The organism is Lysobacter sp. TAB13 (genome assembly GCF_052113885.1).
GTDB classification, from domain to species: domain Bacteria; phylum Pseudomonadota; class Gammaproteobacteria; order Xanthomonadales; family Xanthomonadaceae; genus Lysobacter; species Lysobacter gummosus.
In genome coordinates, this window is the sequence record NZ_JBFRDR010000015.1 from 56,521 (window position 1) to 113,029 (window position 56,509).

Annotated in this window: 50 protein-coding genes and 1 pseudogene (2 of these 51 running past the window's edge); 23 read left to right on the forward strand and 28 right to left on the reverse strand. The window is 67.2% G+C overall.

Annotated features, from left to right (window positions below; all coding sequences use genetic code 11):
- From AB4Y92_RS17580 to AB4Y92_RS17595, 4 genes are all read right to left on the reverse strand, one after another.
- On the reverse strand, positions 1-394 hold the 5' portion of the coding sequence (locus AB4Y92_RS17580; RefSeq protein WP_441820826.1) for a hypothetical protein. It extends 326 nt beyond the left edge of the window; the window shows 394 of its 720 coding nt (coding positions 1-394); the start codon lies at positions 392-394; the stop codon falls past the left edge of the window.
- Between the two features lie 225 nt (positions 395-619).
- Entirely contained in the window at positions 620-1,162 is a 543-nt protein-coding gene (locus AB4Y92_RS17585; protein ID WP_441820827.1) for a GNAT family N-acetyltransferase, read from the reverse strand.
- Entirely contained in the window at positions 1,159-1,716 is a 558-nt protein-coding gene (locus tag AB4Y92_RS17590; RefSeq protein ID WP_441820828.1) for a GNAT family N-acetyltransferase, read from the reverse strand. Before AB4Y92_RS17590 ends, AB4Y92_RS17585 begins: the two co-directional genes overlap by 4 nt.
- A gap of 244 nt (positions 1,717-1,960) precedes the next feature.
- Complete coding sequence (locus AB4Y92_RS17595) at positions 1,961-2,977, reverse strand: zinc-dependent alcohol dehydrogenase family protein (RefSeq protein ID WP_441820829.1); 1,017 nt, start codon at positions 2,975-2,977, stop codon at positions 1,961-1,963.
- Positions 2,978-3,126: 149 nt separating this feature from the next.
- On the opposite strand from AB4Y92_RS17595, the gene AB4Y92_RS17600 reads away from it, so the two are divergent.
- Positions 3,127-4,059 carry a LysR family transcriptional regulator gene (locus tag AB4Y92_RS17600; protein ID WP_441820830.1) on the forward strand — a complete coding sequence of 311 codons (933 nt, stop codon included), beginning with the start codon at positions 3,127-3,129 and terminating at the stop codon, positions 4,057-4,059.
- Positions 4,060-4,709: 650 nt separating this feature from the next.
- On the opposite strand, the gene AB4Y92_RS17605 is transcribed toward AB4Y92_RS17600, so the two are convergent.
- A complete protein-coding gene (locus AB4Y92_RS17605; protein ID WP_441820831.1) occupies positions 4,710-5,870 on the reverse strand; it encodes an AAA family ATPase in 1,161 nt (386 codons plus the stop codon).
- Between the two features lie 258 nt (positions 5,871-6,128).
- Between AB4Y92_RS17605 and AB4Y92_RS17610 the strand changes: the two genes are divergently transcribed.
- The 3 genes from AB4Y92_RS17610 (at position 6,129) to AB4Y92_RS17620 (ending at position 7,241) form a co-directional block, all read left to right on the forward strand.
- Entirely contained in the window at positions 6,129-6,479 is a 351-nt protein-coding gene (locus AB4Y92_RS17610) for a VOC family protein (protein ID WP_441820832.1), read from the forward strand.
- A 64-nt stretch (positions 6,480-6,543) separates the two neighbouring features.
- The gene (locus AB4Y92_RS17615) at positions 6,544-6,774 is read left to right on the forward strand and encodes a hypothetical protein (protein WP_441820833.1); all 231 of its coding nucleotides are present in this window, start codon (positions 6,544-6,546) and stop codon (positions 6,772-6,774) included.
- Positions 6,775-6,797: 23 nt separating this feature from the next.
- Entirely contained in the window at positions 6,798-7,241 is a 444-nt protein-coding gene (locus AB4Y92_RS17620; RefSeq protein ID WP_441820834.1) for a hypothetical protein, read from the forward strand.
- Positions 7,242-7,250: 9 nt separating this feature from the next.
- Here the strand turns inward: AB4Y92_RS17620 and AB4Y92_RS17625 are convergent, their stop codons facing one another.
- Positions 7,251-8,672, reverse strand: coding sequence for an MATE family efflux transporter (locus tag AB4Y92_RS17625; protein ID WP_441820835.1), 1,422 nt, complete (start codon positions 8,670-8,672; stop codon positions 7,251-7,253).
- Between the two features lie 255 nt (positions 8,673-8,927).
- On the opposite strand from AB4Y92_RS17625, the gene AB4Y92_RS17630 reads away from it, so the two are divergent.
- Entirely contained in the window at positions 8,928-9,374 is a 447-nt protein-coding gene (locus AB4Y92_RS17630) for an SRPBCC family protein (protein WP_441820836.1), read from the forward strand.
- 254 nt (positions 9,375-9,628) lie between these two features.
- On the opposite strand, the gene hutU is transcribed toward AB4Y92_RS17630, so the two are convergent.
- A complete protein-coding gene (gene hutU / locus AB4Y92_RS17635) occupies positions 9,629-11,299 on the reverse strand; it encodes a urocanate hydratase (protein ID WP_441820837.1) in 1,671 nt (556 codons plus the stop codon).
- 144 nt (positions 11,300-11,443) lie between these two features.
- On the opposite strand from hutU, the gene AB4Y92_RS17640 reads away from it, so the two are divergent.
- Positions 11,444-12,025, forward strand: a complete 582-nt coding sequence (locus tag AB4Y92_RS17640; protein ID WP_441820838.1) for a TetR/AcrR family transcriptional regulator — start codon at positions 11,444-11,446, stop codon at positions 12,023-12,025.
- A 128-nt stretch (positions 12,026-12,153) separates the two neighbouring features.
- Here the strand turns inward: AB4Y92_RS17640 and AB4Y92_RS17645 are convergent, their stop codons facing one another.
- Positions 12,154-12,618: a MarR family winged helix-turn-helix transcriptional regulator gene (locus tag AB4Y92_RS17645; RefSeq protein WP_441820839.1), complete on the reverse strand. Its 465-nt coding sequence runs from the start codon at positions 12,616-12,618 to the stop codon at positions 12,154-12,156.
- Between the two features lie 355 nt (positions 12,619-12,973).
- Between AB4Y92_RS17645 and AB4Y92_RS17650 the strand changes: the two genes are divergently transcribed.
- The 3 genes from AB4Y92_RS17650 to AB4Y92_RS17660 all read left to right on the forward strand — a co-directional run bounded on the left by AB4Y92_RS17650 (position 12,974) and on the right by AB4Y92_RS17660 (position 14,635).
- Positions 12,974-13,417 (forward strand): Ohr family peroxiredoxin, encoded by a 444-nt coding sequence (locus tag AB4Y92_RS17650; protein WP_441820840.1) that lies wholly within the window; start codon positions 12,974-12,976, stop codon positions 13,415-13,417.
- 287 nt (positions 13,418-13,704) lie between these two features.
- Positions 13,705-14,211: a peptide-methionine (S)-S-oxide reductase MsrA gene (gene msrA / locus AB4Y92_RS17655; protein ID WP_441820841.1), complete on the forward strand. Its 507-nt coding sequence runs from the start codon at positions 13,705-13,707 to the stop codon at positions 14,209-14,211.
- A gap of 157 nt (positions 14,212-14,368) precedes the next feature.
- Positions 14,369-14,635 (forward strand): hypothetical protein, encoded by a 267-nt coding sequence (locus tag AB4Y92_RS17660; protein ID WP_441820842.1) that lies wholly within the window; start codon positions 14,369-14,371, stop codon positions 14,633-14,635.
- Between the two features lie 125 nt (positions 14,636-14,760).
- On the opposite strand, the gene AB4Y92_RS17665 is transcribed toward AB4Y92_RS17660, so the two are convergent.
- Together AB4Y92_RS17665 and AB4Y92_RS17670 are read right to left on the reverse strand one after the other, a co-directional pair.
- Complete coding sequence (locus AB4Y92_RS17665) at positions 14,761-15,111, reverse strand: hypothetical protein (protein ID WP_441820843.1); 351 nt, start codon at positions 15,109-15,111, stop codon at positions 14,761-14,763.
- Positions 15,112-15,209: 98 nt separating this feature from the next.
- Positions 15,210-15,881 carry a YybH family protein gene (locus tag AB4Y92_RS17670; protein ID WP_441820844.1) on the reverse strand — a complete coding sequence of 224 codons (672 nt, stop codon included), beginning with the start codon at positions 15,879-15,881 and terminating at the stop codon, positions 15,210-15,212.
- A gap of 160 nt (positions 15,882-16,041) precedes the next feature.
- On the opposite strand from AB4Y92_RS17670, the gene AB4Y92_RS17675 reads away from it, so the two are divergent.
- The 4 genes from AB4Y92_RS17675 (at position 16,042) to AB4Y92_RS17690 (ending at position 22,286) form a co-directional block, all read left to right on the forward strand.
- A complete protein-coding gene (locus tag AB4Y92_RS17675; RefSeq protein WP_441820845.1) occupies positions 16,042-17,304 on the forward strand; it encodes an alkaline phosphatase family protein in 1,263 nt (420 codons plus the stop codon).
- Positions 17,305-17,677: 373 nt separating this feature from the next.
- Complete coding sequence (locus tag AB4Y92_RS17680; RefSeq protein WP_441820846.1) at positions 17,678-19,918, forward strand: DUF4082 domain-containing protein; 2,241 nt, start codon at positions 17,678-17,680, stop codon at positions 19,916-19,918.
- Positions 19,919-20,154: 236 nt separating this feature from the next.
- Positions 20,155-21,747 (forward strand): DNA-3-methyladenine glycosylase 2 family protein, encoded by a 1,593-nt coding sequence (locus AB4Y92_RS17685; protein ID WP_441820847.1) that lies wholly within the window; start codon positions 20,155-20,157, stop codon positions 21,745-21,747.
- On the forward strand, positions 21,744-22,286 hold the full coding sequence (locus AB4Y92_RS17690) for a methylated-DNA--[protein]-cysteine S-methyltransferase (RefSeq protein ID WP_441820848.1): 543 nt from the start codon (positions 21,744-21,746) through the stop codon (positions 22,284-22,286). Before AB4Y92_RS17685 ends, AB4Y92_RS17690 begins: the two co-directional genes overlap by 4 nt.
- Positions 22,287-22,411: 125 nt before the next feature.
- On the opposite strand, the gene AB4Y92_RS17695 is transcribed toward AB4Y92_RS17690, so the two are convergent.
- Positions 22,412-23,689: a formimidoylglutamate deiminase gene (locus tag AB4Y92_RS17695; protein WP_441820849.1), complete on the reverse strand. Its 1,278-nt coding sequence runs from the start codon at positions 23,687-23,689 to the stop codon at positions 22,412-22,414.
- A gap of 88 nt (positions 23,690-23,777) precedes the next feature.
- On the opposite strand from AB4Y92_RS17695, the gene hutI reads away from it, so the two are divergent.
- The 3 genes from hutI (at position 23,778) to AB4Y92_RS17710 (ending at position 27,761) form a co-directional block, all read left to right on the forward strand.
- Positions 23,778-25,046, forward strand: a complete 1,269-nt coding sequence (hutI, locus tag AB4Y92_RS17700; protein ID WP_441820850.1) for an imidazolonepropionase — start codon at positions 23,778-23,780, stop codon at positions 25,044-25,046.
- Between the two features lie 670 nt (positions 25,047-25,716).
- On the forward strand, positions 25,717-26,922 hold the full coding sequence (locus AB4Y92_RS17705; protein WP_441820851.1) for a dipeptidase: 1,206 nt from the start codon (positions 25,717-25,719) through the stop codon (positions 26,920-26,922).
- Entirely contained in the window at positions 26,919-27,761 is an 843-nt protein-coding gene (locus tag AB4Y92_RS17710; protein WP_441820852.1) for a DUF6348 family protein, read from the forward strand. Before AB4Y92_RS17705 ends, AB4Y92_RS17710 begins: the two co-directional genes overlap by 4 nt.
- 105 nt (positions 27,762-27,866) lie before the next feature.
- Here AB4Y92_RS17710 and AB4Y92_RS17715 read toward each other — a convergent pair whose 3' ends face one another.
- The 3 genes from AB4Y92_RS17715 to AB4Y92_RS17725 form a co-directional block, all read right to left on the reverse strand.
- On the reverse strand, positions 27,867-28,514 hold the full coding sequence (locus tag AB4Y92_RS17715) for an outer membrane beta-barrel protein (protein WP_441820853.1): 648 nt from the start codon (positions 28,512-28,514) through the stop codon (positions 27,867-27,869).
- A gap of 287 nt (positions 28,515-28,801) precedes the next feature.
- Entirely contained in the window at positions 28,802-29,005 is a 204-nt protein-coding gene (locus AB4Y92_RS17720; RefSeq protein ID WP_441820882.1) for a 30S ribosomal protein THX, read from the reverse strand.
- Positions 29,006-29,159: 154 nt separating this feature from the next.
- Positions 29,160-29,567: a MerC domain-containing protein gene (locus AB4Y92_RS17725; protein WP_441820854.1), complete on the reverse strand. Its 408-nt coding sequence runs from the start codon at positions 29,565-29,567 to the stop codon at positions 29,160-29,162.
- A 92-nt stretch (positions 29,568-29,659) separates the two neighbouring features.
- On the opposite strand from AB4Y92_RS17725, the gene AB4Y92_RS17730 reads away from it, so the two are divergent.
- The 4 genes and pseudogenes from AB4Y92_RS17730 to AB4Y92_RS17745 all read left to right on the forward strand — a co-directional run.
- Positions 29,660-31,702, forward strand: a complete 2,043-nt coding sequence (locus AB4Y92_RS17730) for a TonB-dependent receptor (protein WP_441820855.1) — start codon at positions 29,660-29,662, stop codon at positions 31,700-31,702.
- Between the two features lie 179 nt (positions 31,703-31,881).
- On the forward strand, positions 31,882-32,361 hold the full coding sequence (locus tag AB4Y92_RS17735; protein WP_441820856.1) for a MarR family winged helix-turn-helix transcriptional regulator: 480 nt from the start codon (positions 31,882-31,884) through the stop codon (positions 32,359-32,361).
- Positions 32,362-32,879: 518 nt separating this feature from the next.
- Positions 32,880-34,130 (forward strand): MFS transporter, encoded by a 1,251-nt coding sequence (locus AB4Y92_RS17740; protein ID WP_441820857.1) that lies wholly within the window; start codon positions 32,880-32,882, stop codon positions 34,128-34,130.
- Positions 34,034-34,252, forward strand: a pseudogene (locus AB4Y92_RS17745) (DUF6053 domain-containing protein); the annotation flags it as partial. The gene AB4Y92_RS17740 and the pseudogene AB4Y92_RS17745, both read left to right, overlap by 97 nt.
- Positions 34,253-34,280: 28 nt before the next feature.
- Here AB4Y92_RS17745 and AB4Y92_RS17750 read toward each other — a convergent pair.
- The gene (locus AB4Y92_RS17750; protein ID WP_057942075.1) at positions 34,281-34,775 is read right to left on the reverse strand and encodes a transcriptional repressor; all 495 of its coding nucleotides are present in this window, start codon (positions 34,773-34,775) and stop codon (positions 34,281-34,283) included.
- A gap of 60 nt (positions 34,776-34,835) precedes the next feature.
- Entirely contained in the window at positions 34,836-36,233 is a 1,398-nt protein-coding gene (gltX, locus tag AB4Y92_RS17755; protein ID WP_441820858.1) for a glutamate--tRNA ligase, read from the reverse strand.
- 128 nt (positions 36,234-36,361) lie between these two features.
- Between gltX and lpxH the strand changes: the two genes are divergently transcribed.
- Entirely contained in the window at positions 36,362-37,096 is a 735-nt protein-coding gene (gene lpxH, locus AB4Y92_RS17760; RefSeq protein ID WP_441820859.1) for a UDP-2,3-diacylglucosamine diphosphatase, read from the forward strand.
- Between the two features lie 54 nt (positions 37,097-37,150).
- On the opposite strand, the gene AB4Y92_RS17765 is transcribed toward lpxH, so the two are convergent.
- The 10 genes from AB4Y92_RS17765 to serA form a co-directional block, all read right to left on the reverse strand.
- A complete protein-coding gene (locus AB4Y92_RS17765) occupies positions 37,151-38,422 on the reverse strand; it encodes a hypothetical protein (protein WP_441820860.1) in 1,272 nt (423 codons plus the stop codon).
- Positions 38,423-38,598: 176 nt separating this feature from the next.
- Positions 38,599-40,878 (reverse strand): TonB-dependent receptor, encoded by a 2,280-nt coding sequence (locus AB4Y92_RS17770; RefSeq protein ID WP_441820861.1) that lies wholly within the window; start codon positions 40,876-40,878, stop codon positions 38,599-38,601.
- A gap of 392 nt (positions 40,879-41,270) precedes the next feature.
- A complete protein-coding gene (locus AB4Y92_RS17775) occupies positions 41,271-42,086 on the reverse strand; it encodes a ferritin-like domain-containing protein (protein WP_441820862.1) in 816 nt (271 codons plus the stop codon).
- Positions 42,087-42,102: 16 nt separating this feature from the next.
- Positions 42,103-43,572 carry an amidophosphoribosyltransferase gene (gene purF / locus AB4Y92_RS17780; protein WP_441820863.1) on the reverse strand — a complete coding sequence of 490 codons (1,470 nt, stop codon included), beginning with the start codon at positions 43,570-43,572 and terminating at the stop codon, positions 42,103-42,105.
- A gap of 213 nt (positions 43,573-43,785) precedes the next feature.
- Positions 43,786-44,643: a CvpA family protein gene (locus AB4Y92_RS17785; RefSeq protein WP_441820864.1), complete on the reverse strand. Its 858-nt coding sequence runs from the start codon at positions 44,641-44,643 to the stop codon at positions 43,786-43,788.
- Between the two features lie 68 nt (positions 44,644-44,711).
- The gene (locus tag AB4Y92_RS17790; protein ID WP_441820865.1) at positions 44,712-45,839 is read right to left on the reverse strand and encodes an SPOR domain-containing protein; all 1,128 of its coding nucleotides are present in this window, start codon (positions 45,837-45,839) and stop codon (positions 44,712-44,714) included.
- A 234-nt stretch (positions 45,840-46,073) separates the two neighbouring features.
- Positions 46,074-47,363: a bifunctional tetrahydrofolate synthase/dihydrofolate synthase gene (folC, locus tag AB4Y92_RS17795; protein ID WP_441820866.1), complete on the reverse strand. Its 1,290-nt coding sequence runs from the start codon at positions 47,361-47,363 to the stop codon at positions 46,074-46,076.
- Positions 47,364-47,424: 61 nt separating this feature from the next.
- Positions 47,425-48,426 (reverse strand): energy transducer TonB, encoded by a 1,002-nt coding sequence (locus AB4Y92_RS17800; RefSeq protein WP_441820867.1) that lies wholly within the window; start codon positions 48,424-48,426, stop codon positions 47,425-47,427.
- Between the two features lie 104 nt (positions 48,427-48,530).
- On the reverse strand, positions 48,531-49,175 hold the full coding sequence (locus AB4Y92_RS17805) for a histidine phosphatase family protein (protein WP_057942064.1): 645 nt from the start codon (positions 49,173-49,175) through the stop codon (positions 48,531-48,533).
- Positions 49,176-49,177: 2 nt separating this feature from the next.
- Positions 49,178-50,740 (reverse strand): phosphoglycerate dehydrogenase, encoded by a 1,563-nt coding sequence (gene serA, locus AB4Y92_RS17810; protein ID WP_441820868.1) that lies wholly within the window; start codon positions 50,738-50,740, stop codon positions 49,178-49,180.
- Positions 50,741-51,198: 458 nt separating this feature from the next.
- On the opposite strand from serA, the gene AB4Y92_RS17815 reads away from it, so the two are divergent.
- Together AB4Y92_RS17815 and AB4Y92_RS17820 are read left to right on the forward strand one after the other, a co-directional pair.
- The gene (locus AB4Y92_RS17815; protein WP_441820869.1) at positions 51,199-51,426 is read left to right on the forward strand and encodes a DUF6289 family protein; all 228 of its coding nucleotides are present in this window, start codon (positions 51,199-51,201) and stop codon (positions 51,424-51,426) included.
- 330 nt (positions 51,427-51,756) lie between these two features.
- On the forward strand, positions 51,757-51,990 hold the full coding sequence (locus AB4Y92_RS17820; protein ID WP_441820870.1) for a DUF6289 family protein: 234 nt from the start codon (positions 51,757-51,759) through the stop codon (positions 51,988-51,990).
- 262 nt (positions 51,991-52,252) lie between these two features.
- Here the strand turns inward: AB4Y92_RS17820 and AB4Y92_RS17825 are convergent, their stop codons facing one another.
- Positions 52,253-54,367 carry a S46 family peptidase gene (locus tag AB4Y92_RS17825; protein ID WP_441820883.1) on the reverse strand — a complete coding sequence of 705 codons (2,115 nt, stop codon included), beginning with the start codon at positions 54,365-54,367 and terminating at the stop codon, positions 52,253-52,255.
- A gap of 443 nt (positions 54,368-54,810) precedes the next feature.
- Positions 54,811-56,509: the 3' portion of a S46 family peptidase gene (locus AB4Y92_RS17830; protein ID WP_441820884.1), read on the reverse strand. It continues 392 nt past the right edge of the window; the window shows 1,699 of its 2,091 coding nt (coding positions 393-2,091); the start codon falls outside the window, past its right edge; its stop codon occupies positions 54,811-54,813.

A 56,509-nucleotide genomic window follows, 5' to 3' on the forward strand; every position in this document is an offset into this window, starting at 1 on the left:
TGCCGTCGATGGCATGGAACGGCGCCGGCAACACCAGATAGGGAATCCGGCCGGCATCGACATAGGCCGTCGGGTCGGTGCGCGACCGGCTCGGATCGTTCAAGGCGGTGATCGAGACGAAGTAGCCGGCGTTGCGTCCGCCGGTTTGTTGCAACGGACGCCGCGGATGGTCCGGATCGGCCACCAACGCGTGCCGCCAGTCGCCGTCGGGCCAATGGGTCTTGCGGATGTGGCCGGTGCCCAGATTGTCCGGGTGGTACGCATCGGGCGCGCCGACGGCGGTGACGGTGATGTTCGGACTCAAATAGGCGTATGCCTGTCGTGCCCCTGTATCGATGCTGTGGACGACGGTTCCCCGATATTCCATCCATCGATCGACGACCAAAATACTCATGGCTCCCTCCTTAGCCGTGGTCGAACAGCGCGATCGCTATCGCGCCTTCCTTCAAGCTAACGGGATTGCGCACAAATCGATGTCAATTCATCGTGATTTTGCGCACCAGGCACTAGCACTATCAGCGTGCTGTCGAATGCTGTGGAGGGATCACGGCGAAGTCATGCGTAACGTAAGCACATGCATTGCGCGCGCGATCAGTTCGCCGATATTTTCTTACTGACTCTAGGTGATGATCTGATACCAAAAGAGCGCCGTTTCATGCGCCAACGCCGGATCATGCGCATAGTGAAAACGGTCGAACCCGCCCAGCACGAAGCCCTTGCGCTGATAGAAACGGCATGCGGCGACGTTGTTGTCCTGCGTTTCCAGCATCACCCCGGGCAAGACCTGTTCGCGCGCCCAGGCCACGGCGCGATCGATCAGGGCCGAGCCGGCGCCGCCGCGACGCGCGCCGGCATCCACGGCGATATCGTCGATCAACGCGTAACCGTTCCAACTGCGCGACAGCAGCAGCCGGCCGACCACCACGTCGGCATCGAGCGCGACGAACGCCGCGCAGTCTTGGCCGTCGAGGTATTCGCGCAGTTCCTCGACGCCGATGGCATCGTCGTAGCGCTTGCGGTAAGGCGGCACCGGCACGATGTCGAAACCGATCGCGCCGTCGTCTGCGTGCAGGCGCAGGCGCGAATCGACCAGGAAGCTGGCGTCGAACGCCAGCGCGGCGTGCAGATGCTCGGCGCGCAGCGGCGCGACCGCTGCGCTCACGCGTGCAGGTCCAGGCCCAGCACGTCGTCGTCGTAGATATTGCCGCCGACCTGAAAACGCCGCTCGCCGACCTTGACGAAGCCGTTGCGCGCATAGAACGCCAGCGCGCGCGTATTGCCCGAGTACACGCCCAGCAGCAGGCGGCGCGCGCCGCGGGCGCGCGATTCGGCGATGGCGTGGTTCATCAGCTCGCGGCCGACGCCGCCGCCGTGGAATCGCGACAGCAGGTAGATGCGTTTGAGCTCCAAGTCGGTCTCGCTCAGATCGTCCAAGGGCAGCTTGGGCGGCGCGATCACCGCATAACCCACCGGCGCCGGGGGCGAGACGGTTTCGGCCAGCCACGCGGCGACCGCGCCGTCGGCCAGCCAGTCGGCGTACACCGACGGCGCGTGCTGCAGGCGGCAGTGCTCGACGATGTCGCGGCCGTCGAGAATGCCGGCGAAGGATTCCAGAAACGTGGCCGCGCCGGTCAGCGCGAGGGCGCCGACATCGGACGGCTCGGCGCGGCGGATACGGGTGGGCAGATCGGTGACGACGGTGCGGGGGGCGTTCATTGCGGCGGGCTCGGTGCGGGTGCGGAGACTATCGCGCCAAGATCGCACGACTCGGCGGTCGGCGACATGGTCGGAAAGTCGCACGGCGGCCATGACGCGATGCGCGGCGCCGCCGTCGGAGCGGCGGCCTCCGAAACCATCGCGGCGGTCGCCGACGCGCGCGGCGTTGGCCGCCGCCCGTCGCGCCCCGTCCGAACCGGCCGCCGCTTCCGCGACGGCCGTCCGCGCTCGCCCGCAGCGACCCTCAGCGCGCGACCCGGATCACCACCTTGCCGAAATGCGCGCCGCTCTTGAGGTATTCGTACGCAGCCGGCGTTTGTTCGAAATCGAACACCCGGTCCACCACCGGCACGATCTTGTTCACGCCGACGAAGCGCGACAGATCCTCGCCCATGCCGCGGCTGCCGACGAAGATGCCCGACAGGCGCTTGGCGCCGGTGATCAACGAGATCGGGTTGAATTCGCCGGCGAAACCGCTGACGCCGCCGATGATGGCGATGGTGCCGTTCATCGCCGCCGCGTCGATCGAGCGCTGCAAGGTGCCCTTGCCGCCGACTTCCAGCACCGCGTCCACGCCGCGGCCGCCGCTGAGCTTGCGCACTTCGTCCTGCCACTGCGGGTGAGTGCGGTAGTTGATGGTCGCGCTGGCGCCCAAGGCCTTGGCGCGTTCGAGCTTGTCGTCGCTGGAGGAGGTGATGATGGTTTCCAGGCCGGCGGCCTTGGCCAGTTGCAGGCCCCAGATCGACACGCCGCCGGTGCCCAGCAGCAGCACGCTCTGGCCCGGCTGCAGTCTGGCTTCCACGAACAGCGCGTTCCAGGCGGTCACGCCGGCGCAGGACAGGGTCGCGGCCTGGGCGTCGTCCAGGTGCTCGGGCACGGCGAACACGGAATCTTCCGAGATCACGATCTCCTCCGCCAGCACGCCGTCGGCGACCGCGCCGAGCGCGTCGCGGGTGTTGTGCGGCGTCGCCACGCCGTGGTGCCAGAACGGGAAGAAGCTGGTGGCGACGCGGTCGCCGACGCGCCAGCGGCTGGCCGCCGGGCCGACTTCGACGATCTCGCCGACCGCGTCGGAGCCCGGGATCACCGGGTTCTCGGAATCGGCCAGGTAGCTGCCGTCGGCGATCATCAGATCGCGGAAGTTCAACGACACCGCGCGCACTTTCACCCGCACCTGGCCCGGCGCCAGCGCCGCGGACGGGGACTCGGACAACGCCAGCGTGCCGATGCCTGCGCCGCTGCGGATACGAAAAGCCTTCATGGGAATCTCCTGGACAAACGATGAGGACGGCCCGGGCGGTTGAGGGGTAGTGCCGCCCCGGGCGAGTGGCGCTAAGATATCGTCGCCGCAGATTCGTTAGTGGCTATATTCAATCCACTCTTTGTAGCGCCGCAGGAACCAATATGGCCATGAACGATCGCCTGCTCGGTATCGTCGCCTTCGTCCAGTCCGCCGAAGCCGGCAGCTTCGCCGTCGCCGCCGACCGCCTGGGCGTGACCCGTTCGGCGATCGGCAAGCGCATCGCCCGGCTCGAACAGCAACTGGGCGCGCGCCTGTTCCATCGCAGCACGCGTCGGCAGAGCCTGACCGACGACGGCCAGGCCTATTACGAACGCTGCGTCAAAGCGCTGGCCGAACTCGACGCCGCCGAAGCCGCGCTCGACACCAGCCGGCGCGAGCCCAGCGGGCGGCTGCGGATCAGCGCGCCGGTATTGTTCGGCCGGCACTGCGTGGCGCCGGTGATCCTGGAACTGGCGCGGCGCCATCCCAAGCTCGACATCGACCTGTCGTTCAACGATCGCGTGGTCGATCTGGTCGAGGAAGGCTATGACCTGGGCATCCGCATCGGCCGCCTGCCCGACAGCGCCACCCTCGCCGCGCGCCGGCTCACCGAAGAGAACCTGGGCATCTGCGCCGCGCCCGAATATCTGGCGCGGCGCGGACTGCCGCGCGAGGTGGACGATTTCCGCGGCCACGACGCGGTGATTTACGGCCGTCACGGCCAGAACGTGTCCTGGCGCCTGCGCGACGCCAACGGCCAAGTGCGCGAACCCGAAGTGCAGGCGCGGCTGCGCTTCGACGACTTGCAGGCGATCGCCGACGCCGCCATCGCCGGCGCCGGTTTGGCGATGCTGCCGTGCTGGCTGCTGAGCCGTTACGTGCGCAGCGGCGAATTGCAGATGGTCATGCACGCCGACCGCGTCGTCGGCAGCCGCATCAGCGCGATCTGGCCGCACACCCACTACCTGCCGCTGCGCACGCGCGCGGCGATCGATCTGCTGGTGGAGCGGATTCCGGCGCTGGTGGGGTTGGATGGGGTGCGGTTGCGCGAGGCGGCTTGAGCCGCGAGCAAGCGACGCCACTCACCCGATCGCAGCGCTCCCCAAACTCCCGCGCAACTGTTCCCCCCTTTGAAAAAGGGGGGCTAGGGGGGATTCGCTTTTCACGCGGCCGACGATTCAACACGCCCGATTAAGAGCAACAGCAAATCCCCCCTAGCCCCCCTTTTTCAAAGGGGGGAACTGCATGTCGCGGTCGACTCGATGCGATGCGGCTTGTAGCGCGGGCAAGCGACGCCACTCACCCGATCGCAGCGCTCCCCAAACTCCCGCGCAACCGTTCCCCCCTTTGAAAAAGGGGGGCTAGGGGGGATTCGCTTTTCACGCAGCCGACGATTCAACACGCCCGATTAAGAGCAACAGCAAATCCCCCCTAGCCCCCCTTTTTCAAAGGGGGGAACTGCATGTCGCGGTCGCCTCGATGCGATGCGGCTTGTAGCGCAGGCAAGCGACGCCACTCACCCGATCGCAGCGCCCTCCAAACTCCCACGCAACTGTTCCCCCCCTTTGAAAAAGGGGGGTTAGGGGGGATTTGCTTTTCACGCGGCCGGCGATTCAATGCGCCCGATTAAGAGCAACAGCAAATCCCCCCTCCCCCCTTTTTCAAAGGGGGGAACTGCACTCCGCAGTTCGCCGCGGCGCAGTTATCCAACTCACCGCTCCGGCCAATACCAAGCCGGCGCATCCAGCATCCCCTGCCCCACAATCGCGGTCTGACTGAACTCCTTGTGCAGATGCACGCTGTTGCACTCCGGCTCCTCTTCCAGCGCCGAAATCAGCCGCGAGGCGTGCGACACCACCCACACCTGGCTGCGCCTGGAGGCGTGCGCGATCAATCGCGCCAGCGCTGGCAACAGGTCCGGATGCAGGCTGGTCTCCGGTTCGTTGAGCACCATCAGCGGCGGCGGCCGCGGCGTATGCAGGGCGGCGATCCACAGCAGGTAACGCAAAGTGCCGTCGGACAATTCCGCCGCCGACAACGGCCGCAACAAGCCGTGCTGGGAAAATTCCAGGGCGAAGCGCCCGCCTTCGCCGACCACCGCGACCTGCGCGCCGGGGAACGCGTCGTCCACCGCCGCGGCCAGCGCGCGCGGGTCGCCGATCTCGACGATGGTCTGCCACGCCGCGGCCAGATCGCGGCCGTCGTGGCTCAACACCGGCGTGCGCGTGCCCAACTGCGGCTGGCGCGCCGGCGCCTGCGCGTCGCTGCGGAAGTGATCGTAGAAACGCCAGCCGCGGATGGTTTCGCGCAGGCTCAGCACCTCCGGCGCCGCGCGCGGGTCGGCGAGCTGCGCGAACAGACTCTCGAACGAACTCAGATGCTCGGCCGCGACGCGCCAGCCGCGGCCGTCGCGCACCCGCGCCATCGCCCCGCGCCGGTCCACCAGCAGATTGGAATTGCGCAGGAACGGTCCGCTCCAGATCGCCTCGCGCTTGATCTGCGGATCGTGACCGAACATCGACCGGCTCGGCGTCGGCAGGCCCAGATCGATCGCATAACCGTACTCGTCGCCGGCGAACCCCAGGCGCAAGGCCACCGGCTCGTTGCGCGGCCCGCCCTGGATCGGCACTTCGCCGCGCTTCATGCGCGCACTGATCGTCTCCGGCCCGGCCCACAGCGTCGATTGCAGCCCGCCCTCGCGCGCCAGCGCCGGCACCACCCCACCCTGCGCGGTTTCCGCCAGCAGGCGCAGGGCGCGGTAGAGGTTGGACTTGCCGCTGCCGTTGGCGCCGGTAACCAGGTTGAGCCGCGCCATCGGCACGACCAGCTCGCGCAAGGAACGGTAATTGGCGATGGCCAGAGTGGTCAGCATGAGTCGGTCCGCTTCAATGAAAATCGGCGCCAGCATCGCCGCCACCGGTCGCAGGCGCTGAGCCTGACAGGCGATGCGTCCAGTCGCCGTGCAGATCGCGGCGCAGGCAGGACGACACGCGCAGACGCCGCCGCCCACTCAGCGCTTTCGCGCGCGCCGCGGCGGCGACACGCCTTATCATCGCCGATGCATCGACTCGCACGCGCCAGCGACAGCCGCTCGCGCCGCATCCCGCATCCGCCTTCCGAGGATTTCCGCATGACCGCTTCCGACCGCAACCTGCGCCTGGACTACCTCGAATTCGCCGTCGCCGACATCGACGCGACCAAGACCTTCTACGGCGCCGCCTTCGGCTGGACCTTCACCGATTACGGCCCGGACTACTGCGAATTCAACGACGGCCGCATGAAAGGCGGCTTCCACCGCCAAAGCGCCCCGCGCCCGGGCGGCGCGCTGGTGGTGATCTACGCCGACGATCTGGCCGATGCGCAGCGCCGCGTCGAAGCCGCCGGCGGCGCGATCACCGCGCAACTGGAATTCCCGGGTGGCCGGCGCTTTCATTTCACCGATCCCAGCGGCTACGAGCTGGCGGTGTGGACCGATCGCTGAATCCGCGGGAACATCTGTGGATTCACGGCCGCTCACGCCGCGAGTTTTGAATACAGGAGGCAAGATGGCATTGGATGCCGTGGTGGAACTGGCCGGCGCCGCGCTGCGATTCGTCGCGCGCATGGCGTTCGAGCTGATCGTCGATTGGTTGATGTACGGCACCGGCCGCGTGGTGCTGTGGCCGTTGTGCCGGCGCAAGCCGCCCAACGACGATCTGTGCTTGGTGGTAGGCATCGCTTTTTGGATACTGGTGGCATTCGCCGTCGCGATCGGGCAGTCCGGCCCGGTCGCCTGATTCCCTTATCGACCTTCGAGCTCATGGCCTACGAACCCATCCACATGATCTGGGACTACGACGACGGCCCCCGCGCCGGCATCGCCGATCACGCCGGCCAGCCGCATTACTTCGCCTGCGCCTTCGATCCGGAGCACCTGGAGTACGCCGAGGTCTTCACCCTGACCCCGCTCGATGCGGAAACCTTCGCCTGGGCGCGCGAGCACTGGGCGATCTGGCAACGCTGGGAGGCCGAGGCCAAGGCCGGCCGGCAGAGTCCCGAATCGCATCCCAAGTACGGCCACTACGACCCGCGCTATACCGAACTGGAAGCGCTGATCGATACAGGCATCGACCGGCTCGGCGCGCAGGCAGTTTTGCGGCACGGAGAGTTCCGGATCGCCTCGGTGCCCGGCGAGTTGTTCCCCGGGCAGTTCCGCCAGCTCGAAGTGGAATGGTCGCAGCCGCCCGACAGCGCGCCGGAATGACCGGCGCGTCTACACCTGCGCCGACTTCCAGCGCCCGCGCGTGAACAGCCACAGCGTGAACACGCCCACCGACGTCTCGGACACGAACACGCCCCAGAACACGCCCGAGTGTTGCCAGTTCAAGGTGATGGCCAACACGTAGGACAGCGGAATCTGGATCATCCAGAAGAACACCACGTTGATCTTGGTCGGCGTCATCGTGTCGCCGGCGCCGTTGAAAGCCTGCACCGTCACCATCCACCAGCCGTAGATGAAGAACGAGTACGACAAAATACGCAGCCACTCCGCGCCGATCGCGACCACCTTGGCATCGTCGGTGAAGAACGCCACCAGTTGATGCGGAAAGGCGAAGAACAGCACCGACACCACGATCAGATAGGCCATGTTGTACCAGCCGATGCGCCACACCGAGGCCTCGGCGCGTTCGGGATGACCGGCGCCGAGGTTCTGCCCGACCAGGGTCGCGGCGGCGTTGGACATGCCCCAGGCCGGCATCATCGTGAACATCATGATGCGAATCGCAATGGTGGCGCCGGCCACGGCTTCGCTGCCGATGCTGGCCAGGATGCGCATCAGGAAAATCCACGAGGTCATCGCCACGATCATCTGGCCGACGCCGCCGAGCGAGGTGCGCACGATGTTCCATAGCATCGCTCCGCGCCAGACGAACTGCGCCAGCGTCACCCGGATGTGCTTGCCGCCGTGGAACAGCACCCACAACTGGAACGCCACGCCGATGCCGCGGCCGATGTTGGTGGCGATGGCCGCGCCCTCGATGCCCAGCGCCGGCACCGGCCCGAGGCCGAAGATCAGCAACGGGCACAGCAGAATATTCAGACCGTTGGACAACCACAGCACCCGCATCGCGATGGCCGCGTCGCCGGCGCCGCGAAAGATCGCGTTGATCACGAACAACAGCATGATCACCGCGTTGCCGCCGAGCATCCATTGCGTGTAGCGATAGCCGTGCTCGATGCTCCAGGCATCGGCGCCCATCAACCGCAGCAGGTCCTGCGCATAGAAGATGCCGGCCAGAGCCGGCAGCACCGCCACCAGCAAGGCGATGAAGATCGCCTGCACCGCGGTGATCGCCGCGTCCTCGCGCTTGCCCTCGCCCACGCGCCGCGCCACCACCGCGGTCACCGCCATCGCCAGGCCCATGGCCATCGCGTACAGCAGGAACAGGTAGCTCTCGGTCAGGCCCACCGTCGCCACCGCCGACGGCCCCAGCTTGGCGACGAAGAAGATATCGACCACGGCGAAGGTGGATTCCAGCACCAGCTCCAGCACCATCGGCACCGCCAGCAGGAACACGGCGCGGCGCAGCGGGATCTTGGTGTAGTCGGCATCGGTGCCGCGGATGGCATCGCGCAGGTCGCTCCACAGCGAATGCGGGGGCGCGTCGTGGCTGGCCGAGGGCTGATTGCTCATCGCATGCTCCGTCTGGGTCGCACCGGTGCATGATCCGGGCCGGCGGCCCGATTCACCAGTGATATTCGTACGACGAATCACCCGACCGCTGATCGACATCCGCCGCGTCGCGCCGCCGCCGGCATCGCGCCGCCTACCCTGGCAGGAACCGATCGCGGAAACTGTTGCGAGAATGTATTCACGGAAGGCTGTCGATTCGCGTCCCTTCCGTTCGTCAGAGACAGTGAGGACTTCACCTCGCTACGGAGATTACCCATGACCACCGGCACCGTCCGCCTGCACCGCGTCCTGTCCGCCCCGCCCGAGCGCGTCTACCGCGCCTTCCTCGATGCCGCCGCGCTGTCCAAATGGCTGCCGCCGGACGGCTTCACCTGCACCGTGCACGAACTGGATGCGCGGGTCGGCGGCCGCTACCGGATGACGTTCACCAATTTCAGCACTGGCAACGGCCACAGCTTCGGCGGCACCTACCTGGAACTGGTGCCGAACCAGCGCATCGTCCACGACGACCGCTTCGACGATCCCAACCTGCCCGGCACCATGGTCACCACCATCACCTTCCGCGAAGTGTCCTGCGGCACCGAGGTGCAAGTGGTCCAGGAGGGCATTCCCGAGGTGATCCCTACCGAGCAGTGCTATCTGGGCTGGCAGGATTCGCTGGCGCTGCTGGACCGGTTGGTCAAGCCGACGATTCCGGATTGATCGATCGGGTCGGAATCGCGCGCGTTCGAACGAACGCCGGGAGCACGATTTAGCCCCTCTCCCGCTTGCGGGAGAGGGGTTGGGGTGAGGGCCCGAGCAGTCGTGGAACTCGAAGCAAGAGCATTCGCGCCTACGGCGCTCATCCCTCACCCCAGCCCTCTCCCGCAAGCGGGAGAGGGAGAGGAAGCGGCTTCGCTAGTCGCTGCTATGAGGCGCACGGCCCGCCTGCAGACGCGGCTCACGCCGCGACTGCTTCAGAGCATCGGCAACTTCAAACCCTGCTCTTTCGCGCACTGCTGCGCGATCTCGTAACCCGCATCGGCATGCCGCATCACGCCCGTACCCGGGTCGTTCCACAGCACCCGCGCGATGCGCTTGTCGGCTTCTTCGCTACCGTCGCAGACGATAACCACGCCGGAGTGCTGCGAATAACCCATGCCGACGCCGCCGCCGTGATGCAGCGAAACCCAGGTCGCGCCGCCGGCGACGTTGAGCATGGCGTTGAGCAGCGGCCAGTCGCTGACCGCGTCGCTGCCGTCCTTCATCGCTTCGGTTTCGCGGTTGGGCGAGGCGACCGAGCCGCTGTCGAGGTGATCGCGGCCGATCACGACCGGCGCCTTCAGCTCGCCGTTGCGCACCATTTCGTTGAAGGCCAGGCCGAGCTTGTGGCGAAGGCCCAGGCCGACCCAGCAGATGCGCGCAGGCAGACCCTGGAAGCTGATGCGTTCCTTGGCCATGTCCAGCCAGCGATGCAGATGGGCGTCGTCGGCGATGATTTCCTTGACCTTGGCGTCGGTCTTGTAGATGTCTTCCGGATCGCCGCTGAGCGCGACCCAGCGGAACGGGCCGACGCCGCGGCAGAACAGCGGGCGCACGTAGGCCGGCACGAAACCGGGGAAATCGAAGGCGTTCTTGCAGCCTTCGTCCTGCGCCATCTGGCGGATGTTGTTGCCGTAGTCGAAGGTCGGGATGCCCTGCTGCTGGAACGCCAGCATCGCCTCGACATGCACGCGCATGGATTTCTTGGCCGCATCGCGCACGCCTTGCGGGTCGCTCTTCTGCTCGGCCAGCCAGCGCTCCACGGTCCAGCCGATCGGCAGATAGCCGTGCACCGGATCGTGCGCGCTGGTCTGGTCGGTGACCGCGTCCGGACGCACGCCGCGGCGCACCAGTTCCGGCAACACCTCGGCGGCGTTGCCCAGCAGCGCGATCGACTTGGCTTCGCCGGCGGCGGTGCACTTGGCGATGCGCGCCAGCGCGTCGTCCAGATCGCTGGCCTGCTCATCGACGTAACGCGTGCGCAGACGCATGTCGATGCTGCTCTGCTTGCATTCGATATTGAGCGAGCACGCGCCGGCCAGCGACGCCGCCAGCGGTTGCGCGCCGCCCATGCCGCCCAGGCCGGCGGTGAGAATCCACTTGCCGCTCAGGCTGCCGCCGTAATGCTGGCGGCCCATCTCGACGAAGGTTTCGTAGGTGCCCTGGACGATGCCTTGCGAGCCGATGTAGATCCAGCTGCCGGCGGTCATCTGGCCGTACATCATCAAGCCCTTCTTATCGAGCTCGTTGAAGTGCTCCCAGGTGGCCCAGTGCGGAACCAGATTCGAGTTCGCCAGCAACACCCGCGGCGCGTCGGCGTGGGTGGGGAATACGCCGACCGGCTTGCCCGACTGGATCAGCAAGGTCTCGTTGTCTTCCAGTTCGCGCAGCGACTTCAGAATGGCATCGAACGAGGCCCAGTCGCGCGCGGCGCGGCCGATGCCGCCGTAGACCACCAGTTCGGCCGGGTTTTCCGCCACGTCCGGGTCCAGATTGTTCTGGATCATGCGGAACGCGGCTTCGCTGAGCCAGGACTTGCAGCTCTTTTCGCTGCCGCGCGGGGCGCGGATGACGCGAGAGGGATCGTTGCGATCGGTGGCGGACACGGCGGCTCCGGTGTTCGTGAGAGACGCAAATTATCGCGCCGCGCTTCCAGCGCCCGCCAGCGCGGAACCGGCCCGGGCGGTCGGACAATGCGGCGTTTGCGCCCGAATTTGCCGTCGCGGCGGCAAAATGTATACGCTGTATACATGACTGCGCCCGCCACCGCCGACCGCATCGTGCGCGCCGCCCGCGCCTTGTTCGAGCGCGGCGGCGCGCAGGCGGTGAGCATGCGCCGCATCGCCGACAGCATCGGGCTGACGCCGATGGCGATCTATCGCCACTTCCCCAATCGCGAAGCGCTGCTGCAGCGCATCAGCGACGACAGCTTCCAGGAGATCTCCCATCACTGGAGCGCGCGCAACGAAGGCGGCGACGTGATCGCGCGGCTGTTGGCGATCCAGCAGATTTATCTGGACTATGCGCTGGCCCATCCGCATCTGTTCGATCACGCCTTCTCGATGCCGCGCGAACGCGCGCGGCGTTTTCCGGAAGATTTCCGCGCGCGCCGCTCGCCGACCTTGAACGTGGTCGCCGACGTGGTGATCGAAGCGCAGCAGGCCGGGCGCCTGCGCGCGGGCGATGCCTGGGACATCGCGATGACGTTATGGGCGCATACCCATGGGCTGATCGTGCTGTATCGCGCCGGTCGCTTCAGTTATGGCGAGCGGGAGTTCCGGCGTTTTTATCAGGACTCGCTGGGGCGTTTACTGGATGGCATTGCGGCTTGAATTGTCGGCTTCAGCCCCGGCAGCTTTTCGGTCGGATAGCGATGACCTGATCGAAAAGCTGTCGGGGCTGAAGCCCCTCCCACAACGACTCTTCGCACAATTACCGCGCAGTGCAGTCGATAGTTCGATCAACGCTTGCGATCGAGCGACTTCAGCAAGTTGTCGCGCAAGCTCACGATCTCCTGCTGCAGCCGCGGGAAATCCTTGGCGGTGAGCCCGCAGGCCTCGACCAGATCGAAGCGCGCTTTCTCGCGCAGGCCCCAACCGCTCTGGGTCAGCCGGATGCGCACCTGGCGTTCGTCGGCCGGATCGCGCGTGCGCTCCAGATGGCCCATGGCTTCAAGCTTCTTGAGGATCGGCGTCAGCGTGTTGGATTCCAGGAACAGTTTTTCGCCCAGACCGCTGACGGTCTGGCCGTCTTCCTCCCACAGGGCGACGAGGGTGACGTACTGGGTATAGGTCAGCCCGAGTTCGTCCAGCACCGGCCGGTAGACCTTGCCGAAGGCCAGGTTGGCCGAGTAGACGGCAAAGCACAGGTACTCGGACAGGCTCAGGTCCGGACTGCTTGGCTCGGCTTTCGATCGAGTATTCATCTGCATCCTCCGGCATGAATCGGCTGGGCCCTACGCTTCTTACGATATCACGCATACGATTTAATCGTTAACGCTCAACTGTTCTGGCAATAGGACGCAGGACGAGCTTCCAGCGGCGCGGCGGGGGCATGAACGGCTTATCGCAGACAGAAACAACGTCACCTTATTGATTTTGTTATTAATTATTCTATCCATTTAAATCGCATACGACCTTAGCGCATACGATTAACAAACGCTGAATGACAAGCTCCCCCGCCCTTGCGGCGCCGATCCGATCGGCCTAGCTTACTTGCATCGCATACGATTCAATCGAATGCGATAACAACTTTCCCAACCCAGACCCGGAGCCCCCGTCATGAACAAGATCGAAAAAGTCCTCTTCACCGGCAAGACCCACACCACCGCCAGCCGCGAATCCACCGGCGCCCACGGCAAGCTCGACCTGAACCTGTCGGTCGCCGGCAGCGCGGACCAGGACCTGACCTATGCGGCGGTCGCGCCGCACCCGCTCGCCGAGCAGTTGTTCGCCGGCGCCTGGTCGGCTTGCTACACCGCCGCCATCGGGCTGGTCGCCGCGCAGAAACGCGTGCCCCTGCCCGCCGACATGTCGGTCGATATCGAGATCGACCTGGGCCAGACCGGCGCCGCTTATTTCCTGCAGGCCCGCTTCGAAGTCCGTATCCCCGGCGTGGCGCAGGACGTGGCCGAACGCCTCGCCCATGCCGCGCACCAGATCTGCCCGTACTCGAAGGCCGTGCACGGCAACATCGACGTCGCCGTCAACGTCGTCACCGCGTAACTGCGCGCGCGGTCGATCGCTCGCCGATGCGCCGATCGACCGTGGCCGCAGTGTGGCGGCCAACGCGGACTCGAACGAACCGTTGCGGCGACTATTCCAAACCACGCGGGCCGCCCCCATTTGAATGCGTACCAGACGAATTTGTTCGAACCGCGCAACCGCAAGCATCGGCGCAGCAGGTTCGCACGAGCTTTCGACCATCGCGGCAATCGCAATAACGGCCCGGCAGTCGGCTCGACGAGACCGCAGCCGCGGCGCACTATCGCAACCACAGTGGAGAACCGACCATGACCACACCGACCCGAACCGCCATCCTGGCCGGCGGCTGCTTCTGGGGCATGCAGGACCTGATCCGGCGCATGCCCGGCGTGGTGTCCACCCGCGTGGGCTACAGCGGCGGCGATGTCGCCAACGCGACTTATCGCAATCACGGCTCGCATGCCGAGGCGATCGAGATCGTGTTCGATCCCGCCCAGATCAGCTATCGGCAGATCCTGGAATTCTTCTTCCAGATCCACGACCCCACCACCGCCAACCGCCAGGGCAACGACATCGGCACCAGTTACCGCTCGGCCATCTTCTACACCGACGACGAGCAAAAAGCCGTAGCGCAGGACACCCTGGCCGATGTCGATGCCTCCGGCTTGTGGCCGGGCAAGGCGGTGACGCAGATCGAGGCAGCCGGGCCGTTCTGGGAGGCCGAGCCGGAGCATCAGGATTATCTGGAGCGTTACCCCTCCGGTTACACCTGCCACTTCATCCGACCGGACTGGAAGCTGCCCAAGCGGCAGTGACCGGCGACGCTGGGCCGCGCGCGAATGCGCGGCCTGGGCGACACCTTTCTCTATGCGAAGACGACGTTGCGCTCATGAGCGCGGGCGCGATCGCCTTCGCCTTCGTTCAACACGCACGCCGTCGCGGCGCGCCGCGCCCCCGACCGATGGCCCCGCCATGACCGCCGACCGAAGCGACTACCAGCCGATCAACTGCGAGTTCCACGATCTGCTCGAAGACCTCGCCACCACCCGCAAGCCCGCGCGGATCAGCTTCCTCGACGAACACGGCGTCGTGCGGCACCGTGACGCGGTGATCGCCGATGTGTTCGCGAAACAGGGCGCGGAATACCTCGCCACCGCCGCCGGCGAAACGCTGCGCCTGGACCGGCTGGTGGAAGTCGGTGCCGCCAGATTGGCGGATTTCGAAAAACCGTCCGCATGACGGCGATGTCCAGCAATGCGCTCGCGCCACGCACAGCGAACCGACGCGCATAAAAAACGCCCGGCACAAGGCCGGGCGTGAGGACGGTCCGAACCAGGTCCGGACCGGAACCGATGCTTCCGCGCTCAGTACAGGCGCGGATCGAGTTTGCGCAGCGCCTCGCCGACATCGACCTGACCGGTGCGGTCGAGGTCTTCGCGGGTGTAGCTGCGGCCATTGGCGATGCAGTTGCTGCGATGGCGCGGCTGCAGACGCGTGCCGGTCTGGCTCACGCAATTGGGGTCGTAACGGTTTTTCGTCGCGGCGGCGGACTTCGAGTCGGCCTGCACCTGCGCCTGGGTCTGCACCTGCGCATCGGCCGAATCCAACGCCGCGGCGTTGGCCCCGGCCTGCACGCGCGCATCGACCGCGGCGGTCTGCGCGAAGGCCGCGAACGCGCTCAGACTCAGCGCGGCGGCGAGCAATAGACGTTTCATGGAACACCTCCTGAAATCAGGAACGCGATTGGACTGATCCAGCCTACGCCTCCGGCACCGCCACGGCGCTTGCACGGCACCGGCCGTTTAGGCAGTCGTCAGCGTCGCGGGCAGGCCTCGCGGCGGCCGTGTTCGAACGCCATCGCCTCGGCCTCGGTGGCCGGGCGCGGGGTCAGGCCGTCGTCGAACAGGATTCGCCATATGCCGTCGGCGTCGCGGTGCCAGACCGATTGGTAGGCGCCGATCAGATAACGCGGCTGCGCGCCCGGATCGAGCCGTTGGTACAGCGCCGGCCCGGTGGACCAGGCGACATCGCCGACGCCGCCGATGGTGACCCGCACCGGATACCAGCGCAGGCGCAGCTGCTTGCCTTCGATCAGCCCGGCCCATTCCGCGGCGATCTTGTCGCGCCCGCGGCTGGGCTGCGGCCGGCCGGCGCCGAATGCCGCCTGCGGATGCAGATGCGCGGCGAAGGCTTTGGCGTCGTGCTCGGCGATCGAGCGGGCGAAGCTCAGCTCGCGCGCCCAGACCACGCATTCCTCGGCGCTGAGTTCGGCGGGCTCGGCGGGCTTCGGTTCGGCCGGCTTCGGATCGGCCGGCTTCGGATCGGCGGGTTTCGTGTCCGCGGGCCTGGCCTCGCCGAACTGCGTATCGGCCCGCTTCGGATCGGCCTGGCTCGCCGCGGCGGGTTCGCCGGCGAATGCGGCCTGCGCCGAAACCCCGGCCAGCAACGACACGGACAAGCACACGGCGGCGGCGATCGGGCGCATGGCGGAACTCGCGATGACAGGCGCCATCACTATCGCTCCGCGCGCGGCCGCGGCGCCAGCGACTGAAGTCATGGCCGTGCCGACCTTGGCGGCTCGCCGCGCGGCCGGGATCGGCGACGGCTGACATCGGCCGGCAACCGCGTGCCATTACTATGCTCCGATGCGTTCGACCTTCCCCGCGGCCCGCGCCGCCCTGCTCGCCTTCGTCTTCCTCCTCAGCGCCTGCGCCGCCTCGCCCCGCCGCGAACCGCCGCCGGCCGACACGCCCGTGCTGCTGATTTCCATCGACGGTTTTCGCGCCAGCTATTTCGAGCTGGGCCTGACGCCGAACCTGGAACGGATGGCGCGCGACGGCGTGCGCGCGCAATGGATGTCGCCCTCGTATCCGTCGCTGACCTTCCCCAATCACTACACCCTGGTCACCGGCCTGCGCCCGGACCATCACGGCGTGATCCACAACAGCATGAGCGATGCCGCCATCGGCAAGTTCAAGGTCGCCGACCGCGACGCCGTCGGCGATACGCGCTGGTGGAACGGCGGCGAGCCGATCTGGATCGGCGCGCAAAAAGCCGGCCTGCGCAGCGCCACCTTGTTCTGGCCCGGCAGCGAAGCGCCGATCCACGGCCTGCGCCCCAACCGCTGGCGCCTGTTCGACGCCAAGATCGACGAAAACGCGCGCGTGGACGAAGTGCTGGGCTGGCTGGGCGAACCGGCCGCCGGCACGCGCCCGCACGTGGCCACCTTGTACTTCGACGCGCTCGACCACGAAGGCCACGACCATGGCCCGGACTCGGCCGAAGTGCGGGTGGCACTGCAGCGCATCGACGCGGCGATCGGCCGCCTGCTCGACAGCCTGGCCGCGCGCGGCCAACTGGAACAGGTCAATCTGATTGTGGTGTCCGACCACGGCATGGCCGAAGTCGCGCCCGGCCACCGCATCGCCGTGGAAGACATGGTCACGGTGGAACAGGCGGTGGTGACCTCCGTCGGCCAGTCGATCGGCATCGCGCCCAATCCCGGACACGAGGCCGAAGTCGAAAAACGCCTGCTCGGCGCGCACGACACCTACGACTGCTGGCGCAAGAGCGAACTGCCGGCGCGATGGCATTACGGCACCCATCCGCGGGTGCCGCCGATCGTCTGCCAGATGCATGAAGGCTGGGACGCGATCGAGGCGGAAAAACTCAAGACTGCGCGCAAGGACGAAACCCGCGGCTCCCACGGTTACGACCCGGCGCTGGCGTCGATGCGCGCAATCTTCGTCGCGCGCGGGCCGGCGTTCAAACGCGGCGCGACCGTGGCGCCGTTCGATAACGTCGATGTGTATCCGCTGCTGGCGCGGTTGATCGGCATTAAACCGGCGAAGAACGACGGCGACATCGCGCCGCTGTTGCCGGCGTTGCGCGATACCGCCGCGCCCTGATTTCTCGCCGTCGGCGCGGGCCGCGATCGGCCCGGCCCGGATCGGTCCGCAATCGGCGCGGTTCGCGCACGGCCGGCGCCGATGCCGTTTTCGCGGTGCGCCGAGTCACATGCCGGCGATGACAAATTCGCCCGCGTCAATGCCCGATCCCTGCAATTTGTCATGCGCGAATACGCCGATGACAGGGCCCGGCCCTGACGTTTGTCATCGATCTGGATTTTGGTGACGCCGGGCCTGCTTTTTCGCCGATCACTGACGCTAGCTTAGCTCCGGGAATCCAGGGACCTCCTCCCCGCAACACCGCCCAAGGAACGGTTCGCCGTTCCTTGGGCGCGCCCGCGCACTCGCGCACTTCCACGCACCGGACCCAACCATGCATACCGAATCAGGCCCCAGGCCTGCGCGTGATCGCGCGGGTCGTTCAACGCATTCGCGCTGTCTGCAGTCGATCGCTGTCGCGACCGTATTTCTGCTTTCTTCGGCGGCCTTCGCGCAGAACGTCGCTCCGGTTGGCACCGCCTACCGCTGGGCTCACGGCTTCACGCCCGGCGCCGACGGCCGCAGCGAAACCGAGCCGACCAGCGTGCGCGTCGCCGCGCCGCTGCTCAACGACGGCGACGATACGGTCGATGTCGATCTCAGCGGCGGCCAGGCCGAGCCCAACGACAACTACGAAGCCGCCGGCGTGTTGTGGAGCGACGGGCCGCGCACCATCGACCGGGTCGAGATCGTCCACGGCAGTTGGAACAGCAGCGGCGACGGCGCGTTCTGCGACGGGCTGACCCTGCAGTTCTCCAACAGCGCGCGCGGCGACTGGCGCGACAGCGGCTGGGCGGTGGAACCGCAATACGCCTACGACTCCTCGCAAACCGCCGGCGTGGTCTACAGCTTCCGCGGCGCGCCGCGCGACGTGCGCGCGGTGCGGGTGACCGGCAAGCTGCATTGCACCCACAACAGTTCGTACTGGACCAACATCCGCGAAGTGCGCGTATTCCAGGCCGGCAATCAAAGCCTGTGGAACGAGACCGCGCTGCCGACGCTGGTGGATTCGACCGATCCGGAAGGCGTCGAGCTTGGCCTGCGGTTCCGCAGCACCCAGCCGGGCTGGATCAAGGGCGTGCGTTTCTACAAGTCGGCCGCCAACACCGGCGTTCACCTCGGCAATCTGTGGAGCGCGGACGGAACCTTGCTGGCGCGCGCGCAGTTCGCGAACGAAACCGAATCGGGCTGGCAGCGCGTCGCTTTCGCCACGCCGGTGCGCATCGCCGCCGACACCACCTACATCGTGTCCTACTACGCGCCTAACGGCCGCTATTCGGCCGATCTGGATTACTTCTCCACGGCCGACTACGCCAACGGCCCGCTGCGCGCCCTGCGCGACGGCAGCGACGGCGGTAACGGCAACTACCGCTACGCCGCACAGAGCGGATTTCCGAATTCGACCTGGCGCTCGGCCAATTACTGGGTCGATGTCGAATTCGCGCCGCTCAGCGGCGACACCACGCCGCCGAGCGTGCCGACCGGCCTGTCGGCGACCGTGTCGGATGCCAGCACCGTCAACCTGCACTGGAACGCCAGCAGCGACGACACCAGCGCGGTGCGTTACCGCGTCTACATCGACGGCACGCCGCTCGCCTTGACCGAGACCGAACTCACCGGATACGTCCACGACACCGCGCAACCGGAGACGAACTACACCTATCGGGTCAGTGCGCTGGATGCGGCCGGCAACGAATCGGCGCGTTCCGAACCGGTCAGCGTAACCACGCCGCCACTGGACAGCGCGCGCGCCTGCCCGCCGTTCCCGGCGTTCCCGAACGAGGCCTGCACCGGCGTTCCGGCCGGGCAGAGCCTGACCACCATCGCCGGCGACTACAGCACCAGTCGCGATGGGCAAGTCATCAACGCGCTGCTGATCACCGGCGACCTGGTCGTTCGCCATAACAACGTCACCGTCAGCAACAGCCGCATCAAAGGTTTCGTCGATCATCGGACCAATCGCAACCTGGTGCTGAAGGACGTGGATCTCGGCCCGGACCGCTGCCCCGCGGTCAACAACGGCGGCCGTCGCCTGATCAACGGCGACAACGGCTACACGCTGATCCGCGCGCATCTGCATCACAACGGCGACGACATGCTGATCGCCGGCGGCGGCGAACCGGTGGTGATCCAGGACAGCCTGATTCACAACACTTGTTTCTATCCCGACGATCATCTCGACGCGTTGCAGTTCTATTCGCCGGGGCAAGTCGGCCACGTCAGCGTCATCCACAGCGATATCGACGCGCGTCCGGTCAACTCCTCCGGTTACGGCAACGCGGCGATTTTCTGGGCCGACCGCCCGGGCGCCGGATCGACGCTGACCATTCGCGAAAGCCGGCTTGCCGGCGGCGGCTACACCTTGGCGCCGTACGATTCCGGCCTGGGCTCGGGCGTGGTGATCGAAGTCAGCGACACCCGCTTCGTGCGCGATTCGCAATGGGGCAGCGCGTGCTATCTCGGCCAGAACGATCCGGCCAGCCATTCGCCGACCGTGCCGTACAACGGCCGCGAAGGCATCAAGTGGCTGCGCAACGCCTGGAGCGACGGTACGCCGCTGCCGGCTTGCCAATAAGCAGCGAGCCGTTGTGAGAGATGCAGAGGCCTCCTCTTGTGGGAGGCCTCTTGTGGGAGGGGCTTCAGCCCCGATGCTTTTGTCTCAGATCGCCGCGAACGGAACGAAAAAGCATCGGGGCTGAAGCCCCTCCTACAAAAGCCGCGATCCGCTCGCTTGGCCTTCGGTAAATCCCGCCCAGTATTGATGTCCGAATCCGGCGAGTCCGGACCCGCCACCGGTGCTAGCCTAAGCCCATGGACGCCAACGCCACTCCCGCACCGGACGCCTCGCTGCCGCACTGGCGGGTGTGCGAACAAGCCCGCATCAGCCGCGACCCGCGTTTCGACGGTCTGTTCTTCACCGCTGTGACCAGCACCGGCATCTATTGCCGGCCGGTCTGCCCCGCGCCCGCGGCCAAGCGCGAAAACGTCAAGTATTTCGGCCACGCCGCCGCGGCCGAAGCCGCCGGTTTCCGCCCTTGCTTGCGCTGCCGCCCGGAGTTGTCCCCGGCCGAAGGCGCATGGCGCCGCGGCGATGCCGCGGTGGCGCGCGCCTTGAAACTCATCGACGAAGGCCTGCTCGCCGAGCAACCGCTGGCCGCGCTGGCGCAACGCGTCGGCCTGGGCGAACGCCAGTTGCGGCGCTTGTTCGTCGAACGCCTGGGCGCGCCGCCGATCGGCGTGCACGGCACGCGCCGGCTGTTGTTCGCCAAGCAATTGCTGACCGAGACCCGTTTGCCGATCACCGAAGTCGCGATGGCCGCCGGTTTCGGCAGCCTGCGCCGCTTCAACACGACCTTCCGCGAGGCCTACCGCATGGCGCCGCGCGATCTGCGCCGGCGCCCGAACGAAACTCCGAACGGCGACGGCGACAGTCTGGTGCTGCGCCTGGGTTATCGCCCGCCGTACGATTTCACCGCGATGCTGGATTTCCTGCGCGGCCGCGCCCTGCCCGGGGTGGAAGTGGTCGACGAACACAGCTACAGCCGCGTCATCGGCCCGATCGAATCGCCGGGCTGGCTGCGCGTGAGCGCATGGCCCAGCGACAAGCGCAAAGCCGCCGACGACAATCAGCACGCGCTGAAACTGGAACTGCACGGCCCGGCGCCGGCGCGACTGCTTGAAATCATCAATCGCCTGCGCCGCATGTTCGATCTGGACGCCGATCCGAACGCGATCGCCACGGCCTTGTCGGTCGATCCGCGCCTGAAGGCCTTGTTCGCGAAACGTCCCGGACTGCGTTTGCCCAGCGGTTGGGACGGCTTCGAGATTTCGGTGCGGGCGATCCTCGGCCAGCAGGTCAGCGTCGCCGCCGCGCGCACCTTGGCCGCGCGCGTGGCGCAGCGTTTCGGCCAGGCCTTGCCGAAGCCGTTCGGGCCCGGACTGGAGCATCTGTTCCCCACACCCGAAGCGCTGGCCGATGCGGATCTGGCCGAAGTCGGCCTGACCCGCGCGCGCGCCGACACCGTGCGCACGGTCGCGCGCGCCCTGCTCGACGGCCGGGTGGATTTCCGCGCCGAACGCACGCTCGACGATTTCGTCGCGCGTTGGGTGGCCTTGCCCGGCATCGGCCCGTGGACCGCGCATTACGTCGCCCTGCGCGCGCTCGGCCATCCCGACGCGTTCCCGGCCGACGATCTGGTGCTGCAAAAGGCCATGCCCGAGGACGGCGTGCGCATGAGCGCGAAGGCGCTCAACGCGCGCGCCGAAGCGTGGCGGCCGTGGCGCGCCTACGGAGTGATCCAGGTCTGGCGCGACAGCATGCCGGTGCCGATCGCCAAAGCCGCCAAGCCGGGCGACGCGCAAGCCGGCGCGAGCGTGGCGAAGAAATCGAGGAAAGCCGCATGAGCAAGCACATCCGCCTCAAGGGCGGCGCGGTCACCTTCCAGCACATCGACAGCCCGGTCGGCCGGCTGCTGTTGGCCAGCGGCGAGGATGGATTGCGCCTGATCGAATTCCAGGCGCCGTGGCATCCGGTGGCGATGGACGGCGACTGGCGCGAAGGCGACAACGGCGTGCTGTTGGAAACGCGCAAGCAGTTGAGCGAATACTTCGACGGCATCCGCCAGGAATTCGATCTGCCGCTGGCGCCGCACGGCACGCCGTTCCAGCTGCAGTGCTGGCATACGCTGGCTTTGATTCGGTGGGGCGAAACCTGGAGCTACGGGCAGATGGCGCAGCACATGGGCCAACCGACCGCGACCCGCGCGGTGGGCGCCGCCAACGGCCGCAATCCGCTGCCAATCGTGCTGCCCTGCCATCGCGTGATCGGCGCCGACGGCAGCCTCACCGGATTCGGCGGCGGGCTGCCTACCAAGGAATTTTTGTTGAATCTGGAAGGTGCGTTGCCCAGGCGCGTGCCTATCGATGATTTGTTCGCGGTGTGAGCCTGTTGGGCGATCTGAGCGGAAAGCATCGGGGCTGAAGCCCCTCCCACAAAAGATTGCGCCGCAACGAGGTCTGTTGTGGGAGGGGCTTCAGCCCCGATGCTCTTCGCTCAGTTCGCCAAACCTCAATCCGCAAGCAAAGCCCGCAACGTCCGCCCATACCGCGCCGCGATCGCCTCGCGATCGCGATGACGCCCATCGGCCACGACCTGCGTCCCGCCCACGCGCACCTCGCGCACCAGATTGCGATTGCCGCTGAACAACCAGCGATCGACGTAATCCTCATCGCCGCCACCGGCGAACGCCGGCGCATCGCGATCCAGCACCAGCGTGTCGCCGGCCAGATTCGCCGCCGGATGGCCGGTCGAACGCTCCGCGCTCGCATGCACGCCCTGCAGCAAGGTCTCGCCGACGCTGCTGCTGCCCGCGCCGACCGCGATGTTTCGCCGCCGCGTGAGCAAGCGCTGCCCGTACTCCAGCCAGCGCAGTTCCTCGACCGGCGAAATCGAGATATGCGAATCCGAGCCCACGCCCCAGTAGCCGCCGGCATCCAGATAATCGCGCAGCGGAAAAAACCCGTCGCCCAGATTGGCCTCGGTGGTGGTGCAGATCGCCACCGTCGCGCCGCTGGCGGCGATGCTCCGCACTTCGGCCTCGTTCAAATGGGTGGCGTGGACCAGGGTCCAGCGCTGATCCACCTGCGCATTGGCCAGCAACCACTCCACCGGCCGCGCGTGGCGCAGGGCCAGGCAGTCTTCGACTTCGGCGACTTGCTCTGCGATATGCACGTGCACGCGGCTGTCGGCCGGCAGCGCCGCCAGCACTTCGCGCATCGGCGCCGGCGGCACCGCGCGCAGGCTGTGCAGGCAGCAGCCCACGCGCAGCAGTTCGTCGGATTCCGCGCGCAGGCCGTCGAGCAGGCGCAGATAGGCATCGACGGTATGCCCGAAGCGGCGCTGGCGTTCGCTCAGCGGCCGTTCGTCGAAACCGCCGGTCATGTAAAGCACCGGCAGCAGGGTCATGCGGATGCCGGTGTCGCGCGCGGCCGCGATCAGCGCGCGCGACATTTCCGCCGGATCGGCGTAAGGGCGGCCGTCGGGCGCGTGGTGCAGATAGTGGAACTCGCACACGCTGGTGTAGCCGGCTTCGAGCATCTCCACGTACAGCTGGGTCGCGACCGCGTGCAGCGCCTCGGGCGTGAAGCGTTCGGCGAAGCGGTACATGGTTTCGCGCCAGGTCCAGAAGCTGTCGGCGGGGTTGGTCTGGCGCTCGGCCATGCCCGCCATCGCGCGCTGGAACGCGTGCGAATGCAGGTTGGCGATGCCCGGCACGATACGTTCGCCGGCGGCGTCGCCGCGCCAGCCGTCCGGGGTCCACACGCGGGTCGGAGTCGAAGAGGTCATGCGCGCATTCTCGCCTGCGCGCGCGCGCAACGCGACCTTCGCCGCGGCGACGACGGCCGCGGGACGGCGCAGCGACTAGAATCGGCGCATGAACACCGCCTCCGACGCCCCTCATCGCCGGCCCGACGGCCGCCTCTACGACGGCCTGATCCTCGGCGCCTGCCTCGCGACCCTGGACTGCGCCGACGGCTACGGCGACATCGCCGACGCCGCGCTGGCCTGGCGCGACGGCCGCATCGCCTGGCTCGGCCCGCGCGCCGAGCTGCCCGGCGCGCCCGCCGAGGTGGCCGAAACCGTGATCCAGGCCCAGGGCTGGATCACTCCCGGCCTGATCGACTGCCACACCCATCTGGTCTTCGCCGGCGACCGCGCGCGCGAATTCGAGCTGCGCTTGAAGGGCGCGAGCTACGAAGAGATCGCCCGCGCCGGCGGCGGCATCGTCTCCAGCGTGCGCGCCACCCGCGCCGCGGACGAGGCCGAACTGCTGCGCCAGTCGCTGCCGCGCGCGCGCGCCTTGCTCGGCGACGGCGCGACCAGCCTGGAAATCAAATCCGGCTACGGCCTGGACTACGACAACGAACGCAAGATGCTGCGAGTCGCGCGCCAGGTCGGCGAGGCGCTGGGCGTGCAGGTGCGCACCACCTACTTGGGCGCGCACGCCTTGCCGCCGGAGTATCAGGGCCGCGCCGACGATTACATCGACGTGGTCTGCGAATGGATGCCGCGGTTGCACTCCGAAGGCCTGATCGACGCGGTCGATGCGTTCTGCGAAGGCATCGGCTTCAGTCCGCTGCAGACCCGGCGCGTGTTCGAAACCGCGCGCGCCTTGGGGCTGTCGGTCAAGCTGCATGCCGATCAGCTCAGCGACCTGGGCGGCGGCGCGCTGGCGGCCGCGTTCGACGGTTTGTCGGCCGATCATGTCGAACACACTTCGCTGGACAGCGTGAAAGCGATGGCCGCGCACGGCACGGTCGCGGTGTTGCTGCCGGGCGCGTTTCACGTGCTGCGCGAAACCAAGCTGCCGCCGCTGGATGCGTTCCGCGAGCACGGCGTGGCGATGGCGGTGGCGACCGATTGCAACCCGGGCACTTCGCCGCTGCTGTCGCTGCGTCAGGCCATGCAACTGTCGTGCACGCACTTCCGCCTGACCCCGGAAGAAGCCTTGCGCGGCGCGACCGTGCACGCGGCGCGCGCATTGGGCCTGAGCGATGCGGGCGTGTTGCGGGTGGGCGCGCGGGCGGACTTCGTGCAGTGGGATATCGGCCATCCGTCGGAGCTGTGTTATTGGCTCGGCGGGCGTTTGGCTCAGCGGGTGGTTAGCGCGGGGCGGGTTGTGGTCGATCAGACGGATCGCTGACGCCTTTCCCCACATCTTCGACGCCAGCCATTGCCCCCTTTGAAAAAGGGGGCGGCACCAGCGCGGTACGAAGGCTGTACATGGCGCATCCGCGCGGGGGATTTGCTTTTGCTTCGACGCACAGCAAAAGCAAATCCCCCCTGCCCCCCTTTTTCAAAGGGGGGAACAGCCGGATCGCCTCGCATCTCCGACGCCACCCCATTGCCCCCTTTGAAAAAGGGGGCGGCGTCGGTGCGGCACGAAGCCTGTACATGGCGCATCCGCGCGGGGGATTTGCTTTTGCTTCGACGCACAGCAAAAGCAAATCCCCCCTGCCCCCCTTTTTCAAAGGGGGGGAACAGCCGGATCGCCTCGCATCTCAGACGCCGCCACATTGCCCCCTTTGAAAAAGGGGGCAGCGCCGGCGCGGCACGAAGCCTGTACATGGCACATCCGCGCGGGGGATTTGCTTTTGCTTCGACGCACAGCAAAAGCAAATCCTCCCTGCCCCCCTTTTTCAAAGGGGGGAACAGCCGTGGTCCGATGGAGATGGCAGGCGCTTGCGCAATTCGGCGCTCCATCGATGCACCACCCACAAACGCTGCAACGCGGCAAGGCAGCCCGCACTTGCTGTTGTACGCTGGGCGCCCGGCGCGTTGGCTCACGCGCATTCCCATCGTTTGGAGGTCACGTGCGTATCGCAGCTCTCGCCCTAGCTCTTGCCCTGCTGCCGCTCGCCGCGCAGGCCGACCAGCCTCTCAGCGCCGGTCAGCGCTTCGCTCAGGACGCGACCATCGTCGATACCCACATCGACGCGCCCAGCCTGCTGCTGCGCCATTGGGCCGATCTGGGCGTGGACACGCCCAAGGTCGAGTTCGACTACCCGCGCGCGCGCCAGGGCGGGCTGGATGTCGCCTTCATGTCGATCTACACCTCGCCCGGCGAAGACAAGGCCGGCGAAGCGACCCAGATCGCGCATACCCAGATCGACGCGGTCGAGGCGATGATCGGCCGCCGCCCGGAGCAGTTCGCGCTGCTGCGTTCGCCGAAGGATTTCGAGCGCCTGCACGCGCACGGCCAGCGCGTGCTGCTGGCGCTGGGCATGGAGAACGGCGCGCCGATCGGCGACGATCTGTCGCGGCTCAAGCTGTTCCACGAGCGCGGCGTGCGCTACATCACCCTCGCCCACAGCGAGGACAACCGCATCAGCGATTCGTCCTACAGCCGCAAGCACACCTGGAAAGGCCTAAGCCCGTTCGGCGAGAAAGTCGTCGATGAGATGAACCGGCTCGGCATCATGGTCGATGTCTCGCATCTGTCCGACGACGCCACGCGCGCTGTGCTCGCACGCAGCAAGGCGCCGGTGATCGCCAGCCATTCGGGCCTGCGCCATTTCACTCCGGGCTTCGAGCGCAATATCAGCGACGAACTGGCCAAGGCGGTCGCGGCCAAGGGCGGCGTAGTCCAGATCGTGTTCGGCAATGCTTTCGTCGATCCGGCTTCGGCCGCTGTCACTCAGGCCTATTTCGTCGCCAGCGCCAAGTTCGAACAGGAACAGGCCGCGGCGCGCGCGCGCGGCGAAACGCCGAAGTCGTCCGAGGCCTTCGACAAGGAATGGGAAGCCGCGCATCCGCCGCTTCCGGTCAAGATCGACGCGGTGCTGAACCAGATCGACTACGGCATCAAGCTGGTCGGCGCCGATCACATCGGCATCGGCTCGGATTTCGACGGCGTCAGCGGGGCCTTGCCCGACGGACTGAAGTCGGTCGCCGATTATCCGAACCTGATCGAAGGCATGAAGGCGCGCGGGCATTCCGACGAAACCATCCGCAAGGTGCTCGGCGGCAATCTGCTGCGCGTGTGGAGCGCGGTCGAAGCCAAGGCGTCGCAGCAATGAGCGAGGAAACATCGGTGCACGCCTTCGACGTGCTGGCGCAGAACCCGGGCACCGACACCCACGGCCATCTGCGCTTCACCGGCGCCGACGGCGAGGAATGGCTGGAACCCTTCGACCTGCCCGAGCTGGCCGCCAACGTGCTGCGCGAGTTCGGCCACGCCACGCTCATGCATGAAGACGGCTGGCTGGAGCTGACCGAAAGCGGCCTGCATCTGTTGCCGCAGTTCATCGAGTTCCACCTGCGCGACGACGAACGGATCGGCACCGCCACCACCATCCAGTGCAATCACCCGCAATTGCTGCCGCAGGGTTTGTTCGAATACCAGTACGCCATCGACGAAACTTTCGACGAAGCGGTCACCTCGGGTTTCCGCAAGTGGGCGCGCACGGATCTGCTGGTGCTGCTGGACGCGGCGAGCGCGGAGCCGCAGTCGTGCACGACCATGAGCATGGAGCTGCCGGCCGAGGACGGACGCCCGGCGCGCAAGCGGCGGCTGTTGTTCGGGCCGGTCGAGCACTTCGGCCAACCGCAGCGCGATGCCGATGCCAGTGCCGGCGAAGACACCGACACGGACGAAGAAGACTTCTGCCCCTGCTGTCTGTTCACCAAATCCATCGACGCTTTCGAACCGCTGCTGCGCACCGATCAGTTCTACGGCCTGCGCCTGTTCGCCTCGCACGACAACGCCGGCGGCGAATGCCAGGCCGATTGCCGGGTCAACGGCGAAGAATGGCCGCAGGGACTGGATGCGTTGCGCACCTACGCGGCGACATGGCCGGCGGCGGCGGGACTGGAATACCGCAAGCAGTACGTGATCGTGCAGAACGCGCCGGACTGAACCGCGCGCGATCGCGGCCTGCGATCGCCACAACCACGGCCGGAAAAAACAAAGCCCGGCTTGCGCCGGGCTTTGACTGTCGCACCTTCGAAGTGTCGCGCGGGCTTAGAAGCTCGCGCGCACGCCGAGGCGGAACTGACGGTCGTCGGAGCCGACTTCGGCTTCGCCGACGATGCCCCAGGTCTGGTTGAACTTCACCAGCACGCCGAGCGTGCCGCTGAACTCGCCGTCGTAGACGTCGCCGTCGGTGTAGTTGGCCTTGATCCAGCCTTCGAAGTTGGCGGCCAGATCGCCGCGCAGGCCGACCGAGGCGCGGTAGTCGTCGCCCTTCAGGCGATCCTTGAAGTCTTCGACCTTCAGCTCCAGACGGGTGTTGATGTAGCTCACCTCGCCGGTCCACTCGACGCGATCGCTGAGCCTGTGGTGGTAGCCCAGGCCGATGTGGCCCTGCTGCACGTCGGCATCGAACTCGCCGACTTCGCCGAAGCCGTCGAGGCTCACGCCGACGTCGTCGTTGCCCTTGTGGTAACCGCCGAACAGATACAGGTTGTCCATCACCTCGAACGAACCGGCGATGTAGCCGCCGTCGGCCTTCATGTCGTCGACCGAGACGCCCTGGCCGGCGATGACCGGCAGTTCGGCCTGGTGACGCACGAAACCGGCTTCGACGTAGCTGTGGCTCAGGCCGTCGGCAGCGGCGGCCGCCGAGGACGCCGTCGCCAGCAACAGGGCCAGCGCGAGTTGCTTCTTCATAATTTCCTTGTCCCTTAGATTTGGTATTGACGTTCCCGTCCGCGGGAACGGCGCGCATCTTAATGAAAAAATTACACCTTGTCGCCAAAATCCCGACGCCCGTCATGCAAATGCACGCTTTGCATACAAGCAGTCCGTAGCGACGGGCAGCCATCGCGTGCGCCGCATCCACAAACCGTCCGCGCAAAAGAAAAGCCCCGCGATGCGGGGCTTTCTTTGCTGACCGGGCCCGTGCCGCGACCGGCTGCCGGAGCAGCGGTCGGATCGGGCGCCTGCCGGCGTGCGGCTTATTCCTTGGTGGCCTTCTTCGCCACGACCTTCTTGGCCGGCGCCTTGGCGACGGCGGTCTTGGCGGTCTTCTTGGCGGCCGGCGCCGCGGCGGTGCCGGCGGCCTTGGTCACGGCCTTGCTGCGGGCGTTGCCGTAGCTGGAGTTGTAGCGCTTGCCCTTGGCGGTCTTGCGGTCGCCTTTACCCATGGTCGTGCTCCTAATCGTTTGAACGTGTTTCGAATGAAGGTCGGCCCAGGCCGCCAGCGGGGCGGCGGGAGGGCGCGAAGCCCGGTTTCCGGCGCAGCAGGGCCGCGCGCGAGGCTGCGAAGCCTAGCACAAGCGTTACCTTTAGGCGTTCGGGGGCCGAAAGCGGCGCTCAGTGGGCGCAGCTGGCGTCGTGGATATGGCCGTGGTTGAGGCGCAGGTTGGTCAGATGCGCCAGCCCGACCAGCACGCCGCCGCAGGTCATGGTGATGGCGTGGGGCAGCAGCGCGTGGTGCAGCGGCGCGTACAGCACGCCGACCCACAGCAGGCCCAGGCCCGGAATCAGCAGGGACAGCGCGCGCATGGCGTGGTGGCGGCGATAGCCGGAAATCACGCTGAAGCTGCCCAGCAGGGTCGCGAACATCACAAAGCCCATTTCGAAGCCGTCGCCGAACCACACGGCGATGCCCAGCGAGGGCAGCACGGCGATCAGCAACGGCAGGGCAGCGCAATGCACGGCGCAGGCCAGCGAGCCGAGGGCGCCGATACGGTCGAGCAAGCCACGTAGGAATGAAGGCATGGGGGGATGACTTCTGGGACGGTTGTCAATCAGGTATTGTTACTCTATAACATTTCAACCTCCCCCGCCAGTTCAGAATCTGCCAATTCGACATGCCCAAGCCCATCGCCAACTCCCGTCGTGTCCGCCGTAGCGCGCTCGCCATCGCATTGACCCTCGCCCTGCCCTTCGGCCAGGCCGCCGCGCAGGACGCGTCCGCCGCCGCCCAGGACGCCTCTCCCGGCAACCCCAGCGACACCCGGCACGACAAGGCTACCAGCCTGGACGCGGTCGTCGTCACGGCCACGCCCCTGCAGTCCAGCGCGGAAGAACTGGCCCAGCCGGTGGAAGTGCTGTCGGGCGAAAAGCTCGACGAAGCGCGCGGCGCCACCCTGGGCGAAACCGTCGGCAAATTGCCCGGCGTGCAGAGTTCCAATTTCGGCGCCGGCGTCGGCCGGCCGATCATCCGCGGCATGGAAGGCCCGCGCGTGGGGGTGATGACCGGCGGCCTGGCCAGCCAGGACGTGTCCACCGTCAGCCAGGACCATAACGTCGCGGTCGAGCCGTTCCTGGCCGACCAGATCGAAGTCCTCAAGGGCCCGGCCACCTTGCTTTACGGCAGCGGCGCGATCGGCGGCGTGGTCAACATCGTCGATGGCCGCATCGCCGAGAAGCCGCTGGACGAAACCGTCTCCGGCCGCGCCGAAGTGCGCCGCAGCACGGTCAGCGACGGCGTCACCGGCATGGCCCGCGTCGATGCCAGCGGCGCCGACGGCGCGCTGGTGCTGCACGCCGACGGCGTGTACCGCAACAACGACGACTATCAAACCCCGCTCGGCCGCCAGCGCAACAGCTTCGTCGATACCAAGACCGGCGCGCTGGGCGCCTCGCTGGTCGGCGATGTGGGCTTCCTGGGCTTCTCCGCCGCGCGCTACGAAGACAAGTACGGCAACCCCGGCGAGCCGGGCAATGCCGAAGAAGGCGAATCGCCGGTGCATATCGACATGCGCCAGAACCGCTTCGAGCTCAAGGGTGGCATCAACCAGGAATTCGGCATCTTCAGCGGCCTGCGCGCGAGCCTGGCCAACACCGAATACGAGCACACCGAATTCGAAGGCAGCGAGGTCGGCACGCGTTTTCTCAACGACGCCACCGAAGGCCGTTTCGAGCTGACCCACAAGCCGCTGGGCGGCTGGGTCGGCGCGCTGGGCGTGCAGGGGTTCGAGCGCACTTTCCAGGCGATCGGCGAAGAAGCCTTCATTCCCAAGACCAAGACCCGCGCGGCCGGTTTGTTCCTGACCGAACAGCGCAAGTGGGATCAGCTGCAGCTCGAACTGGGCGCGCGCGTGGATCGCGTGGAAAGCTCGCCGCAGGGCGAGGCCAAGCGCAGCTTCAGCCCGCTGAGCCTGTCGGCCGGCGTGCTGTGGAAGTTCAACGACGCCTGGCGCCTGACCTTCAACGTCGATCGCGCCGAACGCGCGCCGGCGGAGGAAGAGCTGTTCGCCAACGGCTTGCACGCGGCGACCGCGTCGTTCGAGATCGGCGACGCGAATCTGCGCAAGGAACGCGCCAATCAGTTCGAAGTCGGCCTGCATTACCACGGCTCGATGTTCGAGGCGAAGCTGGCCGCCTACCAGACCCAGTTCGACGGCTTCATCTATCTGGTCGATACCGGCGCCACCGTCGAGGACAACCCGGTGCGCCAGTGGAGTCAGGCCGATGCCAAGTTCACCGGTTTCGAGGGCGAGGCGATCGCGCATCTGTTCGACGGCGCGGCCGGCAAGTTCGACGTGCGCGTGTTCGGCGACACCGTGCGCGCCAAGCTCGACAACGGCGGCGGCAACCTGCCGCGGATCGCGCCGGGCCGGATCGGCGGCGAGCTGCGCTGGGACGCCGACAGCTGGCGCGCCTCGCTCGGCGCGACGCGCTACATGAAGCAGGACAAGGTCGCGGTCAACGAAACCCCCACCGACGGCTACACCCTGGTCGATGCGCATCTGGCCTATCACTGGGACTCGGGCAACCTGGGTTACGAGTTGTTCCTGGACGGCAACAACCTCACCGACGAAACCGCGCGCGTGCATACCTCGTTCCTCAAGGACACCGTGGTGCTGCCCGGCCGCGGCGTGGACTTCGGCGTGCGGGTGTTCTTCTGACCCCATCGGGGCCGGGCGGCGCATCGCCCGGCCCCATCGTTTGCGTAATGCCCACCGATTGCACGCGGGGTTGTTTCGACTCTCTCCAAGTCGTCCCGTAGCGCCCTCCCCGCGGCCCCAGACGCCGGCCTTCGCGCCGGCGTTTGCGGTTGCGGGCGGAATAGGTGTATATACACTCAATGAGCACGATCAGTGAAACCGTCCGCGCCGAGAACGCCGCCCCGAGCGTGTGCACCTGTTTTCGCATGCGCAAACTCGCGCGGCTGATGACCCAGCGCTACGACCAGGCGCTGGCGCCGGCCGGGGTCAACCTCAACCAGTACTCGATCCTGCGCCGCACCGGCGGCCGCGGCCGCCCGCTGGGCGAAGTCGCGCACGAGTTGGGCATGGACCGCAGCACCCTGAGCCGCGACCTCAAGTCGCTGGTCGAATCGGGCTGGATCGAATCGGTACCCGGCGCCGATGCGCGGCAGCGGTGCCTGCGCATCACCGACAGCGGCCGCGCGGTCATCGAACGCGCGCAGCCGCTGTGGCGGGTGGTGCAGGACGAGATCGATCGCGGTCTGGGACAGGACGGGATCGAGGCGCTGCATGCGCATTTGGATCGGGCGATTGTGCAGTTGCAGGCGGATGCGGCGTCGGCGCGGGGTGCGCGGTGATGGTGTTGGCCGCTGCGATGGTGTCGCGGTTTGGTTGCCGTTCGACGGCATCGCCTTCTGGTTGCCGTCATTCCCGCGAACGCGGGAATCCAGGGACTTTCGAGCAAGAACGCTTGGAGTCTTACGCGCTGGCCTTGGTGGGGAAAAGCAGGCCTACGCCGTCGTCTGTGGCATGTGGACGAAAGTCGCTGGATTCCCGCGTTCGCGGGAATGACGGCAAAAACAAAGTCGCTACGACTTCAAAGTCTTTCGCACGAAAAGCCCTGGATGTTCGGCTTCGCCGAAGTAAAGCAGAGCCCGCGTTCGCGGGAATGACGGCAAAAAACAAAGTCGCTACAACTTCGAAGTCTTTCGCACGAAAAGCACTGGATTCCCGCCTTCGCGGGAATGACGGCATGGAGTGTCCGTATTCGCCGGAGTCAGGGAAGACCAACGCCGCAGATAAATAAAGGCTCTTAGATCGACCGCACCACCGAACACCCTCCCCTCCCGCCGCCCCACTTGCCGCCGAGACTTCAATGAGCGCCACCGCCCCCTCGTTACCCGGCCAAAAACCCGCCTCTTACTGGCCGTTGCTGCTCGCCGCGACCGCGATGCTGATGATCACCATGGGCATCCGCCAATCGCAGGGGCTGCTGATCAAGCCGATCGGCCACAGCACCGGGCTGGGCATCGCCGAAATCAGTTTCGCTCTGGCGATCGGCCAGTTCGTGTGGGGCGCGGTGCAACCGGTGTTCGGCGCGCTCGCCGATCAGCGCGGGCCGGGACGCGTGCTGGTGTTCGGCGGCATTTTGCTGATGGCCGGCATGGGCCTGACGCCGTTCGTGTCGTCGCAATGGGGCTTGATGGTCACCCTCGGCATTCTCGGCGCCGCCGGCGCGGGCGCGGGCAGTTTTTCGATCCTGATCGGCGCGACCGCGCAACGTTTGCCGGCCGAAAAGCGTTCGATGGCGGCGGGAGTAATCAATGCCGGCGGCTCGCTGGGTCAGTTCCTGTTCGCGCCGCTGGTGCAGGCGGTGATCGCCGCGGCGGGCTGGATGGCGGCGATGTGGACGCTGGCGGTGGCGGCGCTGGCGACATTGCCACTGGCATGGCCGCTGCGCCGGCGCGAATCGGCGACGCCCTCCGGCGGCGCGGTCGCGTCCGCGCCGCCCGGCATCGGTCTGCGCGAGCAGTTGCGCATCGCCATGCGCGAACCCAGCTACTGGATGCTGCACGTCGGCTTTTTCACCTGCGGCTTCCATATCGCCTTCCTGGTCACTCACCTGCCCGGCGAAATCGCTTTGTGCGGGCTGTCGGACAACGTCTCGGCGATGTCGCTCGCGCTGATCGGCCTGTTCAATATCGGCGGCAGTCTGGCCGCGGGTTGGCTCGGGCAGCGCTATCGGATGAAGCATCTGCTCGCGCTGATGTATGCCAGCCGCGCGTTGCTGATCGGCATTTATCTGATCTCGCCGCCGACGCCGCTGACGTTCTACTTGTTCGCCGCCGGACTGGGCGTAACCTGGCTGGCGACGGTGCCGCCGACCGCGGGGCTGGTCGGCAAATTGTTCGGGCCGCGCTACCTGGGCACGCTGTTCGGCTTCACCTTGCTCTCGCACCAGATCGGCGGTTTCTTCGGCGCCTGGCTCGGCGGCCTGGCGATGGCCAACTTCGGCGATTACACCTGGATGTGGTACGCCGACATCGCACTGGCGTTGCTGGCCGCGGCGGCGAACCTGCCGATCCGCGAAGCGCGCGTGCCGCGCGCGGCGTTGGCGCCGGCCTGACCGGCTGCAAACAAAAACCCCGCGAAAACGCGGGGTTTTTTGCAGGAGGGGCTTCAGCCCCGATGCTTTTGTTTCAGATCACCATCGTCGGAACGAAAAGCATCGGGGCTGAAGCCCCTCCTACAACAGCTCAGGAAATTCCGCGAGCGGCTAAGCGTTCGCCTTGGCCTGAACGCAATCGGCGCACATGCCGTGCACTTCCAGTGTCTGCGCCTGCGGCACGAAGCCGAGCGCACGCGCGCGCGCTTCGAGCAGATCGACGATGCGCTCGTCCTCCAGCTCGGTCGCCGACTGGCACGAGTCGCAGATCAGGAACGGCACCGCATGCTGCGCGCCGCCGGGATGATGGCAACCGACAAAGGCGTTGATCGACGCCAGCTTGTGGATGAAGCCGTGTTCGAGCAGGAAATCCAGGGCCCGGTAGATGGTCGGCGGCGCCGCGGCGTCGTGGGTGGCCTTCATCTGATCGAGCAGATCGTAGGCCTTCATCGGCCGGCCAGCGTCGGCGATCAGGCGCAACGCGTGCGCGCGGATCGGCGTCAGGCGCAGGCCGCGCTGCTCGCAGGCCCGCTCCACTTCCTGCACGAAGGCGGTGCCGTCGTGGACGTGGTGCTGGGGGTCGGTGCAGGCGTGGCTGGTGCTCATGGCGGGCTCCTCGTTCGCGGCGCGGGTCCGGGCGCCGGCGCAGGGCCGGCGCGCAAACCCCTACGCAGGGATCTTAGTAAGGGCGGCGTCGATACGTTGCAAGGCCTGGGACTGCCCGGCCAGGTAGACCGTATGCGAGATGTCCGGGCTGACCTGGGTGCCGGTGATGGCCACGCGCAGCGGCTGGGCGACCTTGCCCATGCCCAGTCCCAGCGCTTCGGCGGCCTCGTGCAGGGCCGCCGAGACGCTGTCGGCGCTCCACACCGCCAGCGCGGCCAGACGCGCGCGCGCCTCGCTCAGCGGCGCCTGCGCGGCGGCGTTCAGGTGCTTGGCGACCGCGGCTTCGTCGTAAGTCTGCAGCGGGCGATACCAGACCGCCGCGCGCTCGGCCATGTCCTTCAGGGTCTGCACGCGGTCGCGCAGCGCGATCACCACGTCGGCCGGCGCCGGGCCGTTGGCCAGATCCAGGCCCTGCTGGCGCAGATGCCATTCCAGGTGCTTGCCGACCTCGGCCGGATCGTCGCTCTTGAGGTACTGCTGGTTCATCCAGCCCAGCTTGGCCGCGTCCAGACGCGAGGCGCTGGAGTTGACGTCCACCAGCTGGAACAGGCGGGTCATTTCCTCGATCGAGAAAATTTCCTGATCGCCGTGCGACCAGCCCAGACGGACCAGATAGTTCAGCAGCGCGTGCGGCAGATAGCCTTCGTCGCGGTACTGCATGACATCGGCCGCGCCGGTGCGCTTGGACAGCTTGGCGCCCTCGGAGTCGAGAATCATCGGCAGATGGGCGAAATGCGGCACCGGCGCGCCGAGCGCTTCATAGATGTTGATCTGGCGCGGAGTGTTGTTGACGTGGTCGTCGCCGCGCACGACATCGGTGATGCGCATGTCCAGGTCATCGACGACGACGGCGAAGTTGTAGGTCGGATAGCCGTCGGCGCGGAAGATCACCAGATCGTCGAGCTCGCTGTTGGCGATCTCGATGCGGCCCTTGACCTTGTCCTCGAACACCACGGTGCCGCCCAGCGGATTCTTGAAGCGGATGACCCGGTTCGGATCGTCGCGGTAGGGCTCGTTGCGATCGCGGTAGGCGCCGTTGTAGCGCGGCTTCTCTTTCGCCGCCAGGGCGGCGTCGCGCGCTGCGGCCAACTCTTCGCGGGTTTCGTAGGCGTAGTAGGCGGTGCCGGCCGCGACCATCTGCTCGGCGACCTCGCGGTAACGCTCCAGGCGCTGGGTCTGGTAGATCGGGCCTTCGTCGTAGCTCAGGCCGAGCCAGTCCATCGCCTCCAGGATCGCGTCGATCGCCGCCTGGGTGCTGCGCTCGCGGTCGGTGTCCTCGATGCGCAGGATGAACTGCCCGCCCGCGCGGCGCGCTTCCAGCCAGCAGTACAGCGCGGTGCGCGCGCCGCCGATGTGCAGGTATCCGGTGGGGCTGGGGGCGAAGCGGGTGCGGGTCATGCGGGGCTCGGGTGGATCGGGGAATCGGGCATTTTAGCGGAGTGGCCGTGGGGATGGCGGGAGGATGGCGGAAAACAGCCTTTCGCCGCTTGAAACCGGCCCAGGCGGCAGTGTCCTAAACTATCCCCATGACGACCCTCTTCATCTCCGATCTCCACCTCGACGCCGAGCGCCCGCAGATCACCGAGCTGTTCGGCCGTTTCGTGCGCGATGAAGCGCGCGGAGCCGATGCGCTGTACATCCTGGGCGATCTGTTCGAGGCCTGGGTCGGCGACGACGATCCGTCCGAGACCGGCGCCTTCGTCGCGCGCGAGCTCAAGGCGCTGGCCGACAGCGGCGTGCCGGTGCATTTCATCCGCGGCAATCGCGATTTCCTGCTCGGCGCCGACTACGCCGCGCGCGCCGGCATGCGCGTGCTGGCCGATCCGTCGGTGATTTCGCTGTACGGCCAGCCGGTGCTGATCGGCCACGGCGATCTGCTGTGCACGGACGATGTCGCCTACCAGCAGTTCCGCGCCCAGACCCGGCATCCGCTGTGGCAGGCGCAATTCCTCGCTCAGCCGCTGGCGGCGCGGCTGGCCTTCGCGCAGCAGGCGCGCGCGGCGAGCAAGGCGCATCAGGCCGGGCTCAAGGATGAGGGGCGCATGGAAACCATCACCGATGTCGCACCCGCCACGGTCGCGGAGACCTTCGCCCGCTACGGCATCGACACGATCATCCACGGCCACACCCATCGCCCGGCGGTGCACTCGCTGGAGGTCGGCGGACGCGCGCGCAAGCGCATCGTGCTCGGCGACTGGTACGAACAAGGCTCGGTGTTGCGGGTCGATCGCGACGGGATGCAGTTGCAGAACCTGAGTTGAGACCGGCGGCCGCGCGAGCGGTCGCTGCCCGCGCTCAGCCTTCCGGCGCCCGCGCTATTCCGGCCGCCGCACCGATCGCGCCACCGCTTCGGCCCAATCGCGCGGCGCGCCGATCTCGTTGCTGATGGTCAGCAACAACAGATGTCCATCGACGGCGAAGGCCGCGTACAGATGCCGCGCCGAATCGGCCGGATCGTCTTCCCAGCGCGCGCTGGCGATGATCGCGTCCTGGGTCCAGCTAAGATCGGCCGGTTCGCCGCGGCCGGCGGTTTCCAGCAGTTCGGCGGCCGGCGGCCGGCTCGCGTCGGCCGAGGTGATGCTCAGCGAACTGACATAGACCGCGCGCCGGTCGCCGACGTATTGCAGATTGTTGCCGCCGTTGAGCACGTGCTCGATGAAATGCCCCGGCACTTCCACGCTCCACGGCCCGCCGTAGAGGGAATGGCGGGTCGGCAGGCGCTTGTAGCCCGGGCCTTCGCGATGCGGCAGTTCGATCTCGGCGCCGCGATCGAGCAGCCAATGCAGTTCGTCGCGCAGCGAGGCGTCGAGCGCGTGCGCCGGGTCCAGCGCGGCCGCGCGGCGATCGTAGTCGAGCACGCGGCGCAAGGTGTCGCGCTCGTTCTGATCGCGCGGGCCGACCCAGGCCACGTCGCACCACACGCCCACCCGCGCCAGTCCGCTCCAGAAATCGGCGCCGAAACCTGGCGTCCACCAGGGAAAGAAGTCCGGCGCCACAGCATCCGCGGCATCGCGGTTCTCGGCGATCTGGCGCAATCGCGATTCGCTCCAGATTCCCATCGGCGAGCCGACGAAGCCCGGCAGACGCGGCAACGGCCCGATCGGCATGCACAGGAACAGATTCTCGGCGTCGCGATGTTCGAACAACACGCCGGCGACCGTGTGCAGCCAGCCCGCCATCTGCGCCTGCAGATGCTTCGCATCGCGGGTGAGCGCGTAACCGCATTCGTCGCCTTCGTCCGCGGCGGCGGCTTCGTCCCAGTTCCAGCGCACGCCCCATTGCGCGGCGATCTTATCCAGCAGTTCAACCAGGAACGCGTGATAGCCCGGCCCGACCGTGTTGGTCTTGGCCCAGGCGGTCATCCGCCCGTCGGCGTGCAGATCGATCGACAGCCCTTCTTCGGCCGGATGCCACGACGCGGTCACCCCGCCCTCGCGTTCCCACACGCTCAGGCGCTCGCGCAGCACGCCTTCGGGCAAGGCGTCCAGGTAGGTGCGGCGCAGCTCTCGCTCCAGCGCGGGCAGACTCGGCTTGGCCCACATGCGCCGCTTCCACGGCGTGCTGCTGACTTGGAAGCCAAGACCCATGGTCGCCCCGTTATCTGTGATTTCCCCGCCCCAATGCTAGCGATTTGCGCCTTGCCGAACGAGGGGGTTCGAAGGCACAAAAGCCGCATATGCGAACGCCCGGGTACCGGCCCGGGCGTTCGCGTGTTCGCTCATGCGCGCGTACCGGCGCTGTGCGCGCCGATCCGCGGTTTGGCTCAGAAGCGTACTTCCGCGGTCAGGAAGGCCTGACGCGGCGCGCCCGACTGCACGGTGTAGTTCAGGCCGCGCGGATCGGAGGCGACGAAACCGTTCGTGCCGATGCTGCCGAAGTATTCCTTGTCGAACAGGTTCGTGATGTTCAACTGCAGCTTGAACGAATCGGCCCAGGACACGTCCTTCCACTCGTAGGAAGCCGACGCGTCCACCACCCAGAAACCGGACACCTTGGAATCGTTGAGGTAGGTCAGATAGCGCTTGTCGGTGTACTTGGCGCCCAGTTGCAGCGACAGACCGTCCTGATCCCAGCGGATCTCGGTCGCGTACAGACGCTTGGGCGCATCGACGACCTGCTTGCCCTTGGTGCGGACCAGGGTAGTGCCGTCCAGGTAATCGGACTGGTACTGCGAATCGTTGAAGGCCAGCGAGTTGTACCAGCTCAGCCCGGCGATCGGCTTCCACAGCACGGTGACTTCCGCGCCGCGGCTTTCCACGTCGCCGACGTTGGCGAAGCTGGACGCGCAGCCCACGATGCCGGCGCAGCGCGCGATGGCAAGCAGACGGTTCTCGAAGTTGACGCGATACACCGCGACCGAGGCCTCGACGCTGTCGCGGCTGGTGCGCAGACCGGCTTCCAGGGTCTTGGAGGTTTCCGGTTCCAGCGTCTTCACCGCCGCGTCGAACGCCGCCTGCGAGGTCGAATGCGGGCCGTTGACGCCGGTGCGGAACGCCGACAGGTTTTCGCTGTAGGAGCCGAAGATTTCCTCATGCTCGCTGAGCTGCCAGCGCGCGCCCAGTTGCGGCAGGAAGTTGTCTTCCGACACCAACTTGCCGCTGGCGCGGCTGGCGCCGCCGATCAAGGTCTTGCCGTCGGTCTCGACCTTCAGGCCCTTGAAGCCGGCGTCGATGGCCAGGCGGCCGTCGGCGAACTCCATGTGGTCGAGCACGTAGTACATGCGCGTGTCGGTGTCGAAGCGCTGGCGGAACACGCGCTGGCTGGGGTTGCGATAGAAGAAGATGTCGTTCGGCGGCTCGGTCGCGCTGAGATCGTAGAAGTTGCGCTGCACGCCGTGATCGTTCTTCTCCAGCCACAGGCCGGCCTGCAGGCGGTGATTGCCGATCTGCCAGCTCAGGCTGGGCATGAAGCCGGTGCGCTCGATGTCGTACTCGGTGGTGCGCATGCGGATCGGCACCGTCGGCGACTTCGAATACGGCGTGGCCCAATGGCCCTGGCCTTCGTTGTTGTGGTAGTAGACCGTCGCCGCCAGGGTCAGGTCCGGATTGACGTTCCATTCGCCGCTCAGGTACGCCAGATCGTCGTCGCGCACGCCGCGGGCGATGTAGTACGCATCGTCCAGGCTGGTCACCCCGCCGCGGAAGATGCCGTTGGCGGCATCGATGGCGCGCTGCCAGTCCTTGGCGTAGTTGTCCCAGTCCATCCCCAGGCGCTTGGCCGATTCCAGCGACAGATCGGCGTAGTCGGTTTCGCGGCGACGCGAGGAGTCGGCGTAGCCGGTGATCTTGAAATCGTCGCCGGCGTAGATGAACTTGCCGTTGAACTGGGTGTTGCGCTGCGGGCCTTCGCCCTTCCACTTGTCGGTGGTGTGGAACACGCCGCTGAGATAAGCGCTGAAGCCGTTGTGATCGCCGGTGTCCATGCGCACGTAGCTGCGGCTGGTGGAATCGCTGCCGATGGTCTGGGCCAGGCGCACGCCGAAATCGGCCGACGGATCGGCGCTGAAGAAGCGCAGCGTGCCGCCGAGGTTGCCCGAGGACGCGGTGTCGATGGCGCCGCTGCCTTGCGAGAGTTCGGCGCCGGAGAGGTTTTCGGCGGTGATCGCGCGGCTGATGTGCAGGCCGTTGTGGTTGCCGTAGCTCATGTCGCCCAGCGGCACGCCGTCGAGGGTGAAGCCGAGCTGCTGCTGCGAGAAGCCGCGGATGCTGAGCTTGCTGGACCACTCGTAGTTGCCCCAGGGATCGGAGCTTTGGAAGTGCACGCCGGGCAGCTTGGCCATGACTTTCAGCGGGCTGGTGCCGGCGGCTTGGCGCTGCAGATCGGCTTTGCCCAGCGCCTGCACCTGGCGGGTCTGGCCGGTGCCGACGACCGAGACCACGTCGAGCGTGGTGGCGTCGCGCGCGGCGTCGGCGGTGCCGGTGACGGCGCCCGCATCGGCGGCGCTGGCGTCGGGAGTGTTGGGCGCGAGTTCTGCGGCGAGGCCGTTTCCGGCATGCAGGCACAGCAAAATCGAGGCGGCGAGGAGCGTCGTCTTCGTCGTCATGGGACTTCCATTGGTGAGTGGCCGCCGCGTGCGATGCAGAATCCGCTGCGCTTAATCACTCTTGGGCGGCTTGAGAGCGAAGCCCGGGAGTCTGTGGGTGGCGTGTGAAAGGGGTATTTCAGATCGGCGTCAGTTGATGGACTGGCGCTTGGGGTGTGCGGGGAGCTGGAAAAGCAAATCCCCCCTGCCCCCCTTTTTCAAAGGGGGGAACAGCACGGGTTTTGGGGAGGGGGATCGCTGGCGTGTGCGATCTGGTGCTGGCGGGATTCGATCTGAAAGAACGCCGCGTCATGTTGCCCACTTTGAAAAAGGGGGCTGCGCGTTGCGCAACTCCAAAACACCCGGAAAACAACCGCGCGGGGGATTCGCTCTACCGCTCCATCGCCCCGCCGTCAGCGCGCCACGAACGCCTCAAGCATCCGCAGTTCCTCATCGTCGAACCCCGCCGCGCTGCGCGCTTCGAAGTTGAACGGCCCGTACAACACCGCGCGCGCGTATTCGGCCAGCAGTTCGCGGAAACGCGGCACCGGGTCGATGCCGGCGCGTTCGCAATACCAGCGATACCAGCGCGAACCGGCGGCGACGTGGGCGACTTCTTCGCGCAGGATCGTTTCCAGGATCGCCACCGTGGCGGTGTCGCCGAGCGAGCGCAGCTTCACGATCATCCCCGGCGTCACGTCCAGCCCGCGCGCTTCCAGCACGCGCGGCACCAGCGCCATGCGCGCCAGGCCGTCGTGCGCGGTCTTCTCGGCCATTTCCCACAAACCGTTGTGGGCGTCGAAATCACCGTAGTCGAAACCCAGCTCGCACAGGCGCTCGCGCAACAGGCTGAAGTGACGCGCTTCGTCGTTGGCGACGCTGACCCAATCGGCATAGAACTGCGCCGGCAAGCCGCGGAAGCGATAGACCGCGTCCCAGCCCAGGTCGATGGCGTTGAATTCGATGTGCGCGATCGCATGCACGAACGCGGCGCGGCCCTCGGCGGTGCCGAAGCCGCGCTTGGGCAACTCGCGCGGATGCACCAGCGCCGGCCGCGCGGGACGGCCGGGCATGCGGATGGGTTCGGGCGCCGGCGCGTCGTCGGGAATGCACAGTTCGCCGCGCGCGTAGGCCTGCGCGCAGGCGAAGGTCAGTTCGACCTTGGCCTGCGGCGTGTCGGCGTCGAGGCAGGCGCGCGCGGCGTCGAACAGCGAATTCGAACTCGACATGGCCGCGCGCCCGCGCTTACGAGGCGCGGCGGGTCTTCTTGGCTTCGTCCGAACGCAGTTGCTGGATGCGCTCGAAATAGCCCGGTTCCACGCCGGTGACGTATTCGCCGTTGAAGCACGAGGAATCGAAATGATCGATACGGTGCTTGGGACCGGACACCGCCTGTTCCAGCGCGTCGAGGTCCTGATAGATCAGCCAGTCGCAACCCAGCAGCGTCTGCACTTCATCGTCGGTACGGCCGTGCGCGACCAGTTCGTCGGTGGAGGGCATGTCGATGCCGTAGATGTTCGGGAAACGCACCGGCGGCGCGGCCGAGGCCAGGTACACCTTGCGCGCGCCGGCGTCGCGCGCCATCTGCACGATCTGGCGCGAGGTGGTGCCGCGCACGATCGAGTCATCGACCAGCAGCACCACGCGGTTGCGGAATTCCAGCGGAATCGGATTGAGCTTGCGCCGCACCGACTTAGCCCGCTCGCCCTGGCCGGGCATGATGAAGGTGCGGCCGACGTAGCGGTTCTTGATGAAGCCTTCGCGGTACTTCACGCCCAGGGTGTTGGCGATTTCCAGGGCCGAGTCACGCGAGGTATCGGGAATCGGGATGACCACGTCGATGTCGTGCTGCGGACGCAGGCGCAGGATCTTCTCGCCGAGCGTCTGGCCCATGCGCATGCGCGCCTTGTGCACGGAGACGTCGTCCATCATCGAGTCGGGACGGGCGAAGTACACGTATTCGAAGATGCACGGCGCGTGCTGGCGCGGCTGCGCGCACTGGCGCGAGAACATCTCGCCGCGCGCGTTGATCACGATGCCTTCGCCCGGACGCACGTCGCGCAGGCGTTCGAAGCCGAGCAGGTCCAGCGCCACCGATTCGGACGCGATCGCGTATTCGTCCTGGCCGCCGGTGTTGCGCTTGCCCAGCACCAGCGGGCGGATGCCGTGCGGATCGCGGAACGCGATCAGGCCCAGGCCGAGCACGGTGGCGACCACCGCGTAGCCGCCGATGCAGCGGCGGTTGACGCCTTCGATCGCGCCGAACGCGGCCTCGGCGGTCAGCACGCGCTGGCGGTCGAGCTCGTGCGCAAACACGTTGAGCAGCACTTCCGAATCGGACTCGGTGTTGACGTTGCGGCGATCCTGTTCGAACACTTCGCGGCGCAAGGTGTCGGTGTTGATCAGATTGCCGTTGTGGGCCAGGGCGATGCCGTAGGGCGAGTTGACGTAGAACGGCTGCGCCTCGTCGAAGCCCTCGCTGCCCGCGGTCGGGTAGCGGCAATGGCCGATGCCGACCCGGCCTTCGAGCAGGCGCATGGCCTTTTCGTCGAACACGTCGCTGACCAGGCCGTTGCCCTTGTGCACGCGCAGGCGCGCGCCGTCGGCGGTGGCGATGCCGGCCGCATCCTGGCCGCGATGCTGCAGCACCGTGAGTCCGTCGTAGAGCTGAGCGGCGACATCCGTGTTGCCGACGATACCGAGAATGCCGCACATAGCGCTGGTCCTGCCTGAGGTGTCGAAAGTGCCGCGTGGCCGCGGCGGCGAATTATCGCCGCTGCGGACCGGGAATGCAGTGGCCGCGTCGATAGCGGACCGTTTTAGAACGTAGCGCCGCCGTCGTGAGCGGACGGTATCGGGGCGCGAAACCGGATTTCGATGGCGCCGCGCGCGATGTAGCGTTGCGGAGGCGGCGATGGCTGGATCGGATCAATGCACCTGTTTGTCGTCGCGCCGCCTGTCGTCGGCCTGGGCCGGATCGCCCTCGATCTGGTTGCCTTCGGCGCGGTTCTGCCCGGTTTTGGGCAGCAAATCGCGCATCGCGCCGGGCAGCAGCCCGGTCAGGCCGGACAGGTCGCCCGATTGCTGCTCGCCGACCGGTTCGGGCAATACGCCCATCGGTTCGCGCGGATCGCCCTGGGCATTGCCCTGCGCGTTGCCGCGGCCCAGGCCGCCCAGACTGCCGGCCATGGCGTCGGTGAAACCACCCGGCAGCGCTCCGCCCGGGACTTTGCTCTTCAGATTCTTTTCCAGATCCTGCGCCTCGGCCTGGACGGTGGCCTGCAGCGAGGTGCCGCGGCCTTCCAGATCGACCTTGCGCGCCATCGCGTCGGGCAAGGCGCTGCGCATCAGCTGGGCGCCGGGCATCAACACCGCGGCCAGGCCCGAATCGCGCCAGGCGCGTTCGCGCGGCAGCGTGGTCATGGCCGCGAACACCATCGCCATGCAGGCGAAGATCACCCCGCGCACCGCGCCCAGGCCCAGGCCCATCAGCCGGTCCATCTCCGACAGGCCGTAGGAATGCGCGATCCGCCTGATCACCATGCCGATCAGGCCGACGCCGACCCAGATCACCGCGAAGCTCAGCGCGTAGCCGCCCAGGTAGGCGCCCCAGCCCAGGTGGCCGTCGGTCAGGCTGCGGCCGACGTCGCCGCCGAACAGGAATGCGCCCACGCCGGCCAGCAACCACGCCGCCAGCGACACCGCCACGCCGATCAGGCCGCGGGCCATGCCCAGCAGCGCCGACAGGCCGACGATAATCAGCAATCCCCAATCCACAGCCGTCATAGCGCCCCGCTCCCTAGTGTGTCCGGCCGCCGATCACTGGCGGCCCCGCCCGCACCCGCCGTCCGCGTTCACGGATGCGGTTTGACCAGGGCGTCGCCGATCCCGAGCTTGCCCGCGACCTGGGCCTTGAGCTTGTCGGCATCGGCGCGATTGACCACCGGACCGATGCGCACGCGGTTGAGCGTGCCCTTGTCGGTGCGGACCTGTTCGACGAATGCGCTGAAACCGGCGGCGCGCGCGCGGTCGCGTAATTTGTTCGCCTCCTCCGCGTTGCCGAACGCGCCGAGCTGGACGGCGAAACCGGTGCCGGCGGCGGCGGGCTTGGCCGGCTCGGCCGGTTTGGCGGCGACCGGCGCCGGCTTGGGCGTCTCGGGCGGCAGCGGTTCGATCTTGACCGGCTTGGTCGCGGCGGGCTTGGGCGCCTGGGCGACGGGCGGCGCGGGTTTGGCTGGTTCGGGCTTGGCGGCCGCAGTCGGCGCCGGCTTGACCGGCTCGGGCTTGGCGGTCTGGGCCACCGGCGGCGCGGGCTTGATCGGTTCGGGTTTGGTCGGTTCGGGCTTGGCTGCCGGAGCCGCGGGCTTGCTGGGCGCAGCCGCCGGCGATGCCAGATCGGCCGCGTCGGCGTTGAGCACCACGACCTTGGCGCCGATGTCGTTGCGGACCTTGGTCGAGCTCAGGCGCGCGGCTTCGGCGTCGGCCTGGGTCGCGAACGGCCCGATCCGCACCCGGTACACGGTGCGGCCGTTGGCGCCCGCGGCGGTTTCCTGATAACCCGGCAGGCGCGCGGCCTGCAGCGCGGCGATCACCCGGTCGGCGTCGCTGGAGCTGGCGTAGCTGCCGAAACTCACCGCGTAATCGCCGCCGGCGGTGGACGGACGCATCATCGTGTCCTGGCGTCCGGCCGCGGTATCGACCGTCGGCAGCGTCTGGCCGTCGCTGGCCGGCTGCGCGCCGGCATCGGCCGGGGCCGGATGCTCCATGCCGACCATGCCGCCCTGCGGCGCGTCGCCGGGGGTGACCAGGGGCAGTTCGCGGGTTTCGGTATCGCCGGCTTGCGGCTGGTCGGGCAAGGTCAGCGGAACATCGGACGCGCCACTCTGCGGCGCGGGGCCCTTGATCAGCATGGGCAGGAAGATGACCGCCAGTGCGATCAGCACCATCGCACCGATCAATCGCTGTTTCAGGGCAGGTTCCATCGCTACTCGATCACTCGCAGGCCGGTTACCGGCGCGAATTATACCCTCGCGCGGGCATAGAGCCGGTGTACGCGGGTAGGCCGGAGCGATGCGTTCAGAAAATCGCTGCGCGGCGAGGCTGCAATCCGCGGTTGCGCGAGAGGCGCGAGCGGTGACCGCAACCGCTCGGCTACGCCGCGAAACGGCCGGCGCGGTCGCGGCTCACGCCGCGTCCGGCAGCGCGCCGACGACGACTCAGTCCGGATGCGCCGCCAGCCATTCCAGCGCCGCGGCGGCGGTGTGGAACGAGCCGAACACCAGGATGCGCTCGCCGGCATGGGCCTGCGCGATGGTCGCGGCCAGCGCGTCGGCGACATCGGCATGGCGACTGCCCTCGCCCGCCGCAGTATCGCGCAGGCGTTCGGCGAAAGCCTCCACGCTCACCCCGCGCGGGCCGCTGTCGGCCAGCCCGGCCAGATGCCAGGCATCGACCGGCCCGGCCAGCGCCGCGACCACGCCGGGCGCGTCCTTGTCGCCGAGCGCGGCGAACACCGCATGCGTGCGCCGCGCCGGCTGCGCCGCCAGCCACGCCGCCAGCGCGCGCGCGGCCTGCGGGTTGTGGCCGACATCGACCAGGATCTCGATGCCGCCGCGTTCGAAGCGCTGCAGTCGCCCGGCCACCCGCGCCGCGGCCACGCCTTGCGCTAGTTCTTCGTCGCTGGGCGCGCGCTCCAGCGCGCGCAGCGCGGCGATCGCGACCGCGGCGTTGCGCAACTGCACCGGCGCGCTCAGTGCCGGCATCGGCAGCTCGGCCTCATAGCCGACTTCGCGCCAGCACCAATACGCGCCGTCCTCGCCGGCCTCGAAGAAGAAATCGCAGCCCGCGCGCAGCGCCGAGGCACCGATCGCATAGGCATGGCGCAACACGCTCGACGGCGGATCGTCGTCGCCCAGCACCAGCGGCTTGAACGCGCGGGCGATGCCGGCCTTCTCGAAGCCGATGCTTTCGCGATCGTCGCCGAGGTAATCCTGATGATCCAGATCGATCGTGGTGACCACTGCCACGTCGGGATCGACGAGGTTGGTCGCGTCCAGGCGCCCGCCCAGTCCGACTTCCAGGATGGCCAGATCCAGCCCGGCGCGTTCGAACAGCCACAGCGCGGCCAGGGTGCCGTATTCGAAATACGTCAGCGCGATCTGCGCATCTTCTCCGCTGCCCAGGCGCGCGGCTTCGATGGCGTCGAACGCGGCGACGATGTCGGCATCGGCGGCGTCGCGTCCGTCGATGCGGATGCGCTCGTTATAGGCCAGCAGGTGCGGCGAAGTGTAAGCGCCGACCTTGCGGCCGCCGGCGCGTGCGATCGCCTCGATGAAGGCCACCGTCGAGCCCTTGCCGTTGGTGCCGCCGACGGTGATCACCTCGCGGCCCGGGCGTTGCAGGCCCAGGCGTTGCCAGACGATGCGGATGCGCTCCAGCCCCATGTCGATGGACTTGGGATGGATGCGTTCGATGTAGGAGAGCCAGTCGGCGAGAGTGCGTTGCATGGTGCGAATTCTCGCAGATACGCCGGCCCGGTTGCTCGGCCGGCGCGAGTGGTTCCCGACCTCAGCCGCGCTGCCACACCGGATGTGCCTTCGGATCGGTGGGGTTCTTTGGATCTTCCGGGACCAGCCGCGAGCGGCCGAGCGGATGCTGCGACGGGGCCCGCGGCGGCAACGGCGGCTGCGCGGACAACTTCTGCGGCAGCGGATCGCCCGGTTTTTGCCGTGGCCAATTGCGCACCATCTTCTCCAGCTTGGCGCAGGCCGAGGGCTTGGCCGCGCCACACAAAATACGGCTGGCGTAGAAGGATTTCTTGCCGTCGCTGACCAGACGCTGGCGGATCAGCGAGGGCGCGGCCGGATGACTGTCCTCGATCAACAGCCACTGGAATGCGCCGCGGTCGTTGGTGACGCGCACCGCCGGCCAGCCCAGCTCGCCGCCGGGCACCTCGCGGCCTTCGCGTCGCGCCCCGTCCATCAGCGACAGCAACTCGCTCGCGCTGCCCTCGTCCATCGGCGAGGCATCGGGCACGAAACCATCGACGCTGCCATCGCGCGCGGCGGCCACTTCGGGCACCTGCGCCAACGGCCAGACCAAGTCCCACTTGGCCTGCGCGCGGGCCTGATAGTCGGCCAACTGCTGCGGCGAAGGCGGAGCGAAGTCGACCGGTACGCGCACCCGCGACGGCACCGCGACGCCGTCGCGGAACTCGGGGGTCAGGCGCCATTTCATTGCGGTCTCGATCGCGGCGCGGTCGAGCGCCTCGTAACCCGAATCGGTCTCGACCCAGAGCTGATCGACCTGGCCGCAACGGTCGAGATCCAACACCAGCGTCACCGTGCCGGTGGCGCCGAAGACCTCGGTCGGATACTTCGGCGGCGGCATCGACTGCCCTCCACTCGGACAGCCGGACGGCATCGGCGCAACGCCGCTGCCGGGAAGAATCGATTGCGCCGCCACCGGCGCGGCGAACAGCACGGCCAGCAACACCGCGGACCTGCATGCGAATTCGAACACCGCCATCCCCTGCTCTTGCGCCGCGTCCTGCGGCGGCGGGTATTGCACCACAAGCGCGGGCGCGCGGGGCGACCAAGACGACGGAGCCTCAGTCGCTTCGAAACAAAACGGGCGTCTGCATGGAAGCACCCGTCCCGGCCGAGCAAAACCGGTCACAACGCCCGATGCACCGCCTCGCCGAACAACGCCGTGTGATGGCTGCAATCGTTGAGCCGCACCACGTCGAGATGATCGACGTCGTCGCCTTCGAGCAGATTCAAGGTGGTCGGCGCCTGCCGGAACGTCCACAGCTTGGCCAGCGGGATGCCGAGTATCTTGCACAGCAGCACGCGGTTGACCGCGTCGTGGGCGACCACCAGCAAGGTGTCGTCGGCCTGCAGGCCTTCGCAGGCGCGCGCGAACGCCGGCCAGGCGCGATCGAGCACGTGCACGATCGATTCGCCGCCGGGCATCAGCACCTCGTGCGGGGTATCGCGCCAGGCGCGCAGGCGGTCGCCGTCGCGCTCGCGGATTTCGCTGGCCAGCAAGCCTTCCCAGGTGCCGTGGGCGATTTCCATCAGGCCCGGATCGAGCTTGAGCATCGAGGCGCGTTCTTCGCCGAGCGCGAACTGGGCGGTGTGGCGCGCACGCGACAGCGGCGAGGCCACCGCGCGGGTGATCGAGACTTCGCGCAAACGCGCGCCGAGCGCGCGCGCCTGGGTTTCGCCGACCGGCGACAGGGCGATGTCTTCCTGGCCCTGATAGCGGCCTTCGGCATTCCACGGCGTCTCGCCGTGACGGGCTAACAAAATTCGCATGCTTACACCTGTGCCAGAGAAAGGATGCCCGGGGTCGCGCGCAGCGCGGCGAGCTGTTCGTCGTTGACCGGACGGTCGACCGTGATCGCCGCGCGCGCCTGACCGTCGCCGGCCGCGCCCAGGGCGAAGTTGACGATGTTGACGCCGGCCGCGCCCAGGGTGGAGCCGACCACGCCGATCATGCCCGGCCGGTCTTCGTTGCGCAGCAGCAGCACGTGCGCCTGCGGATCGAATTCGATTTCGACACCGTCCAGGCGCACCACGCGCGGGCCGCGGTGCAAGGTGGCCTCGATCTCGCGCGTGCGGTCTTCGCCGACCACGCGCAGCTTGAGCAGGCGATCGAAACCGTCGCCGTCGCCGCCGAGAGTTTCCGACACCACCAAGCCGCGCGCGGCCGCTTCCTGTAAGGCGTTGACCGGCGTGACGCGGCCCGAGGCGGTGCCCAGCAACGCGGCGACCAACAAACGCGACAGCGGCCGCGTGTCCAGCGCTTCGGTGCGGCCGGCGTAAGTGATGTCCAGGCGCGTGGGCGCCGGCACCAGGCGCGCGGCGAGGCGGCCCAGCGACGACATCAGCGGAATCCACGGGCCGACTTCGCGCGCGGCTTCGGCGGTCAACGGCGGCAGATTGACGCAGCCGGCGACCGCGCCGGTGGCGACGAAATCGATGATCTGCCGCGCCAGGATCGTGCTGACCGCTTGCTGCGCTTCGCTGGTGGATGCGCCCAGGTGCGGGGTCAGGATCAGCTTGGCATTGCCGCGCAGCGCCGAGTCGGCCGGCAGGGGTTCGGTGACGAAGGTGTCGAGCGCGGCGCCGGCGATATGGCCTTCTTCGATCAACGCCAGCAGCGCGGCTTCATCGACCAGCCCGCCGCGCGCGGCGTTGATCAGATACGCGCCCTTCTTCATCGAGCGCATGCTGGTTTCCGACAGCAGGTTGGTGGTTTCCTTCGTGCGCGGGATGTGCAGGGTGACCACGTCGGCCCAGGCCAGCAGCTCGTCGAGCGTCTTCAGCGGCACGCTGCCCTTGCCGGCGGCGGACGCGGGCAGGAACGGATCGTGCGCGGCCACTTCCATGCCGATGCCCTGCGCCTTGCGCGCGACCGTGCCGCCGATGCGGCCCAGGCCGATTACGCCGAGCTTCTTGCCTTCCAGTTCGAACCCGGTGAGCCCGGCCTTGGGCCATTCGCCAGCTTTCATGCCGGCGTCGGCGCGCGGGATGTGGCGGGCCAGCGCGAACAGCAGCGAAATCGCGTGTTCGGCCGCGGCCAGGGTGTTGCCGTCGGGCGCGTTCATCACCGCGATGCCGCGCTGCGTGGCCGCATCGACATCGATAGTGTCCACGCCGGCGCCGGCGCGGCCGATCACGCGCAGTTGCGCGGCGTCGGTGAGCGCTTCGGCCGGCACCTTGGTCGCCGAACGCACCAGGATCGCGTCCACGTCCTTGAGCGCGGCGGCGAGCGCGGCGGGTTCCTTGATCGGGTCGGACACGACGACTTCCCAGCCCGCATCGCGGAACAGGGCCAGACCGTCTTCGTGGATGCCATCGCAAGCCAGCACTTTCATCGCAGCTCCAGGTCGTGAGGGATCAGACGGGAGACATTGCGGGCCGGCACTGCGGGTAAGAACGCCTGACGGGAGTTCCGGCCGGGTCACCTGGAGGGTGAACGGGGCGGAAGCGCCTGCGGCGGCGCCGAGTCGAAGCGGCATCTGACACGGGTCGGGAGACGGGGCCGGCTGGCATGGGAATCCGCGACTGCCCGCGAAGACTAAGGCAGCGCTATCGCGCTTGGCAAGCGGCGATGGCCGCGCGTCGGGGACGACGACGACGCCGTCGCGATTGTCCCGATCGAACGATTTCGATTGCCGGCCCGATGCAACCCAAATATGCAGTCACGCCAGCGACGGAACCTCGTCACAAAGATACGTTCAGGTGTTACTTGTCACGTTGAGTAATCACGCACTGCGTCCTAGTTTCGTGGCGCCGGCGATCTGCCGGCACCTTCGAGAGAGAGAACGTCATCATGCGTAAGAAACTCGCTCTGGCGCTCGGCTTGGCGGCTATCGCCGCGGTCGGCGCCGCGGTCGCCGCGATCGGTCCCACCGGTCCGGGCCAGATCTACACGTACTACGACGCCAACGGTTCGGTGGTCGGACAATCCTCCATCCACTGCGACGGCACGCCCGAGTTCTGGGGCAAGGCAACCAAGAATTACGGCGTCGGCTATTACATCTGCGATCCGGAACCGTGATCGTCGCGGATCGGCGCCGGGCTGCTGAGGCAGCGCGCGATGCCGGCCCGAAACCTCGCTTCCGCGCATCGCCCGTTCGCGCGCGTCGCCACACCGGTCAGTCCGGCACGATCCAGACCGGTCCGCAACGCCTCGTCGCGTGATGCACACGATGCAGCCGTAGCAGCAAACGCAACACCGGCTTGAACGATAGCCGCACCGCGCGATTCGCCACGACGTGAGCGACGCCGGACGCGAGCCGCGCCGCGCTATCGAACGCGCCACCGTCCGCATCGCGGCCTTCGCCGCAACGGACATCCCTCTTTCGCCACTTAGAGACAGGAGTTCGCCATGCGTAAGTCTTTCGCCATCGGTATCGGTTTCGCCGCCGCCCTCGTCGCCACCGTCGCCCTCGCCCGTCCGCCGGGCCCGGACGAAATCGGCGAGTTTTATTTCTATTACGACGCCGCCGGCAATGTCGTCGGCTCGGCCGAGCTGAGCTGCGCCGGCGTGCTCACCGAATCGGGTGTGCGCACCGCCAAGTACAGCTCGGGCCATATGATCTGCCCGCCGCCGCGCGACTGATCGAAACCCGCGAAGTAAAATGCAACGGGCCGGCAATGCCGGCCCGTTGTTTTTTGCGATGACTGGGTGTTGCACCGAAGTCTTTTGTGGGAGGGGCTTCAGCCCCGATGCTTTCCGGTCCGAGTTGTGCGCACTACCAGCCCTGAGCGAAAAGCATCGGGGCTGAAGCCCCTCCCACAAAAGACTTCGCCGCCTGCGTCGCGACTAGATCTCGTTCCTCACTCCTTACTTCTCGTTCCTGGCTTCCAACCTCAAGCCAAAATCACTTCCCCGAAGCCGGCACACCCATCTCCGCCAGCAACCGCGGCGCCGGAAACACTTCCTGCAAGATCCAGCGCATGTAGCGCTGATCGACCGAGATCGTGCGGGTCGCGGCCGGGTCGAACAGCCAGCTGGAACTCACCGATTCCCAGTTGTTGTCGAAGGCGATGCCGGCCAGCTTGCCCTGCCCGTCCAGCACCGGCGATCCGGAATTACCGCCGCTGATGTCCAGGTCGGCGAGGAAATTCACCGGCACCGATTCGAGCCGCTTGTCGAGCAGCGCCGCGCTGTAGCGCTTGGCCGCGACCGCATCGAGCAAGGCCTGCGGCGCATTGAACGGCGCGGCGCCGGTGTTGCGCGCGGCGATTTCATCGACACGGGTGAACGGCAGTTGGCGCACGCCGTTGTCCTTGGTGTACGGGGTGACGGTGCCGTAGCTCACGCGCAAGGAACCGTTGGCGTCGGGATAGGCGACCTTGCCCACGCTCTTGCGGAAATCCGCCAGCGCCTTGAGGTACACCGGCCGCACCAGCAGGGTCTCGCCGGCGCGGCCGCGGATTTCCTGCTCCATCTGCAGCAAGGTCGGCATGATCGCGACCGCGAAGGAAATCGCGCCGTCCTTGCTCGCGTCCTTGCTCTGCTCGAACCCTGTGCGGTCGGTCTTGAGCCAGTTGGCGCGCTGCTCGGGATTGTTCAAGCGCGACTTGGCGATGCGGTCCAGCGCGCGCTTGATCGATTTTTCGTCGTCGCCTTCCAGCCAGGTATCGATCGCGACGACGCGATGCTCTTTCGGCAGCTTGACGTATTCGTGCAGCCAGTAATTCTGCAGTTGCCGGTCCATGCGCGGATCGGTGCGCCGGTCCATCTGCTTGAGGCCGTTTTCGAAAGCGACGCGGTCGCGGTCGCGATACCCGTTTTCGCGCTGCGCATCGGGCTTGGCGCGCTCGATCGCCGAGCGGTACAACTGCGAGGCGGCGGCGAGCGAACCGGTCGCCGACAACTGGCCCAGGACCAGATCGCGATCGCGTTGTTCGCGCGCCTGCTGGCCCAGTTCGACCAACCGCGCGTGCGCGGCCAGCGCGGTCTGGCCGGCGGCGCCCTTGCCGCGCAGCCATTGCAGCAGTTCGGTTTCTTCGTTGCGCTTGATCTGCGTGGTGCCGGCGCGGCGGATGCTCTCGATCTGGCTTTCGTAATTCTTCGCCGCGCCCTGCCAGCCGCGCAGGGTAGAGGCGTACTTGCTCGCGATCTGCGGATTCTTGCGGCTTTCCGCGTCGATCAGCGCGGCCAGGCGCTTGTAGTGCGCGGCGACGGTGGGATACGTCCACTCGGCGTTGGCCTGGAAATCGTCGGCCATCGCGTAGCGATTGGTCAGCGAAGGAAAGCCGGCGAGCATGATGAAATCGCCCGCGCTCAGCGGCTTGTCGGCGATCTTGAGCCAGCGCCTGGGCTGATACGGCACGTTGTCGATCGCGTACGGCGCCGGCTTGCCGTCCTTGCCGACGTAGGCGCGGTAGAAGGCGAAATCGCCGCTGTGGCGCGGCCACATCCAGTTTTCGCTTTCGCCGCCGAAATTGCCGATGGCTTCCGGCGGCGCGTAGACCAGGCGCAGATCGCGGATTTCCAGGCTGCGCTGCAATTCGTAGCGGTTGCCGCCGGAGTAGCTGTACAGGCGGCAGCCGTAGTCGGATTGTTTTTCGCAATCGCCTACCAGTTGTTTCTCCAGCGCGTCCAGCGCGACGATGCGCGCCAACGGGTCGGCGGCGCTCAGCGCGCTTTGCACCTTGGCGGTGACGTCCTGCACCGAGTCGAGCACGAAGATGCGCGCGTTGGGGCCGGCCGAGACTTCTTCGTTGTTGGTGCCGGTCTTGAAGCCGTCGCGCAGCAGATTGCGTTGCGGGGTGGAATTGAGGCCGATGGCGCCGAGCGCGCAATGGTGGTTGGTCAGCAGCAGGCCCTTGGGCGAGACGAAGCTGGCGGTGCAGCCGCCCAGCGGCACCACCGCGCCGAGCGGATCGCCTTTCGGATCGGCCCATTGCGCCAGTTGCTTGGGCGTGGCGCGCGCGCCCGATTGCTTGAGCTGGGACGCCAGTTCCAGCAATTGCTGGGGGGTCCACATGCCTTCGACCGCCTGCGCGGCCTCGTGCCAGCCCAGCGTGCACAGCAACGTCCCTGTCATGGCCATGGCTCTGGCCAGCACCGTATATCGCATCAAAACGTCCTGGGTCCGCGGGAGGTCGAGTCTAGCCCGTTGAAATCTGTGAACGCCATGGCGGAAGCGAGAGCTGGCCGGATCGGCATGGGGGTGGCGCGTGGGGTTTTAGCTTGCGCTCAGTTTTTGTGGGGCTGGGGAGGGTTAAAGCTAAAATTTCGTTAGCGTTTGCTGGAAAAGCTAAATCCCCCCTGCCCCCCTTTTTCAAAGGGGGAACAGCACGGGGAGGTTGGGGCTATGCATGCTCGTGAGCGATCGTGTCGTGCGCGGTCCACAACTCGACGCCGGCAAACAAAAACGCCAGCCGGAAACCCGGCTGGCGTTCGCTTGTCGCGCGATGACAGCGGCGCTTATTTCTTCGCCGGCACGCCCAGTTCGGTCAGCAGCTGCGGCGCCGGGGACACTTCCTGCATGATCCAGCGCATGTAGCGCTGATCGACCGAGATCATGCGGGTCATGGTCGGATCGAACAGCCAGTTCGAGCTCACCGATTCCCAGTTGCCGTCGAAGGCCAGACCCACCAGCTTGCCTTCGCCGTCGAGCACGGGCGAGCCGGAGTTGCCGCCGGTGATGTCCAGGTCCGAGAGGAAATTCACCGGCACCGACTTCAAGCGCTTGTCGGCCAGGCCGCCGTAACGCTTGTCGGCGATGGCTTCCAGCAACGGCGCGGGCGCGTCGAACGGATCCTGGCCGGTGGCCTTGGCCGCGACTTCTTCCAGCTTGGTGAAGGCGGCCTGCTTGCTGCCGTCGAGCTTGGTGTAGGCCTTGACGTTGCCGAAGGTGATGCGCAAGGTCGAGTTCGCATCCGGGTACACCGACTGCTTCTTGCTCTTGCGATAGTCGATCACGCCCTGCAGATACGCCGGACGCGCGGTCAGGGTCTCGCCTTCGATGATCTTCGCGTCCTGCTCCAGGCGCAGCGCCGCCGGCATCAAGGCCTTGGCGAACTGGATCGCCGGGTCCTTGCTCTTGTCCAGGTTGGCGCGGCTGTCGTCGAGCAGGGCCAGACGCTCCTTGACGCTGCCCAGCTTGGTCTTGGCCAGCTTGTCCAGGCCGCGCTTGATCGCCTTCTCGTCGGAACCGCCGAGCCAACGATCGAGTTCGGCCACGCGCTCGCCGGCCGGCAGCTTCACGTATTCGCGCAGCCAGTACGCCTGCAGCTCGCGGTCCATGCGCGGGTCGTAGCGGCGGTCCATCTGCTCCAGCCAGGCCTTGACCGAGGGCAGATCGCGCTGCTGAAAACCGGGCTCGCGCTCGGCATCGGGCTTGTCGCGTTCCAGCGCGAAGCGATACAGCTGGTTCGCCGCCGAGATCGCTCCGACCTTGCGCAACTGGCCGAACACGAAATCGCGCTGGCGATGGGCGATGGCGCTTTCGCCGAGCGTCACCAGCTTGTCGTGCGCGGCCAGCGCCGGCGCGCCCTGGGCGCCGCGCGTGCGCAGCCAGGCCAGCACGGCCTCTTCGTCGGCGCGCTTCTTCTGCGCCGCGCCGATGCGCTTGAAGCCTTCCAGCTGGCCGTCGTAGTTCTTCATCGTGTTCTGCCAGCCGCGCACGGAGCTGGCGTATTTCACGCCGATTTCCGGGTCTTTCTTCGCGGTTTCCTCGACCAGCGCGATCAGGTTCTTGTAGTGCGCCGAGGCGGTCGGATAGGTCCAGTTCGCGGTGGCGTCGAAGTCGCTGGCCAGCGCGTAGCGGCTGGTGCGGCCCGGGTAACCGGCGACCATCACGAAGTCGCCCTCGCCCAGCGGCTTGTCGGCGAGCTTGAGGTAACGCTTGGGCTGATACGGGACGTTGTCCTTGGAATACTCGGCCGGCTTGCCGTCCTTGCCGACGTAGGCGCGGTAGAACGAGAAGTCGCCGGTGTGGCGCGGCCACATCCAGTTGTCCACTTCGCCGCCGTAGTTGCCGACGCTGCCGGGCGGTGCGTAGACCAGGCGCACATCCTTGATCTCGATGCGGCGGAACAAGCGGTAGGTGGTGCCACCGAAGAAGCTGTACAGCTCGCAGCCGTAACCGGCCTGCGCTTCGCACGACGCGATCAGACGCTTT

What these genes read in the sequence shown, in the direction of transcription:
- AB4Y92_RS17590 (WP_441820828.1), bottom strand. Translation starts at nt 1,716, where the DNA reads ATGAACGCCCCCCGCACCGTCGTCACCGATCTGCCCACCCGTATCCGC.
- AB4Y92_RS17595 (WP_441820829.1), bottom strand. Translation starts at nt 2,977, where the DNA reads ATGAAGGCTTTTCGTATCCGCAGCGGCGCAGGCATCGGCACGCTGGCG.
- AB4Y92_RS17600 (WP_441820830.1), top strand. Translation starts at nt 3,127, where the DNA reads ATGAACGATCGCCTGCTCGGTATCGTCGCCTTCGTCCAGTCCGCCGAA.
- AB4Y92_RS17605 (WP_441820831.1), bottom strand. Translation starts at nt 5,870, where the DNA reads ATGCTGACCACTCTGGCCATCGCCAATTACCGTTCCTTGCGCGAGCTG.
- AB4Y92_RS17610 (WP_441820832.1), top strand. Translation starts at nt 6,129, where the DNA reads ATGACCGCTTCCGACCGCAACCTGCGCCTGGACTACCTCGAATTCGCC.
- AB4Y92_RS17615 (WP_441820833.1), top strand. Translation starts at nt 6,544, where the DNA reads ATGGCATTGGATGCCGTGGTGGAACTGGCCGGCGCCGCGCTGCGATTC.
- AB4Y92_RS17620 (WP_441820834.1), top strand. Translation starts at nt 6,798, where the DNA reads ATGGCCTACGAACCCATCCACATGATCTGGGACTACGACGACGGCCCC.
- AB4Y92_RS17625 (WP_441820835.1), bottom strand. Translation starts at nt 8,672, where the DNA reads ATGAGCAATCAGCCCTCGGCCAGCCACGACGCGCCCCCGCATTCGCTG.
- AB4Y92_RS17630 (WP_441820836.1), top strand. Translation starts at nt 8,928, where the DNA reads ATGACCACCGGCACCGTCCGCCTGCACCGCGTCCTGTCCGCCCCGCCC.
- AB4Y92_RS17640 (WP_441820838.1), top strand. Translation starts at nt 11,444, where the DNA reads ATGACTGCGCCCGCCACCGCCGACCGCATCGTGCGCGCCGCCCGCGCC.
- AB4Y92_RS17645 (WP_441820839.1), bottom strand. Translation starts at nt 12,618, where the DNA reads ATGAATACTCGATCGAAAGCCGAGCCAAGCAGTCCGGACCTGAGCCTG.
- AB4Y92_RS17650 (WP_441820840.1), top strand. Translation starts at nt 12,974, where the DNA reads ATGAACAAGATCGAAAAAGTCCTCTTCACCGGCAAGACCCACACCACC.
- msrA (WP_441820841.1), top strand. Translation starts at nt 13,705, where the DNA reads ATGACCACACCGACCCGAACCGCCATCCTGGCCGGCGGCTGCTTCTGG.
- AB4Y92_RS17660 (WP_441820842.1), top strand. Translation starts at nt 14,369, where the DNA reads ATGACCGCCGACCGAAGCGACTACCAGCCGATCAACTGCGAGTTCCAC.
- AB4Y92_RS17665 (WP_441820843.1), bottom strand. Translation starts at nt 15,111, where the DNA reads ATGAAACGTCTATTGCTCGCCGCCGCGCTGAGTCTGAGCGCGTTCGCG.
- AB4Y92_RS17670 (WP_441820844.1), bottom strand. Translation starts at nt 15,881, where the DNA reads ATGCGCCCGATCGCCGCCGCCGTGTGCTTGTCCGTGTCGTTGCTGGCC.
- AB4Y92_RS17675 (WP_441820845.1), top strand. Translation starts at nt 16,042, where the DNA reads ATGCGTTCGACCTTCCCCGCGGCCCGCGCCGCCCTGCTCGCCTTCGTC.
- AB4Y92_RS17680 (WP_441820846.1), top strand. Translation starts at nt 17,678, where the DNA reads ATGCATACCGAATCAGGCCCCAGGCCTGCGCGTGATCGCGCGGGTCGT.
- AB4Y92_RS17685 (WP_441820847.1), top strand. Translation starts at nt 20,155, where the DNA reads ATGGACGCCAACGCCACTCCCGCACCGGACGCCTCGCTGCCGCACTGG.
- AB4Y92_RS17690 (WP_441820848.1), top strand. Translation starts at nt 21,744, where the DNA reads ATGAGCAAGCACATCCGCCTCAAGGGCGGCGCGGTCACCTTCCAGCAC.
- AB4Y92_RS17695 (WP_441820849.1), bottom strand. Translation starts at nt 23,689, where the DNA reads ATGACCTCTTCGACTCCGACCCGCGTGTGGACCCCGGACGGCTGGCGC.
- hutI (WP_441820850.1), top strand. Translation starts at nt 23,778, where the DNA reads ATGAACACCGCCTCCGACGCCCCTCATCGCCGGCCCGACGGCCGCCTC.
- AB4Y92_RS17710 (WP_441820852.1), top strand. Translation starts at nt 26,919, where the DNA reads ATGAGCGAGGAAACATCGGTGCACGCCTTCGACGTGCTGGCGCAGAAC.
- AB4Y92_RS17715 (WP_441820853.1), bottom strand. Translation starts at nt 28,514, where the DNA reads ATGAAGAAGCAACTCGCGCTGGCCCTGTTGCTGGCGACGGCGTCCTCG.
- AB4Y92_RS17725 (WP_441820854.1), bottom strand. Translation starts at nt 29,567, where the DNA reads ATGCCTTCATTCCTACGTGGCTTGCTCGACCGTATCGGCGCCCTCGGC.
- AB4Y92_RS17730 (WP_441820855.1), top strand. Translation starts at nt 29,660, where the DNA reads ATGCCCAAGCCCATCGCCAACTCCCGTCGTGTCCGCCGTAGCGCGCTC.
- AB4Y92_RS17735 (WP_441820856.1), top strand. Translation starts at nt 31,882, where the DNA reads ATGAGCACGATCAGTGAAACCGTCCGCGCCGAGAACGCCGCCCCGAGC.
- AB4Y92_RS17740 (WP_441820857.1), top strand. Translation starts at nt 32,880, where the DNA reads ATGAGCGCCACCGCCCCCTCGTTACCCGGCCAAAAACCCGCCTCTTAC.
- AB4Y92_RS17750 (WP_057942075.1), bottom strand. Translation starts at nt 34,775, where the DNA reads ATGAGCACCAGCCACGCCTGCACCGACCCCCAGCACCACGTCCACGAC.
- gltX (WP_441820858.1), bottom strand. Translation starts at nt 36,233, where the DNA reads ATGACCCGCACCCGCTTCGCCCCCAGCCCCACCGGATACCTGCACATC.
- lpxH (WP_441820859.1), top strand. Translation starts at nt 36,362, where the DNA reads ATGACGACCCTCTTCATCTCCGATCTCCACCTCGACGCCGAGCGCCCG.
- AB4Y92_RS17765 (WP_441820860.1), bottom strand. Translation starts at nt 38,422, where the DNA reads ATGGGTCTTGGCTTCCAAGTCAGCAGCACGCCGTGGAAGCGGCGCATG.
- AB4Y92_RS17770 (WP_441820861.1), bottom strand. Translation starts at nt 40,878, where the DNA reads ATGACGACGAAGACGACGCTCCTCGCCGCCTCGATTTTGCTGTGCCTG.
- AB4Y92_RS17775 (WP_441820862.1), bottom strand. Translation starts at nt 42,086, where the DNA reads ATGTCGAGTTCGAATTCGCTGTTCGACGCCGCGCGCGCCTGCCTCGAC.
- purF (WP_441820863.1), bottom strand. Translation starts at nt 43,572, where the DNA reads ATGTGCGGCATTCTCGGTATCGTCGGCAACACGGATGTCGCCGCTCAG.
- AB4Y92_RS17785 (WP_441820864.1), bottom strand. Translation starts at nt 44,643, where the DNA reads ATGACGGCTGTGGATTGGGGATTGCTGATTATCGTCGGCCTGTCGGCG.
- AB4Y92_RS17790 (WP_441820865.1), bottom strand. Translation starts at nt 45,839, where the DNA reads ATGGAACCTGCCCTGAAACAGCGATTGATCGGTGCGATGGTGCTGATC.
- folC (WP_441820866.1), bottom strand. Translation starts at nt 47,363, where the DNA reads ATGCAACGCACTCTCGCCGACTGGCTCTCCTACATCGAACGCATCCAT.
- AB4Y92_RS17805 (WP_057942064.1), bottom strand. Translation starts at nt 49,175, where the DNA reads ATGCGAATTTTGTTAGCCCGTCACGGCGAGACGCCGTGGAATGCCGAA.
- serA (WP_441820868.1), bottom strand. Translation starts at nt 50,740, where the DNA reads ATGAAAGTGCTGGCTTGCGATGGCATCCACGAAGACGGTCTGGCCCTG.
- AB4Y92_RS17815 (WP_441820869.1), top strand. Translation starts at nt 51,199, where the DNA reads ATGCGTAAGAAACTCGCTCTGGCGCTCGGCTTGGCGGCTATCGCCGCG.
- AB4Y92_RS17820 (WP_441820870.1), top strand. Translation starts at nt 51,757, where the DNA reads ATGCGTAAGTCTTTCGCCATCGGTATCGGTTTCGCCGCCGCCCTCGTC.
- AB4Y92_RS17825 (WP_441820883.1), bottom strand. Translation starts at nt 54,367, where the DNA reads ATGTGGACCCCCCAGCAATTGCTGGAACTGGCGTCCCAGCTCAAGCAA.